Below are 56,344 nucleotides of genomic sequence, written 5' to 3'. Positions count from 1 at the left end.
ACGGCGTAGTTTTCGAACAGATAGCGGTGCAGTTGGTCTTGATGAGCCATAATTCTCTCTCGTTTGGGCGAGTTACTCGTCGCCGGAATTTTTAAATTTCATCAGGTCCCGTCGCTCTTTCTTATCAGGACGACGGTCAGGATGCGGCATACTGAGCGCGTTCATTTTTCGCGCCAGCGCTATCTTTTCCCGTTTCTCAACGCTTTGTGCCGTTTCTTCGTACATCAGCTGAGCTTCCGCCGCCGGGCGGCGCTGCTCGCCAAGGGAAAGAACGATCACCGTGCGTTCGTCGTTACCCTGTCGAAGCGTCAGTTGGGCGTTGATCTCAACCAGCTTGCTCGGCTTGCTGCGCTGACCGTTGTAGTGGACCTTGCCACCTTCAATCATCTCGCGCGCTGCTGAGCGGGTTTTATAGAAGCGAGCGGCCCACAGCCATTTATCGAGCCGAACCGCTTCTGCGGATTTCTCTTTCATCGCTGCTCCTTGAGGGGAATATCCCTATGTATGGGTGAAACGCGTGAATTCAAGGCGCTTAACCGCAGGATAATTAGGGGGAGTCAGAAGGGGGATCTTCACCTTGTCAGCTTTAAAAATAGCATAAAACCGCGTGCTCAGAAGAGTGGGCGAATGCTCTGGCTGGGACCCAGCGCAGGGCTGAAGCACTTATCGTAATAGTTCTGAATGGCGATAATGCGCTGGCGATTGCGATGGATACGCTTCAGCGCCAGCAGGGCATTAATAACAAAACTCAGCGCGACAACCGCCAGCAGCAGGCTGGTGCCCAGATAGCGCCACAGGGTCAGCGTGTCCGGCGAGCTGTGCAGCGCGATATGGCGCGTACCGTTCGCATCGGTGGTGATATTGGTCACAATGCCGCTGGCGCTGAAAGGGGTATGCAGCAGCATTCCCGCGAGGCGTTGCAGTTCCGGCCACTGGTCTGGCGCATTATAGTCAAACAGCGAAACGGTCGGGGCCGGCTGATTAACGAGCTGACGGCCTTCATCGCTGAGGATCAGGAAACCGCCGGGCGGTGGGCTGTTCAGCGTTTCCGCCGCGCGGCGGGTTTCCCGGTAGAAGAACGAAGAGGTAGCGGTGTTCACCAGGTTCTCCAGCGCTTCGGCGCTGACCGGTCGCAGCAGGACGTTCATACCGTTAAGCGAGCCGGACTCCGCGCGCTGTACCAGCGACTCCCAGTCTTTGGCATTGCCCAGGTTGACCAGCGCATTTTTCAGGCGCACGCAATCCTGCTCCTGACTACACAGCTCCTGGGTTCTAAGCACGATATCGGAGAAGTCATCCAGCAGAATCATGCCTGACTTCTGGATTGCCGTCGCCAGCTGAGGGTTTAGCTTAGGGTCGGTGTTGCTCTGGGGATGAAGCTGCTGGCTGGTAGTCGTTAACAGCGCGGTGGCCTTATCAATGATATCGGACTGCGGCTGGGGCAGGGGAGCCGCGTTGTTCCAGTAGACGGCAGAACAGTCGAACGGCATAAACGCGTAGGTACGGTTGCCCTGATAAGTCGCCGGAATCGAACACATCCCTTCACCGCTGACCTTCAGGCTGTCGCCGATGTGCAGCGGCATCTTTTCCAGTTCGTTAACCGAGTGGACCTGAACGCTTTCGGTGCCTTTCAGCCAGGCGATGCTCAGCTTTAGCGGCATACTCAGCGGAATCCAGGCAATCAGCACCACCATCACCAGCAGGGAGCCGGCGGCCAGCACCAGATTCTTTTTCCAGCGCTGGACGGGGAAGTTGCGAACCTCATCCTGTAACGAGAGGAAACGCCCCTGGCGCACCACCTGACGGTTGAGGTAAATATCGACCTCGGTCGACTGTCCGAGATCGTGCGAGACGTAGGGCTGCCAGTGGGCAGGGTAAATCAGATCGATAATGCCCAGCGAAATGTTGCTGACCTGCCCCTGATTCGACTCGCCAAACAGTCCCCAGCGCTTTGGCGCTCCCCGCAGGCAGTGGATCTCCCGCAGGTCTTTTTCTCCCGGACGACGAAAGAGGAACCAGCAGCTGACGATAACGATCGCCGATGCTGTCAGCACCAGCCAGGGCATTAACAGTTCCGGCCCCACCAGGCTGGCGAAGAACAGTAGGAAGGCCAGGCCGATGGCGGCGGCTTCACGCGTGCCGTCAGGGCGGCTGAGGGCGTACTCTTCACGCGTTTCCTTGCGGACGCTGAGCAGCTCAACGTTCTCGCTCTCTTCTTTCCTGATGGAAGCATTCTGCGAGATCGGGCGGATAGCCGGTGCCAGAGCGGGCTGCTCGTCAACGTAGTTCACCAGCGAGTGACCATTCAGCGAAATGACCAGCGGGATAGATTGCGTTTTGATCAGCTCTACGTAGTTCTCTTCGGCAATATACTGCTCCCACAGCGGCGGCAGATGCACTTCTACGGCATCCAGGTAGTATCGCCATTTATGAGGCTCATCGGTTGAGAGGCCATAACGGGTAATGGAGCGGGTGACGGGATAGACATTGCTGCTTTGGGAAGTGAGTACCAACGGTTCTGCCGCTCTGCTGGTGCCGCCCGGTAAGGTGTTATCGCGGTGTTTTTCCAGCAGGCTGATATAGCGCTCAACGGCTTTGCGCTCGTCGTCGCTCAGTTTACGAAAAGGGGGACTGATAAATGGCAGTGGTTTCGCCAACGGCGGGCGATGCCGCATAGCGTACCAAAAGAAATAACCCACCCCAAACGAGCAGGCCAGCATTACAGCCAATATAATGACTATTGTGCTCATGCTTCCCTCATTCCTGCCACATAGCTCCCGTCGTCATTATGATAATTTCTGGCCACTAACATCTTGTTCTCGACATTGTGGCGGGTTTAGACGGCGCTGGCAATCCGCTGTGTATACAAAAATAGCGCGCAAAATCATAAAATTAGAATGTTAGTATAGTTTTCCCGGCTCTGATGGTATCAAGCATCTGCGTTTGTCAGTATCGGCATAATCCTATTTTTACTGGTCCTGATTGACATGACTTACTCCCTTTCAGCCTGAAGGCAGACGATTTGATATAACTGCGTAAAATAATCCATGCGATGATTGGCATCCCTTTCCTGCTGCCGCACAATGGGGTAACGACGTCCTGCGCGCCGTCACTTACGGGCTATGATGCTCAATTTTTGGCTTTTTTCCTGGGGCCTGTATGACCAGACAACTGCAAAAACCCAAAATCCTTAACGTTGAAGTCGCGGCTCGCTCGCGCCTGTTTACCGTTGAGGCCGTAGACCTGGAATTCAGCAACGGCGCCCGTCGGGTCTATGAGAGGATGAAACCCTCCGATCGCGAGGCGGTAATGATTGTGCCGATTGTTGACGACCACATTATCCTGATTCAGGAGTATGCGGTTGGACTTGAGTGCTATGAGCTTGGTTTCCCTAAGGGACTGATTGATCCGGGCGAAACCCCGTTTGAGGCCGCGAATCGCGAGCTGAAAGAGGAGGCAGGATACGGCGCTGAAACACTCGAAACGCTGGGTAAACTGACGCTGGCGCCTTCTTACTTCTCCAGCAAAATGAATATCGTGGTGGCCGAGGGGCTTTACGAAGAGAAGCTGGAGGGGGACGAGCCTGAGCCGCTTCCTCAGCTGCGCTGGCCGCTGGATAATTTACTGGCGCTGCTGCATGAGCCGGACTTCCGCGAAGCGCGTAACGTCAGCGCCCTGTTTTTGGTTCGCGAATGGCTGGTGAAGCAGGGGCGGATAAGCTATTAAAAAAGCGGACGAAAAGTCCGCTTTCAGATCTTAAGGGGGCGCGGCATATCATATGCCGCCTCCCTTTTTCTTTGGGGGGACGATCAGAACAGCTCGTGACTCTGACCGTTGTCCATTAGCGTAGTGCCGACATCATGCACGGAATATTCGGTCGGCTGCGTGCCGTTGATAAAGTATTCCTGACGCGTATTGCCGCCGCCGTTCGCCAGCTTGCCGGTGCTGCGGTCGATGGTGACGGTAACCACGCCTTCCGGCGGCGTGAGCGGTTGAACCGGCACGCCGTCCAACGCGGTTTTCATGTACTCATCCCAGGCTGGTTGAGCGCTTTTCGCCCCGCCTTCATATCCCGAAATTTGATCCTTGATGACGCCTGAAGCGGTAGTGCGTCCCAGATCGCGGCGGTGATCGTCAAAACCAATCCAGACCGATGTCACCACGCCCGGACCGTAGCCGGAGAACCAGGCATCTTTCGAGCTGTTGGTTGTCCCGGTTTTGCCGCCGATATCGTTACGACCCAAATCGCGGCCTGCCCGCCAGCCAGTTCCCATCCAGCCCGGTTCGCCGAAGATATTCGAGTTCATCGCGCTCTTAATCAGGAACGACAGCGGGGTGTTGATCACATGCGGAGCATACTGCGGCGCGCTATCCTGCTGCCGGGAGACTTGCTCAAGCTGCGGCTGCGGCACGGCGTTCTTTTCGCCTTCCCGCGAAACGGCCACGTTCTCCACGCTGTCTTCGCTCAGCGCCACCGCTTTTTTGGTATCGCCATAAATCACCGGCAGATTACATTCAGGGCAGGCCACTTTGGGCCTCGCTTCGAACAGCATTTTGCCCTGTTCGTCCTGAATTTTGCTGATGAAGTAAGGATCGACCAGGAAGCCGCCGTTCGCCATCACCGAATAGCCACGCACCATCTGGAGCGGGGTGAAGGAAGCCGAGCCCAGCGCCAGTGATTCGGTATGAACAATGTTTTGCGCCGGGAAGCCGAAGCGCTGCAAATACTCTGCCGCGTAGTCGACGCCCATGGCACGCATGGCGCGCACCATCACCACGTTTTTCGACTGCCCCAGCCCCTGTCGCAGGCGGATTGGTCCGTCATAAGTCGGCGGGGAGTTTTTCGGACGCCAGTCGGCACCCGCACCGGCATCCCAGCGTGAAATCGGCACATCGTTAAGGATCGAGGCCAGCGTCAAACCACGGTCCATAGCGGCGGTATACAGGAACGGTTTGATGTTGGAACCCACCTGACGCAGCGCCTGGGTGGCACGGTTGAATTTGCTTTGATTGAAGTCAAAGCCTCCCACCAGCGCGAGCACCGCGCCGTTGTGCGGGTCCAGCGATACCAGCGAGGAGTTAACGTCAGGAACCTGTCCCAGCGACCAATCGCTGCCTGACTGATAAACCCAGATCTGCTGGCCTGGCTGCACCACTTCGCTCACGGAGCGTGGCGTGCGCCCCTGTGCGGTATCCGAACGATACGGTCTGGCCCAGCGAACGCCCGCAAGATTCAGCGTCACGTTGGTCCCGTCGCGCATCAGTACCGTGGCTTCGTCAGCATTTGCTTCCGTTACCACGGCAGGGAACAGCGGGCCGTAGACCGGCAGAGTCTTCAGCTCTTTTAGTATCTCAGTCCGGCCCCACGGATTCTGACCGACTTTCCACAGCACCTTAGACGGGCCACGGTAGCCGTGACGCATATCGTAGTTCATCACGTTATCCCGCACCGACTGCTGGGCAGCCAGCTGGAGCTTACGGGTGATCGTCGTGGTGACTTTAAAGCCGTCGTTATAGGCGTCGTCGCCATAACGTTTCACCATCTCCTGACGCACCATCTCCGTCAGGTAAGGGGCGGAAAAAGCAATCTCAGGAGCGTGATAGTTGGCATCCAGCGGCGCGTTGCGGGCCTCGTCGTACTGGCTTTGGCTGATGTAATGCTGATCGAGCATACGGCTCAGCACCACGTTACGACGCTGTAGGGCGCGTTCGTGAGAATACAAAGGGTTAAACGTTGAAGGGGCTTTTGGCAGGCCTGCAATCATCGCAATCTCGCTCAGCGTCAGCTGGTCGACATTTTTGCCGAAGTAAACCTGGGCGGCTGCGCCGACGCCGTAAGCACGATACCCCAGGTAAATCTTATTCAGGTAAAGTTCGAGGATTTCATCTTTGCTCATCATCTGTTCAATACGGATGGCGAGGAAAGCTTCCTTGATCTTACGCATCAGGGTGCGTTCAGGGCTGAGGAAGAAGTTACGGGCCAACTGCTGAGTAATGGTACTCGCTCCCTGCGAAGCATGACCAGACACCAGCGCAATACTCGCAGCACGGAAGATCCCGATGGGATCGACGCCGTGGTGTTCGTAGAAGCGGCTGTCTTCGGTAGCGATGAATGCCTTCACCATTTCAGGTGGGATTTGCGCCAGCTTCAGCGGGATGCGGCGTTTCTCGCCATACTGAGCAATCAGCTCGTTGTCGGCACTGTAAACCTGCATAGGCGTCTGAAGACGCACATCTTTCAGCGTGGCTACGTCGGGCAGCTGAGGCTCTATGTATTTGTATAAGCCATAGACCGAGCCTGCTCCCAGCAAAATGCAACACACCGCAAGGATCAAAAAATACTTTACGAACTTCACCTGATATTTTCCATTCTGAGTCGACTGGGCAGTTTATAAACAATCGCGCGGTAGTATAAAGGCAAGCCAGAAGCTTGGATACGTCCTTTTAAATACTGACGATATGGAGATCGCGCTAAATGGCATTTCAGACATGGCAAGTCGGCCTGGATATTCAAAACGGGCAGCTTTGCGCCCTTGGCATCCAGCGCCGTCGGTACGGCTGGCAACTTCGCCACTGGTGGCAACATGCGTTGCCGCAAGATACGTTAGTTAACGGGCTGCTGCAACGTCCCGATCCGCTGATCGCGCTGCTGCAACGCTGGCGCAAACTGCTGCCTTACGGCATCTCGCTACGGGTAGGGTTTCCTCCCCATCTGGTACTGCAACGGCAGGTTGAGCCGCCCGCTACGCAATTGCGTGAGCCAGAGCGTAACAGGTACATAACCGCCGCGGCGAGGCGATTGTTCCCAATTGCGCCGGAAACCCTGGCGCTGGACTATCGCCTGGAGGAGGAAACGGGCAGGGCGCTTTATATCACCGCCTCCCGGCGTGAGGCGCTTCAGAGCTGGCTGGGCTGCCTTGAGCAGGCAAAACTCAGGCCCGAGGTGCTGGAACTTTCGCCTGCGGCGTTATGTGTCCTCTCCACCTCATTATCCCTCGACGCTTCGGCGGCGATCGTTCATCGGGTGCAGGATCACTGGCTGTGGTATTCGTCCCAGCCAGCCCAGCCACGCTGGGGATGGTGTTCAGTGCTGGACGCGCCAGACTTCGCCGCGCTTCAGCAGAAGCAGTTGCCTGAATTTCAGTCTTTTTATTACAGCTCATCGCAACCTGAACCGCTGCCTGCTGGCGCCCAGTGGCTGGACCCCTTCGCCGCGTTTGCCCTTAAGCAGCCGCCGTTGCCTCTGCTGAGCGGGCTGTTCTCGCTGGCGGCAGGGTTGGCGCTGCGGCCAGGGGATGCCTGATGGTCTGGGTGAATCTGATGCCCTGGCGGGCGACACGACTAAGAAGGGAGCGGAGACGTCTGGCGCTGGTCATGCTGCTGCTGGCAATAGCGCTGCTGGCTGCCGGGCTGCCGACGCTGGGGAAAAAAGCCCTGAACTGGCAGGGTGAAAAGCTTGTCCGGCAGCGTCAAAACGCAGGGCAGCGGCTGGAGCAGCAGCTTGAGCGGCTGGCCGGGGCAGAGCGGCAGATAAATCGCCTCAGACAGCAACTGACGGAGCGCCAGCAGCGGCAGAAAAACCTTGCCCATTGGTCCTCTTTTGTCCTCAACCTGGCGCAGGCTATGCCGGAGACGCTCTGGCTGAGCGGCATCAGCAAAAATGCGGCCAGCCTGACGCTGTCGGGGTTTTGCTCAGGCGTGGGCGATCTTGACACGTTCAGCCAACGGCTGCGGCAGCTGACGCTGGTCGGGAAGGTAAAAATGGGCCAACTGAGCCGGGGAGCGCACGGCAACGTGGCGTTCAGCCTGCTGATTGCGCTAAGGCAACAGGGGGACCGCGATGAATAAAATGCTCTCGCGCTTGCTGAACCTGCCGGTCTGGCAGTTGGGCGCTCTGCTTTGCCTTTGCGGCGGCCCGATCGTGGGGATAGCCTGGTGGCTGTGGGGCGTACCGGTTGAGCGACAGGCCACCGGGCTGATGGCGCAGCATCGGCAGTACGCCAGGCAGTATCAGGCGCTGCTCCAGCGTTTGATGATGGCCGGGTCGCTGACTAAGAAGGAAGCGGAGATAGCGCAACTGCGGCAGGCGTTGCAGCCGGAGCGAACTGACGCGTTCTCGCTACGGGCGCTGACAGAAACGTCCGGCGGCACGCTGACCCACTGGCAGCCTGCTGGCCCGGGAGGGAGCCTGACGCTGCGCCTTAGCTGGCCGCAAGTGCCGGGCGTGTTTCGCTATCTTAGTTCGCTGCCGTCCGGCGTCGAGCTGCTCAGCTTTACCCTTAAACCTGAGGCGCAGCGGCTGAATTTCCAGCTGCTGCTGGCCTTGACCAATGAAAAATAACCGCGGCTATCTGCGCATACTGGCCGTTTTTCTGATGCTGCTGGCTGGAGAGGGGCGCGGCGAACGAGATCCTTTTCAGCCCCCCGGCGCGGCATGTGGGGGCGAGAAGCCTCCCTTTCGCTGGCAGCTAAAAGGGATTGTTGGGCGTGCCGGGGACTATCACGCCTGGCTGATGCGCGGCAGGGGGAAATGGCTCCAGCTCAGACAAGGGGAGGGGGTGGTGTCGGGCTGGCGACTGCGGCAAATCGATGGCCTCAGCATCACGCTGGCGGACGTTAACGGGTGCCTGCCACCGCTAAAGAAAACGCTGAAAGGGAGCATTTATGAAAAGGATACTTTGCCTGGTGCTGTTGCTGAGCGTGCTGACGCCTTCTCTGGCGAAGAGGGAGCCGCTGTCGCTGGCTTTTGACGAGGCGCCGGTGGGGCAGGTGTTACAGGCGCTGGCAAGTTGGCAGCAGCTGAACCTGATGGTGGCGCCTGGCGTACAGGGCACGCTGTCGCTGCGGTTGGAGAAAGTGCCCTGGCAGCAGGCGCTGATGCTGGTGGCCCGCATGGCGAAGCTGAGCGTTGAAACCGAAGGGAATGTCCTGCTGGTCTGGCCAGAAAGCTGGCGGCAGGAGCAGCTGCATCAGCAGCAAATAGCGCGAGAGAAGGAGCAAAACTCGCTGCCGCTGATTGCCGAAGTTGTAACGCTGGCCCATGCCGATGCCAGCACGGTGAACAACAGCCTTCTGGCGGAGCGGGCGCGGCTGATGACCGATCGCGGCAGCGTGACGGTGGATGCCAGAACCAACAGCCTGCTGCTGAGAGATACGCGCCTGGCGCTTGATGCAACCAGCCGATGGATACGTGCGCTTGACGTTCCGCTGGAACAGGTCGAGCTGGCGGCTCATATTGTCACTATCAATGAGGAGAGCCTGCGAGAGCTTGGCGTCCGCTGGGGAATGAGAAGCGATGAGCAGATAGCCCGTGCGCTGCGCGCCAGCCAGTTCAGGGTGGCGCTGCCGGTCAGCGAGGCGGCGGTCACTGCGGGCTTCACGCTGGCCAGGCTGGACGGCAAATTACTGGATCTGGAGCTGAGCGCGCTGGAGCAGGAAAACAAACTGGAAATTATCGCCAGCCCGCGGCTGTTCACCTCCCATCAGCAGGCTGCCAGCATCAAGCAGGGCACGGAAATTCCCTATGAAGTCTCAAGCGGCAGCCGCGGCAGTACCAGCGTCGAATTCAAAGAGGCGGTGTTGGGAATGGAGGTTACGCCGGTGGTGCAGGCCAACGGGCGGATTTTACTGAAATTGCATCTCTCGCAGAATGTCCCCGGCCGCACCATGCGTAGCGGAGAAGGCGAGTATCTGGCGATTGATAAACAAGAGATCCAGACTCAGGTGACGCTGAAGGATGGTCAGACGCTGGCGCTGGGGGGGATATTTCAACGGCAGAATGCCAGCGGCCAGCGTAAAGTACCGCTGATTGGCGATATCCCGCTGCTGGGTTCGCTGTTTCGTTATGATATCCAGCAGCAAAAAAGGCGGGAATTGGTGATCTTTATCACGCCGCGGCTGATTCGTGATGAGTAATGCGTTTTTTAGTCCAAACTGAGAAACCGGGTGCTTTTTTCCGGCCTTGAAGCCATATGCGTTTGACGCAAGGGCTGAATTAGCTTACAAGGTTTAGCGATTTTGATTTATGAGCCTCGGCTTGGCTTTGAAAATATACAGAACCCGTTTTTTATCGTGCGCAACCGGCGTAGCCGATGCAGTGACATTGGGCTGATAAATGAAGCGGACTGAAACGCGCCCTGAGAGTGCGCAATGGGCAAGGTCAATTTAATCGGTTGCCAAAACACCTTCAGTGTTGAGATAATTTTCATCTGACTCTCGCACTATCGCTCATGAGGTTTCAGTTCATGTCCTGTCCGGTTGGACGGGGTATCATTAACGAATTGTCTTAGTAATACCGAAAAAATGGCAGAGAAACGCAATATCTTTCTGGTTGGGCCTATGGGTGCCGGCAAAAGCACTATTGGGCGTCAGTTAGCTCAGCAACTCAATATGGAATTTTTCGATTCCGATCAAGAAATTGAGCGACGTACCGGAGCGGATGTGGGTTGGGTGTTCGACGTCGAAGGCGAAGAAGGCTTCCGCGATCGCGAAGAAAAAATCATCAACGAACTCACCGAGAAGCAGGGCATCGTGCTCGCTACCGGCGGTGGTTCAGTGAAATCACGCGAAACCCGCAATCGTCTTTCGGCTCGCGGCGTGGTGGTGTATCTGGAAACCACCATCGAGAAGCAGCTGGCCCGTACGCAGCGTGATAAAAAGCGCCCTCTGCTGCAGGTGGAATCCCCACCGCGCGAGGTGCTGGAAGCGCTGGCGGAGGAACGTAATCCGCTTTACGAAGAAATTGCCGACGTGACGATTCGTACCGACGACCAGAGTGCTAAAGTGGTCGCGAATCAGATTATCAACATGTTGGAAAAGAGCTGAATCCAGCTCTGACCGCCTGCGGGCCAAAGCAATAAAGGTGATAACGCTTCATGGAGAAGATTACCGTCACTTTGGGGGAGAGAAGTTACCCCATTACCATCGCTGCCGGACTTTTTAACGATCCGTCTTCTTTTTGGCCGCTTAAGGCGGGCGATAGGGCCATGCTGGTCACTAATCAGACGCTGGCCCCTCTCTATCTCGCGCCGCTGCGCCAGCGTCTGGAAGACGCTGGCATAAAAGTGGATCAGGTGATCCTTCCCGACGGCGAGCAGTACAAAACGCTGGCGGTGATGGAGCAGGTCTTTACTGCCCTTCTGGAAAAACCTCACGGTCGTGACACTACCCTGATTGCCTTAGGCGGCGGGGTCATTGGCGATCTGACCGGTTTTGCCGCAGCGAGCTATCAGCGCGGCGTGCGCTTTATTCAGGTTCCCACCACGCTGCTGGCACAGGTTGACTCCTCAGTGGGAGGAAAAACCGCCGTTAATCATCCGCTCGGTAAAAACATGATTGGCGCGTTTTATCAGCCTGCCTCCGTGGTGGTGGATATCGACTGCCTCAGCACCCTGCCGCCGCGCGAGCTGGCGTCTGGCCTGGCTGAAGTGATCAAGTACGGCATCATTCTTGACGGCAAGTTCTTTAACTGGCTGGAAGCCAACCTGGATGCGCTGCTGGCCCTTGATGGCAAAGCGATGGCGTACTGTATTCGCCGCTGCTGCGAGTTGAAAGCCGAGGTAGTTGCCGCCGACGAACGTGAAATGGGGCAGCGTGCCCTGTTGAATCTGGGGCATACTTACGGCCATGCCATCGAAGCTCATATGGGCTACGGTAACTGGCTTCACGGCGAAGCTGTGGCGGCTGGCATGGTGATGGCTGCCAGAACGGCCGAACGTCTTGGGCAGTTCTCCGCCCAGCAGACCGACAGAATTATCACGCTGTTGCAGCGTGCAGGTTTACCGGTGACCGGGCCAGAAAGTATGGCCGCCGAAGCGTATCTGCCGCATATGATGCGTGACAAAAAAGTGCTGGGCGGCGAGCTTCGCCTGGTACTGCCTCTGGCAATCGGCGAGTCCGAAGTGCGCAGCGGCGTCGCACATGATACGGTGCTGGCTGCGATCAACGACTGCCTGCCAGGCTGAAGACGTAATGACGGGCGGTAGCCCGATTGAACAAGAAATTCGCCGCTCATAGGACGTTGAGGGGCGCCGCTGCTCTACAGTAGGAGGTTGAATGGACGAGTTTAAACCGGAAGACGAGTTAAAACCTGATACCAGTGACCGCCGCCCGCAGCGGTCCCGTAAGACGTCTTCTGCCCCCAAAGTTCCTGTTTCACGCCAGCATATGATGATGGGCATTGGTATTCTGGTGCTGCTGCTTTTGGTGATCGGTATCGGCTCTGCGCTGAATTCGCCGGGCGATAGCGGCCAGAGCGCCCAGAAACCTGCTTCGCCTTCTGGCCAGGCTGACGCCTCCGCTTCTGGCAACGACAAAAACATCGATCTCTCAGGCTCTTCCTCCATGAGCGGGCAGTCTGGCTCGCAGCCAGCGCCTGATGCCACGGCTGGCGCTGCGCCTGCAACCGCCAACGGTCCGCAGGAAATCAGCGCGCCGCCAATCTCTTCCACGCCGACACAGGCCGCGCCGGTAGAGACGCCAGCTAACCAGCAGCGCGTTGAACTGCCGGGCGATCTGAACAATGCGCTGAGCAATCAGCAGGGTCAGGTAGACGCCGCGGCGCAGGGCGCGCAGGATAACAGCGGCACGTTGCCTACGGCGCCTGCTACCGTCGCACCTGGCGGCAATGCGTCTGCCGCGCCAACGCGCGCGGCGAGCCAGCCACACAGGGCCGCCCCGCATCAGAATCAACCTGCGGCACATAAAGCTGCGCCTGCAAAACCAGCAGCCGTAGCCAGTAAGCCAAAAAGTAGCCCGGGCACCTCGGTCAGCCACGGCTCTTCAGCGCCAGTAAAAGCATCCTCTGCCGTTCCGGGTGGCAGCTATACGCTTCAGCTGAGCAGCGCCTCCCGTTCTGATACGCTGAACGCCTGGGCGAAGAAGCAAAATCTTAACGGCTATCACGTCTATAAAACGACGCGCAATGGCCAGCCGTGGTATGTGCTGGTGAGTGGCGCCTACGCTACGCCAGCAGACGCGAAGCGCGCCGTTGCCACGCTTCCGGCCGAAGTCCGTGCGCAGAACCCTTGGGTGAAGCCGGTCAGCCAGGTGAAAAAAGAATCGGCTGACTAAAAGTCTGAATAAGCCTGATTTTATGATGAAACTGTTAGCCCTCTTCGGAGGGCTAACTATTCAAAGCGCAGATATGCTGTCGGTGTAACCGCAGCCATAAGAATAAGTGTAATAAAAACGACGGCATGAAAAAAAATCGCGCTTTCTTAAAATGGGCGGGGGGGAAATACCCGCTGCTTGAGGATATCCAACGTCATCTGCCGGAAGGGGACTGTCTGATTGAGCCTTTTGTCGGCGCCGGCTCCGTGTTTCTTAACACCCCGTTTTCGAGCTACATTCTGGCGGATATCAACAGCGACCTGATCAATCTCTACAACATTGTCAAAACTCGCGTCAACGAGTTTACTGCCGATGCCCGCGAGCTGTTTACCAGCGAAAGCAATGAAGCCGGGTTTTACTATGCCCGCCGCGCTGAGTTTAACCGCTGCGACGATCCCTATCGCCGCGGCCAGCTGTTTTTGTATCTCAACCGCCACTGTTACAACGGACTCTGCCGCTACAACCTCAGCGGCGAGTTTAACGTGCCTTTTGGTCGCTATCGTAAACCCTATTTCCCAGAGGACGAGCTCTACTGGTTCTCTGAACGCTCGCAAAATGCGACCTTTGTCTGTGAATCGTACGATGTTACCCTAAGCCGTGCGCCGCAAGGGGCGGTGGTCTATTGCGATCCCCCTTATGCGCCGCTGTCGGCGACGGCGAACTTTACCGCCTACCACACCAACAGCTTTAGCCTGCAACAGCAGCAGCATCTGGCGTTGCTGGCGGAAAAGCTGGCTCTGGAGAACCGCATTCCGGTGCTGATTTCCAACCACGATACGCCGCTGACCCGCGAGTGGTATCAGGCGGCAAAGCTGCATAAAATTAAAGCGCGGCGGTCAATCAGCCGCAGCGGTAGCGGACGTCATCAAGTGGATGAACTGCTGGCCCTGTTCGGCGGCGGTTAACCCTCAACTGCGGTACGTGCCTGTTGTCAGGTGCGCTAATTGGGAGAAATGGATGAAACAGTATTTACTCGCCCCATCAATTCTGTCTGCAGATTTTGCCCGCCTGGGCGAAGACACAGCGAAAGCGTTGGCCGCCGGTGGCGATGTCGTGCATTTCGATGTGATGGATAATCACTACGTACCCAACCTGACGATGGGGCCAATGGTGCTGAAGGCGCTGCGTGATTACGGTATTACCGCCCCGATTGATGTGCATCTGATGGTGAAGCCGGTGGATCGCCTGATCCCGGATTTTGCCGCAGCGGGGGCCAGCTATATCACCTTCCATCCCGAAGCCACACAGCACATTGACCGTTCGCTACAGCTGATCAAAGAGCACGGCTGTAAAGCCGGCCTGGTGTTCAACCCAGCGACGCCGCTTAGCTACCTCGACTATGTGATGGATAAAGTGGACGTCATCCTGCTGATGTCGGTCAATCCGGGCTTCGGCGGCCAGTCGTTCATTCCAGGCACGCTGGATAAGCTGCGTCAGGTTCGTAAGCTGATAGATCAGAGCGGCTATGGCATTCGCCTGGAGGTGGATGGCGGCGTGAAGGTCGACAATATCGCCGAAATTGCCGCGGCGGGCGCAGACATGTTTGTCGCCGGTTCGGCCATTTTTGGCAAACCAGATTACAAAAAAGTGATCGACGATATGCGCACCGAACTGGAGAAATCACGCCATGGCTCATTTCACTAAGGTTCGCGCGCTGGCTTTCGACCTGGACGGCACGCTGATTGACAGCGCGCCGGGTCTGGCGAGCGCAGTAGATGCCGCTTTAACCTCCCTCGGCTTACCGGCTGCCGGCGTCGGGCGGGTTTCCACCTGGATTGGCAACGGCGCCGATATTCTGATTGAGCGGGCGCTGACCTGGGCCACCGGCCAGAAGCCGGAAAGCGACCTGATCCGCGACGCGCGCGTGCTGCTGGATACGCACTACGCCACCACCGTCGAGAGCGGCAGCAAGCTGTTTCCGGGCGTGAAGGAAGGGCTGGCTGCTCTGGCGGCGAAAGGCTTGCCGATGGCGATCGTCACCAATAAGCCCACGCCCTTTGTGGCCCCTCTGCTGGCCTCGCTGGGCATTGCCGATTATTTCTCGCTGATTATCGGCGGCGATGACGTGGTAGCGAAGAAACCCCATCCGGCGCCGCTGTTTCTGGTGCTGGGAAAATTTGGCCTGTTGCAGGAGGAACTGGTCTTTGTCGGCGACTCCCGCAATGATATTCTGGCGGCGCAGGCGGCAGGGTGCCCCTGCGTCGGCATGACCTTTGGCTACAACTACGGCGAGCCGATCGCCACCAGTCAGCCAACCGTGGTGCTGGACCATTTTAACGATTTGTTGCCCGCTTTAGGGCTGTAATTATCAGGACGAAAAAACATGAGCAAACCCATCGTATTTAGCGGCGCACAGCCTTCCGGCGAACTGACCATCGGTAACTATATGGGTGCGCTGCGTCAGTGGGTCAGTATGCAGGATAGCCATGACTGCATTTACTGCATTGTCGATTTACATGCGATTACCGTCCGTCAGGATCCGACCGCGCTGCGTAAGGCCACGCTGGATACGCTGGCGCTTTACCTCGCCTGCGGCATCGATCCTGAAAAGAGCACCATCTTCGTTCAGTCACATGTGCCGGAGCATACGCAGCTGGGCTGGATCCTTAACTGCTACACCTATTTCGGCGAGCTGAGCCGCATGACGCAGTTCAAGGATAAGTCCGCGCGCTACGAAGAGAATATCAACGTCGGCCTGTTTGATTACCCGGTGCTGATGGCGGCAGACATCCTGCTGTATCAGACCACTCAGGTGCCAGTGGGCGAAGATCAGAAGCAGCATCTCGAGCTGAGTCGCGACGTGGCGGCGCGCTTCAACGCGCTGTATGGCGATATCTTCAAAGTGCCTGAACCGTTTATCCCAAAATCTGGCGCACGCGTGATGTCGCTGCTTGAGCCGACCAAAAAGATGTCCAAGTCTGACGATAACCGTAATAACGTTATCGGTCTGCTGGAAGATCCTAAGTCGGTGGTGAAGAAGATTAAGCGGGCGATGACCGATGGCGACGAGCCGCCGGTGGTGCGTTATGACGTGAAGAACAAGGCGGGCGTTTCTAACCTGCTGGATATTCTCGCTGGCGTGACGGGCAAAAGCATTCCGGAGCTGGAGCAGCAGTTTGCAGGCCAGATGTATGGGCATCTGAAAGGGGCGGTCGCCGAAGCCGTGTCCGAGATGCTGACCGATCTGCAAGCGCGCTATAGCCACTTCCGTGAAGATGAAGCCCTGCTGGAAAAGGTTCTTCGCGATGGCGCTGCCAAGGCCCGCGCGCAGGCGCAGGTAACGCTGAAGAAAGTCTATGAAGCCGTAGGTTTTGTGGCCCAGTCTTAACCCTCGAACCAACACCAGAGGCGGCGCTTTTCCGCTTCTGGTTTATTTTCCCGGCATAACCTTTCCCATGCTCTCCGTCATACGCTTTTCCTGACGTTTCAGAACCAGCGCAGCTTATCCCGCAGGGCGACAACCCGCCCAACGATAATCAGCGAGGGGCTGCTGACTGCTGACGCCAGCGTGCCCAGTTGACGAAGCTCTCCGCTGACCACGCGCTGCTGCGGCGAGGTGCCTCTTTCAACCAGCGCAACCGGCATATCCTCTGCCATTCCGTGCGCCAGCAGCTGCTTCTGGATCTCTCCCGCCTGCGACAGCCCCATATAGAACACCAGCGTCTGTTGTTCAGCGGCCAGATTCTGCCAGTCCAGACAGCCGTTAGCCTGCACATGGCCGGTCACCAGCCTGACGCTCTGCGCATGGTCGCGGTGGGTAAGGGGAATGCCGCTGTAGGCTGAACAGCCGGAGGCGGCGGTGATGCCGGGCACCACGGAGAAGGGGATTTCCGCCGCCAGCAGCGCCTCGAGCTCCTCCGCACCGCGCCCGAAGATAAAGGGATCGCCTCCCTTCAGGCGCACAACGCGCTTCCCCTGCTGGGCCAGCTCAAGCAGCAGCTGATTGATCGCCTCCTGCGGCACGCAGTGAAAACCAGCCCGCTTGCCGACGAAAATCCTTTCCGCATCGCGGCGCACAAGTTCCAGAATTTCCTCTGAAACCAGCCGGTCGTATACCACCACATCCGCCTGCTGGATCTGCTGTAGGCCTTTTAGCGTCAGCAGCCCGGCGTCACCTGGCCCGGCACCCACCAGCACCACTTCGCCACGGTTTTCCAGCGGTTGCTGAAACACCTCTTCTGTCAGTTCCGCTACCCGTTCAGCCTGCCCGTTGGCCAGCGACTGCGCCAGCCGGTCATGGTGAAACACCTTTTCCCAGAAACGCCTGCGCTGACCCAGTTGGGCAAACTCTTTTTTGACTCGCTGGCGCAGTGAACCGGCGTAAGCAGCCACTTTACCCAGATGCTGGGGCAGCAGGGCTTCGATTTTTTCCCGCAGTAGCCTGGCCATCACCGGCGCTTTTCCGCCGCTGGAGATGGCGACGATTAGCGGCGAGCGGTCAACGACGGAAGGCATGATCGCGCTGGCCTGCTCCGGCGTATCCACCAGGTTGCAGAACACCTGGCTGGCTTCGGCACAGGCGCTGACCTGCTGATTGACCTTATCGTCGTTCGTCGCGGCAATCACCAGCCAGCAGCCGTCGATCATCTCCGCACTGAAGGCGCCGTGAAGCAACTTCAGCTCGCCGGACTGCTGCCAGAGAAGGAACTGCGGGGAGAAGTGCGTTGCGCAGATTTTCAGCTCGGCACCGGTTTTTAACAGCAGGCGGGCTTTACGCTCCGCCACCTCGCCGCCGCCCACCAGCAGGCAGGCCCGGTTACGCAGTTGGCAGAACAGCGGAAGATAATCCATACGACGCTCACAAGTCAGAAGAAAAAGGGCCGCCTGATGGCGGCCGGTGCGGGATTTTACCTGTCGGGCGGGGATCAGACAGCGATTTCAACCTGCCCGTCGCGCACTCTGGCGCGATAGCTGGCGATCGAGCGGCTTTCCTCTTCCATGCACAGCCCGTCCCGCAATCGGAAACGCTGCTTTTTCAACGGGCTGGCTACCCACAGCTCCTGCTGATGTTCGGCGATAATACCGCGGGACAGCACGCTGGCCTGGGCGAAGGGATCGATATTGCTCAGTGCAAACACCGTTTCGTCCTCTCCTGGGCGAAATACTGCTACCTGCTGGCTGGCTACCAGCGCGCAGACGCCGGTGGCGGGAAGAATACTCTCCAGAGAACAGACCGGATACCAGTGGCTCATGATGGCTCCTCCAGGAGAACAACGGGAATGCGCTCATCGGGACGCGCGGGGCGGTGCTGCTCGCGTTCGGCAACGATCTGCACCAGCGGGTCACGTTGTGAGCTGTTGATAAATTGGGCGAAGCGGGCGTGCTGACGAGGATCGTCAACGGTCTCTTTCCATTCGCAGCTAACCTGCTCGCGCAGTCGGCCGATATCGCTCTCCATTTGCGCATTGAGTCCCAGCTTATCTTCCACAATAACCTGCCGGAGATAGCTGATGCCGCCGTCAAGGCTTTCCAACCAGAGCGAGGTGCGCTGTAGTTTATCGGCCGTGCGGATGTAGAACATCATAAAGCGGTCAAGATAATGGATCAGCGTCTGCTGGTCCAGGTCAGCCGCCAGCAGATCCGCATGGCGAGGCTTCATGCCGCCGTTACCGGCTACGTAGAGATTCCAGCCTTTTTCGGTGGCGATAATACCCACGTCTTTGCCCTGCGCTTCGGCACACTCGCGGGTGCAGCCAGAGACGCCAAATTTCATTTTGTGCGGCGTGCGAATTCCTTTGTAACGGTTTTCCAGCTCAACGCCCAGGCCGACGCTGTCGCCAACGCCGAAGCGGCACCAGCTGCTGCCGACGCAGGTTTTCGCCATGCGCAGCGCTTTGGCATAGGCGTGGCCGGTTTCAAACCCGGCGGCGATCAGCTGTGACCAGATCGCCGGCAGGTCGTCCTTTTGCGCGCCAAACAGGCCGATACGCTGCGAGCCGGTGATTTTGGTATACAGGTTATAGCGGCGGCCAATCTCACCGATGGCTACCAGCCCTTCCGGCGTGATTTCGCCGCCAGCGGAGCGGGGGATGACTGAATAGGTGCCGTCTTTCTGAATATTGCCGAGGAACAGGTCATTGCTGTCCTGTAGCGCGGTATGCTGCGGCTTAAGCACGTATTCATTCCAGCAGGAGGCAAGCAGCGACCCGACCGCAGGCTTGCAGATTTCGCAGCCGTAGCCTTGGCCATATTTTTCCAGCAGCAGGTCGAAGGTTTTGATCTCTTCAACGCGGATCAGGTGATACAGCTCCTGGCGGGAGTAGCTGAAGTGCTCGCAAAGGTGGTGGTTGACCTCAATGCCCTGACGGCTCAGCTCGGCGTTCAATACCTGAGTCATTAACGGCACGCAGCCGCCGCAGCCGGTGCCCGCTTTGGTTTCGGCCTTTAACGCCGCAACGGTATGGCAGCCTTTGTGGATCGCGCCGATCAGATCGCCCTTGGTGACGTCGAAACAGGAGCAGATTTGCGCGCTTTCCGGCAGCGACTCCACGCCAATCGCTGGCTTGCTGCCCGCGTGGGCAGGAAGAATGAGCGAGTCGGGATGGTCCGGCAGTTCGATCGCGTTCAGCATCAGCTGCAGCAGGTTGCCGTAATCGCTGGTATCGCCGACCAGCACCGCGCCCAGCAGCGTTTTGTTATCAGCGCTGACGACCAGCCGTTTATATACCTCTTTGCTTTCGTCCAGATAGACGTAGCTCCGCGCGCCAGGCGTACGGCCATGCGCGTCGCCAATGCCGCCCACGTCCACGCCCAGCAGCTTGAGCCTGGCGCTCATATCCGCCCCGGTAAAACGATTGTCGTTGCCCAGCAGATGGTCGCAGGTGACCTGCGCCATTTTGTAGCCCGGCGCGACCAGACCATAAATCCGGTTCTGCCAGGCTGCGCACTCGCCGATGGCGTAGATATCGGCATCGCTGGTTATGCAGCTGTCGTCAATCAGCACGCCGCCGCGCTGGCCCAGCGCCAGCTCACTCTGCCTGGCCAGCTTGTCCTGCGGGCGGATACCGGTGGAGAAAACGATAAAATCAATCTCCAGTTCGCTGCCATCAGCAAACTGCATGGTTTTGCCACCCTGCGGGCGGTCAATAATCTGCTGGGTATTTTTTCCGGTATGAACTTTTACGCCCATTCGCTCGATTTTCTGCCGCAGCTGTTGGCCGCCCAGCGGATCAAGCTGTTCGGCCATCAGCACCGGAGCGAACTCCACCACATGGGTTTCAATGCCCAGGTTTTTAAGCGCTCCGGCGGCCTCCAGACCCAGCAGGCCGCCGCCAACCACGGCGCCGCGCTGGCTGCGTTGGGCGCAGGCTTCAATCGCGTTAAGGTCTTCAATCGTGCGGTAAACGAAGCAGTCCTGACCCTCCGCGCCCTTAATCGGCGGGACCCACGGCCAGGAACCGGTCGCCAGCACCAGCTTGTCATAGTGAACGGCGCGGCCGCTGCTGGAGTGGATCACTTTTTCCCGGCGGTTGAGCGTGATGGCTCGTTCGCCAATCAGCACCTCAATGCCGTTTTTCTGATAGAAGTCGTTACGAACCAGCGACAGCTCTTCAGCAGTATGATGGGAGAAATAGGCGGAGAGGTGAACGCGGTCGTAGGCCACGCGGGGTTCTTCGCAAAAAACGGTGATGGCAAACTGCCCGGGCGCAGCTTTCTCAACCAGTTCTTCAATTAATCGGTGGCCCACCATGCCGTTGCCAATGATGACGAGTCGGGTGCTCATTTTTGCCTCACAATGCCATATATTGCGGCTACAATAGCGCGCCGCAATACAGGGTTATTGATGTACATCAATCCGCTTTTTAAATACTCCTTAATGGGTAGGTGGCTGATTTGGCTTTGATTTTTGTAAGTTACGGAAATTGCAGCATTTCGAATCAATCGCCTCAGCCTACCTCCGACAATCTACCGTGCAGCCAGCATAAACAATGGTATGGTTAAGGAGAGACAATCGACCTTGTGGAGCGTTTATGCAGGCTGCTAATTTAAAATGGATTCATCATGTGCGTTTGCCCTGGCGGGAAGGCCTCTGGCAAATTGAGATCCATGACGGCAAAATCGCCCGAATTTCCCCTCAGACTCAGCACCCGCCAGCGGCCGATGCGCTGGATGCGGAGGGCGGCCTGGCCTTTCCTCCGTTTATTGAGCCGCATATCCATCTTGATACCACGCAGACCGCCGGGGAACCGGCCTGGAACGAGTCCGGTACGCTGTTTGAGGGCATTGAGCGCTGGGCGGAACGCAAGGCGCTGCTCAGCCATGAAGATGTTAAACAGCGCGCCACCCAGACGTTAAAATGGCAGATCGCCAACGGCATCCAGCATGTGCGTACGCATATTGATGTTTCCGATCCGACGCTGACCGCGCTGAAAGCGATGCTGGAAGTGAAAGCGGAGATGGCCCCGTGGGTGGATATTCAACTGGTGGCCTTTCCTCAGGAGGGCATCCTCTCCTATCCGGACGGTGAAGCTCTGCTGGAAGAGGCGCTGAAGCTTGGCGCAGACGTGGTGGGAGCTATCCCTCACTTTGAGTTCACCAGGGAATACGGCGTTGAATCGCTGCATAAAACCTTCGCGCTGGCGCAGAAATATCAGCGCATGGTGGACGTACACTGCGATGAAATTGATGACGAACAATCGCGGTTTGTTGAGACGGTAGCCGCGCTGGCGCTGCGTGAAAAAATGGGCGAGCGCGTGACGGCGAGCCATACTACCGCGATGCACTCCTACAACGGCGCCTATACCTCACGCCTGTTCCGCCTGCTGAAGCTTTCAGGCATCAACTTTGTCGCCAATCCGCTGGTGAATATTCATCTTCAGGGACGGTTTGATACTTACCCTAAACGTCGTGGCATCACCCGCGTGAAAGAGATGCTTGAGGCTGATATCAACGTCTGCTTTGGGCACGATGACGTCTTCGATCCCTGGTACCCGCTCGGCACGGCTAACATGCTTCAGGTGCTGCATATGGGGCTGCACGTCTGCCAACTGATGGGCTATGGCCAGATCGACGCTGGCATTAACCTGATTACCCATAACAGCGCCAGAACCTTACAGCTAGGGGATTACGGTATTCAGGCCGGCAACACTGCCAACCTGATTATTCTGCCTGCCGAGAATGGTTTTGACGCGCTGCGGCGACAGGTGTCGGTGCGCTATTCCATTCGTCAGGGAAGGGTGATTGCTGAAACGAAACCTGCCGACACCACCCTGTATTTGCAGGAAAGTGAAAAGGTAGATTTTAAACGCTGAAGGGTGAGGAGATGCTGCGCCAGGTAAGTCAAAAAGGCCGGTTCCCCGGCCTTTCTTCCGTCAATGCGCGGACATGTGGCCGTGCAGCTTGTGCTTGCTGACAAAGCCCAGCAGCAGGCACATCACAAACACCACGGCATACAGACCGTTTGAGGTCAGCAGAGCCGCGTGAGCGCCGCCTTTCTCAACGATAGGGCCGGTGACCACAAAGGTCAGCATGGTGCCCACGGTGCCGCAGGTCAGAATAAAGTTAACCAGCTTCGGCGAGGAAACTTTGGTCTGCAATGAACCCAGGGTGATGATGGTGGTGTAGATTGCGCTGGAGAAAAAGCCCAGGCTAATCATGATCCACTTCAGCATTGACGCGTCCGTTGAACTGACAAACCAGTACATCAGCGCCGTAGCCAGCAGCGCCAGGACGGTAACAATGCGCTGCGGATCGAAGAAGCGCAGAATGGCGCTGAAGGCCCACATGCCGATCATGTAGGAGGTCCAGAAGTTGCCGACCAGCCCACCGGCCTGGCTGATATCCATGCCCATCGTTTTGGTGGCATACAGCGGCACCCAGCCAATAAAGCCAAGCTGGCCGAGGATATAGCACAGTGCGGCAATGGAGAGCAGCAGAACGCCGACGCCCCATTTCTCTTTTTCTCCCTGCGGCTGGTTGGGCGCTTTCTTGCCCAATACCGGGAATTCAAAGCACAGCGCCAGCACAAAAATTGCCACATAAATCACGCCGATGCAGGCATAAACCCAATACCAGGGCAGCGAGCGGGCGAGAATGGCGGCGGCGATGATCGGGAAAATAGTGCCCGCCATGCTGAAGAAGGAGTCGGTAAACAGCAGTCGGGAACCGCGCTGGCGGCCTTCATACAGATGGGTGATCAGGAAGGTGCCGATCGACATGGTAATGCCGCTGACGACGCCCAGCACGAACATACACAGGGAGAAGACGCTCAGGCTGTGGCTGGTCATCAGCCCCAGTATCGCCAGCACCATCAGGACGAAGCCAAATATTAGCTGACGCTTAAGCGGGATAATCTCCATCAGCCAGGCGTTGAGGAACACCGCCACCAGGATACCGGCATTCAGGAAGGTGAAGGTGTTACTCATCTGGGCTACGGGTAACTGAAAATAGTCAGCAATATTTTCCAGCACCATACCGGTCACAATGACTACCGCGCCGGTAAGCGCATAAGAGAAGAAACTGATCCAGGTAAGCCCAATGCGATCGCGATTAGTCATAATTTGAAACCCGTGTGTCAAAAGGAACGTGAGGCAGGACGCCTACGGTAAGCAGCGGAAGTGTAGCGATAAACGTGATCGGCTTAAATAAATAATGAAACATTTATTTTCAAATTCATGTGTTTCGTGAACAAAGTCACGCTTTTTTTAACGGGGGAAGCGATTGCGGTCGACAGTTTACGCGTAAATAAAGGTAAAACGCTGGCGCGTTGATAAGCGCCTCTTTACAATCAATTTTGTTTTTCTGGCCTGTAGCCCTTAGTAAGGAATCTTTCATGTTAAAACGTACTTTGACAGCGGTTGCCACCGTTTTCGCGCTGTCCGCGCTCTCCGCTTCTGCTTTCGCCGCAAAGGGAGATACGCATGTGATGCTGACCACCTCGGCGGGTAACATTGAGCTGGAACTCGATAATCAAAAGGCTCCTGTTTCGACGAAAAACTTCGTCGACTACGTCAACAGTGGCTTCTACAACAACACGACTTTCCATCGCGTGATCCCAGGCTTTATGGTACAGGGTGGCGGCTTTACCGCAGATATGCAGCAAAAGCCAACCAATGCGCCAATCAAAAATGAGGCCGACAATGGCCTGCTTAACAAGCGCGGCACTATCTCTATGGCCCGCACCGCGGATAAAGACAGCGCGACCAGCCAGTTTTTCCTCAACGTAGCGGATAACGCCTTCCTGGATCACGGGCAGCGCGACTTCGGCTATGCGGTATTTGGTAAAATTGTGAAAGGTCAGGACGTCGCCGATAAAATCTCTCAGGTTCCATCGCAGAATGTTGGTCCTTACCAGAACGTTCCGGTAAAACCGGTAGTCATTCTCTCCGCAAAAGTTCTGCCTTAATCTCCCGTCGGGTGATTGCTGCCGATCGTCAGTGCAGGCAATCTGTACGCGGTCGCCAGGCCGCAGCACGCAGCAATCACCTTGTCCGGAGAGGCAGCCTGTCAAAAAGCCGAACGGTATCGCGGTTTATTGAGCGCAGCCTTTGGCAAAGTGGTAAGCGAACGGCCGGAAAGTGCGTAGAATAGCGGCGTCCCAATCCGGCCCGGAGCTACCATGCTGCTGCTTATTGATAACTACGACTCTTTCACCTGGAACCTCTTCCAGTACTTCTGCGAGCTGGGCGCGGAGGTGCAGGTGCACCGTAACGATGAGATTACGCTGGAGCAGATTGCCGCTTTGCGACCTGAGCGGCTGGTTATTTCGCCCGGTCCCTGTACGCCGGACGACGCGGGCATCTCGCTTGCGGCGATCCGCGAATTTGCCGGAAAGCTGCCGATACTCGGCGTCTGCCTTGGGCATCAGGCTATCGCGCAGGCTTACGGCGCTCGCGTGGTGCGGGCGCGGCAGGTGATGCACGGCAAAGTGTCGGCAATTGAGCACAACGACGGCGGAGTCTTTGCCGGACTGAATCATCCGCTCTCCGTCACGCGCTATCATTCATTGATTGTGGAAACGGCGAGCCTGCCGGACGAGTTTGACATCACGGCCTGGACGCTGGCCGACGGACAGCCGGATGAGGTCATGGGCTTTCGCCACCGCTCTTTACCGCTGCAAGGCGTGCAGTTCCATCCGGAAAGTATCCTCAGCGAGCAGGGGCACCAGCTGCTCGGCAATTTTCTTAAATCGTGAAACAATTGCTTTTAAGTGATTTTTTATGCATATTTTGTGATTATAATTTCACTCTCCTGCAACGACAGAATGATGGGGTAGCCAATGGCAGCGAATAAATTAGCGGTAACTCGGGCAACGTTCGATGAGGTGATATTGCCTGTTTATGCACCAGCGCAGTTTGTGCCAGTAAAGGGCAAAGGCAGCCGCGTTTGGGATCAACAGGGTAAAGAGTACATCGATTTTTCCGGTGGGATTGCGGTGACCGCGCTGGGGCATTGCCATCCTGCGCTGGTGGAGGCCTTGAAAACCCAGGGCGAAACCCTGTGGCACACCAGCAACGTGTTCACCAACGAGCCTGCGCTGCGTCTGGCCAGCAAGCTGATCGCGGCTACCTTTGCTGAACGCGTGTTCTTTGCCAACTCCGGCGCGGAAGCCAACGAAGCCGCCTTCAAGCTGGCCCGCTATTACGCTGCTAAACGCCACTCGCCGTATAAGAGCAAAATCATTGCGTTTCACAATGCGTTTCACGGCCGTACGCTCTTTACCGTTTCCGTTGGCGGCCAGCCGAAATACTCTGACGGTTTCGGCCCTAAACCGGCTGACATTGTGCATGTACCCTTTAACGATCTGGCGGCGGTTAAAGCGGTTATTGACGATCACACCTGCGCCATTGTGGTTGAGCCTATCCAGGGCGAAGGCGGCGTGATGCCTGCCACAGTTGAATTTATGCAGGGGCTGCGCAAGCTGTGTGATGAGCATCAGGCGCTGCTGGTGCTGGATGAGGTACAGAGCGGCATGGGCCGCAGCGGCAAGCTGTTCGCCTACGAGCATTATGGTGTGCAGCCGGATATTCTGAGCACCGCGAAAGCGCTGGGCGGCGGCTTCCCGGTGAGCGCGATGCTGACCACCAATGAGATTGCTTCGGCCATGTCGCCTGGCGTACACGGCACCACCTACGGCGGCAATCCTCTGGCCTGCGCTATTGCGGAAGCCGCGCTGGATATCATCAATACGCCAGAGGTGCTGAGCGGGGTAGAGGCGCGTCGTGAGCAGTTTGTGGCGGCGCTGAAGGCGATGGATGCGAAGCTGGACCTGTTCAGCGACATTCGTGGGAAGGGGCTGCTGATTGGCGCGGCGCTGAAACCGCAGCACGCAGGCAAAGCGCGCGATATTCTGAACGCCGCGGCGGCCGAAGGCGTGATGATTCTTAATGCCGGCAACGAGGTGATCCGCCTTGCGCCATCGCTGGTGATTGAGCCGACGGATATTGAAGAGGGCATGGCCCGCCTGGCCGTAGCGGTAGAAAAAGTCCTCGCTTAACCCACGATCGGGGGGCTGAAATCTTCAGCTCCCTGCTCAACCACGCCATCCGGCAACGCCTCTTTTATTCTACCTTTCACTGCCCATTCTCAGGGCGATTTTCTCAACCGCCGCGACAGCCAGCGACCATGATGAGGGCGAGAGCTCCAGGCCAGTGAGGAGATGGTATGCATCACGCTCAAGTGTCCCAGAATCCGCTTCACATGCCTTTCCAGAATCGTCACCGGCCCCTGATTTAATTCAAGCTGGCTATCCAGCACATTCACTTCCGAGCTTGGTCCGTCGTACTCCAGACGCTGCTGGCAGCGCTGTAGCGCGACTTCGCAAGATTGCAGATAGCGTTCCGCCAGCGAGGCGGTCAGCATGGTGTGCTCACGCGCCAGCGTGGTCATCGCGTTGATATGCTCAACAATAAACTGGCTGTGCGTCACCCAGAGCTTCATATCCGCCAGGTAACTGGGATCGAATCCCGGCTCCTGCATCGCCTGGTTCAGCGAGTTGAACAGCGCGTTGTGGGCCTGGTTGACGCGGATGCGCTGGTAGGCCAGCTTTACCGGATTCTGCTCATTGCCCAGCAGCAGCTGGAGCGCATCCTGATAGGTGCCGAGCGCATCGTGGGCATTCTGCCGCAGCAGGCCGCTTTGCCACTGGGGCCATAGCCAGACCATGCCGCCAAAGGCAATCAGGCAGCCCATCAGCGTATCCAGCAGGCGCGGAAGCAGGAAGTCCGCGCCGTTCAGGGAGAGCAACTGAAGGGAATACACGGCGGTAACCGTGAAGCCGATCATCGCGAAGCCGTAAAATTTACGGATAAACAGATAGCTGATTAGCGTAATCGCCAGCATCACCAGCAGCACGATGGATTCCGGCGCCTGTAGCCGCAGGGTAATGGCCGCGATAACCAACCCGGCCAGCGTGCCCAGCGCCCGGTGCTGGATCCTGACGCGAGTAGCGCTGTAGCCATTCTGGCTGACAAACATCACCGTCATCAGGATCCAGTACGGCTTCGGCAGGTTGAAAAACAGCGCCAGCGAACTGGCGAAGGTGAGCATCACCGCGAAGCGGGCGGCGGTACGCAGCGCGGCAGAGTTCAGCGACAGATAGCTCTTGATCGCCGGAAGCAGCGGCAGGCGACGCTGCCGGTCGGCCATTAAATCTCGCTGATAGAGCGGGCGCTGCGTGCGCAGCACGCGCCCAATGCGGCTGAAGTGGTAATAGCAGAACGTGCCGACCGGGTTGTCCGGGTTCTGCCGTGAAATCTTCTCCAGCGCGCCAAGCTGCTTGTCCATCGCGAAGCGTTCGGGCAGCTTGTGGTAGAGAATATCGTCGGCCAGCTCGCGCAGCCTGGCGGCAATGGTCTGGGCATTCCAGCGGATCACCGCTTCAGCGTGGCTCTGCTCAACCAGCTTTTGCACTTCTTCCGGCTGATGAAGGCTGACAGATATGTGCTCCTGTAAATCCAGCGCCACCTGAAACGCCCTGGTTAACCGCTTATGGTGATTGTGGCTGGTGGCTGACAGCATATGCATCTGCTGATAACAGGTGGTGATCAGATCGACGGCTTTCTGCTGGCGCGCCAGCAGCGGAGGCAGGGCTTTCTCCGGGTCGGTAAGCCGGGTTAGCAGGGTGTATTTCGCTTCGCAGTAGCCTGCCAGCTCCCGATAAAGCAGGCTCAGGGTCTCTCTTAACGGCTGCTCTTTCCACAGCCAAAACCAGAACCAGTTGAAGACGCCATACCAGATGGTGCCCAGCACGTACAGCATGGGCGGTTGCCAGATCGGCATTCGTCCGGCGAGGCTGAGGGTGAAAATGGCGGCAATCAGCGAGCCGGGCAGCAGTCGTCCGTGCAGAGGGCTGATCTCTCCGGTGATGCCCAGCAGCATCGTCATCGTGAACAGAATCACCGGCAGAGGAACAGCGTGCCCGGCAAGATACTGAATAAGAAAGCTGCTGAAGGCGAACAGGCTGCCGCCAACGATCAGGCGTTTAAAAAAGCGTTTGTGGGGAGTATCAAGACCGGCAATGTTACAACAGGCAGGGACTAAGGAAAAAAGCAGCCCTTTTTGCAAATCGCCCAGCAGCCATCCGATAGCTACCGGTAAACAAAGCACCAGCGTCTGACGCAGTGCGTAGTTAACCTCAGGGTGGTAAATAATTCTACGCCACATCACTCCATACCAAATAAAAAGGCGCAACAGGGGCTGTTGCGCCGTGGATCAGAGCCGATTAGCGCGTGCCGTAGACAACGATGGTTTTACCGTGTGCCGAGATCAGGTTTTGATCTTCCAACATCTTCAGAATACGTCCGACCGTTTCACGCGAGCAGCCGACGATTTGCCCAATTTCCTGACGGGTGATTTTGATCTGCATACCGTCCGGGTGAGTCATCGCATCGGGCTGTTTCGCCAGATTCAGCAGCGTCTGCGCGATGCGACCAGTCACATCGAGGAACGCTAAATTACCGACTTTCTCTGAAGTTACCTGCAGACGGCTTGCCATCTGCGCAGAGAGGCGCATCAAAATGTCAGGATTCACCTGAATCAGCTGACGGAATTTTTTGTAGGAGATTTCAGCCACTTCACAAGCCGTCTTCGCACGAACCCATGCGCTACGCTCCTGGCCTTCTTCAAACAGGCCAAGTTCGCCAATGAAGTCGCCCTGATTGAGGTAAGAGAGGATCATCTCTTTGCCTTCTTCATCCTTGATAAGCACTGCTACCGCACCTTTGACGATGTAGTAGAGGGTTTCCGCCTTTTCACCCTGATGGATCAGGGTGCTTTTGGAGGGATACTTATGAATATGGCAATGTGACAGGAACCATTCAAGTGTCGGGTCTGTTTGCGGTTTGCCGAGAACCATTCGCTGTTATCCTCTGTTGTCATCGTGCCTAAATACAGGGGCAGAGTTCCCTGTCAGGCGTTGAAATAGTCAAGCGTTTCCCATCAGGAAATTTATTCGGGCCTCTGTTCAAAGCCTGGCTCGTTATGTCGTCCCGTTTCGTCGTGTCTGTAGAGTACTGACGAAAATATTACAGCTTTGTTTGTAGCACAGCTTTCAACGAGTGTCTTCTGTTGTCTCGCTTCAGCATAGTGCGAAAGCTATCGCATTGCCGTTTTTCGCTCTTAAGCGTAATCTGAAGTTAACTAAATGAATTAGAGGAACTTGTTATGCAGGCTCGAGTCAAGTGGGTGGAAGGATTAACGTTTTTGGGAGAATCCTCATCGGGACATCAGGTGTTGATGGACGGAAACTCAGGGGATAAAGCCCCCAGTCCGATGGAGATGGTGCTGATGGCGGCCGGAGGGTGCAGCGCTATTGACGTAGTGTCAATTCTGCAAAAGGGGCGCCTGGACGTAAAGGATTGCGAGGTGAAGCTGACCTCGGAGCGGCGTGAAGAAGCGCCGCGCCTGTTCACCCACATCAATCTGCATTTTATTGTAACCGGTAATGCGCTGGGCGATAAAGCGGTGTCCCGTGCAGTTGATCTCTCGGCCGAAAAATATTGCTCCGTTGCCCTGATGCTGGGCAAAGGCGTGGAGATCACCCACAGCTATGAAGTCGTTGAGAAGGCATAACCTCTTTCTGCCAGTCATAAGTGGCGCAGTGAAACTTGATCACCTCAATAAAGCGTTGCGCGCTGGTGGTCAGCGGCCACTTTTTTGACCATATCACCGCGTAATCCGCCTGGAGCGCTATCGTCACCGGTAGCGCTTCCAGCGAGTTTTCGAACTGTCTCAGCATCGAGCGCGCCACCACCGCCAGATAATCCGCCTGCAACAGCAAATTGATCCCACACGCTATGGAGTCAGTCAGTAACGGAGGATAAGTCAGGCTGGCGTAAAACGCCGCCATCTGCTCGGCCAGTACCGGGTAATAACCCATCTCCGTTTCTGGAATCAACCATCGCTGATCGACCAGTTGTGACAGGGCCGTCGCGTTGCTGCAGGGGTGGTTTGCGCGGGCAATAATACAAAACGGCACCCTGAACAGCGGGATAACATTAAAGGTGTCCAGCGGCAGGTTGGCCCCCAGCGAGCCGATAGCAAAATCCAGCGTCCCCTCACGCAGCGCCGGAAGCAGGGTGGATAACTGCGCCTCCCTGATTTTCAGCCGCGTGGCGGGAGACTTGCGCTGGTACTCTTTAACCACCTCAGGGAAAATTGTGAAGGCGAGAAGGGATGAAAAACCGGCGGCTACCGACCCCTGATTAGCCTGATCGATCAGCTCTATTTCGTCCGTGGCTCGCTGGAGTTCCTCGAGGATAAGCAGGCTTCTCTGGGCGAAAGCTTTACCGCTTTCAGTCAGGGTAATCCCCTGCGCACTGCGGATCACCAGCGTGGTCTTCAGCGTCTGTTCCAGCTCGCGCAGCGTCCGGCTGATAGCGGGCTGCGTTTGCCTGAGCGAACGGGCTGCGGCGCGTACGCTTCCCTGGCGGACAATCTCCTGAAAAACCCTTAGCTGCCGCAGTTTGGGTAAATAGCCCATGTTTCCTCCCGATGCTAATCCGTTATCACCGGATAAAAAATTGCATCTTACCCCAGCGCATGGAAACGATTAATGATAGTGGTCATCATTTAACTGGCTGAAAGATAAAGAGTTGCGAGCGTTGTCACACTTTGCTCAACTCTGACCGGCGGCAGAGGTCTCCGGTTCATCAGGCCTACAGGAAAAAAAATGAAAACACTCTCACGCCCGCTGATTATTATGATGCTTTTTATCGGTTATGCTTTTGTTTATATTGATAAAACTGTCATAGGTTTCGCCCTTCTGCCGCTGGAAAAAGAGTTTGGCCTCTCTGCTACTCAACTGGGCTATATCACCGGTATCTTTTTTCTGTCGTATTCTCTTTTTCAAATTCCGGCAGGATGGTTGAACGATCGCTTTGGCTACAAGCCAATGATTGTTTTATCGCTTTCGCTGCTGGGGCTGTTTGCCGTTGGCTTTGGCTGGCTGGGATTCAGCCTTGCGCTGCTGCTGGCCTTCCGGTTTCTCTCTGGCGTGGGCCACTCTGGCTATCCCACTTCCTGCGCTAAAGCGGTGGTTGATAACTTCAGCGTGGATCAGCGCACCTTTGCCCAGTCCGTTCTGCTCTCTTCTGCCGGGTTAGCGATGACGCTGGGACCGGTAGTGGCCGTGGCCTCGCTGAATCTGCTGGGCTGGCGTCACTCCTTTGTCGCCATGGGGCTGGCGGTGATGCTGATAGCGCTGCTGATGGTGTTGGTGCTTCCCACGGTTAAACCGGCCGCCAGAACGCCGCAGGCTGAGGATGTCTCCCTGCGCAACGTCCTGAAAACCCCGCTGGTTGTTCTGCTGTTCATCGCCATCTTCTGCATCAATATCACCACCTATGGCCTGATGGCATGGCTGCCAAAGTTTCTCGTTCAGCATCGGGGGATTTCCGTCGGCGTGTCTGGCCTGATTGCCGGTGCCGGTGGGCTAGGGATCTGGATCTCTTCGCTGAGTACCGGCTGGCTAGTCGGACGTTATATGCAGGGCAGAGAGCACCTGGTGATCAGTTTCTCTGCCCTGCTAAGTGCGGTGGGCATGTGGGCCGTGTATGCCAGTCACTCCGCCTGGACCATCGGCGCCGCCCTTTTTGTCGCCAACATTTTTGTCATGGCGGCCTTCGTCACCGTATTTACCCTGCCAATGAAACGACTGCCAAAACAGGTCATAGGCTGCACGATGGGGGTAATCAATACCGGCGGAACGCTGGGGGGCTTTGTTGCGCCGATTGCAATGGGCTATCTGCTCACCCTGACCGGCAGCTACGGCGCCATCTTCGCCTTTATTGTCAGCGTGATGGTGATTGCTGGACTGGTTTCTCTGCCGCTGGCTGAAAAGCCGCTTAAGCCGCAATATGACTCACTCAGGAGTTCTGATGAAGACTAACCTCGCTCCATTATTTGATGAAATAGCCCCGCGCGTACTGGCATGGCGGCGTTATATTCATGCCAGACCCGATCTTTCCTTCCATGAACAGGAGACCGCCGACTTTATTGCCGGGGAATTGGCGGGATTCAGGGGGTTAACGCTGAGCCGCCCGACGCCTAACAGCGTGGTTGCGGAACTTCACGGTGCTGAACCCGGCCCATGCTACGCACTTCGGGCTGATATTGATGCACTACCTGTTCAGGAAATCAGCGATGAGCCTTTTCGCTCCCAGCGCGATGGCGTAATGCACGCCTGCGGGCATGATGCGCACAGCGCTATGCTGATGGGGGCGGCCTGGGTAATTTGTCAGCTCCAGCAGCAGTTGAAGGGTAGCGTGCGGTTTATCTTTCAACATGCTGAGGAGGTTCCCCCTGGCGGAGCACTGGAGCTGGTTAAGCTGGGCGTGCTGGACAGAGTGTCGATGATTTTCGGGCTGCATGTGATGCCGCTGTTTCCCACCGGCACGGTAGGCTACAGCGAGGGGGTGTTCAGCGCCTCCAGCGATAATTTTGACATTGTGCTGAAAGGCAAGGGCGGGCATGGTTCGATGCCGCATCTGAGCTGCGACCCCGTTGTGCTGGGCGCGGAAGTGGTGCTGAAACTACAGCAGATCGCCTCGCGGCGGCTGAACCCACTGCTGCGCGCGGTGCTGACTGTTGCCACCTTTGAAGGCAATGGCGGCTATAACGTTATCCCGGACAGCGTCCATCTGGCCGGGACGCTGCGAACCCATAGCCATCAGGTCAGGGATGAGGTCCCACGGTTGGTGCAGCAAATGCTGGACGGGCTAACCCTTGCCCACGAAGCCAGCTACCAGCTTGACTGGCAGCGCGGTTACACCATCGGCTGCAATCATCCTGATGCCTGTCGGGTGGCCGAAAAAGTGGTTGGTAAAGCGCTGGGCGAGGGGAAACTGCAAAAGCTGGACGACCCGATGTTTGGCAGCGAAGATTTTTCGTCGTATCAGGAAAAAGTGCCCGGCTGTTTCCTTTTTATAGGCAGTGGCAGTGAAGAAAAGGGGACGACCTGGAACGTCCATAACCCACGCTTTAAGCTTGATGAAGATGTGCTCAGGGTTGGCGTGAAGCTTCACGTCGCGTTTATTGAGACGCTGCTGATGTAACCCGGAGGGGGCGGCAGTTTTGCCGCCCTACGCAGTTGAACTACTCTATTTTTTTTCCTTCGATCAGCCGCTTCACCAACGGCCCCATGATCAGCTCCATCGCCAGCCCCATTTTGCCGCCCGGCACCACCAGCGTATTGATATGTGAGATAAACGATCCCTGGAGCATGGCAAGCAAGTACGGGAAGTCGATACCTTCCAGTCCCTGAAAATGGACCACCACAAAACTTTCATCCAGAGAGGGAATGCCTCGTGCTGCGAAGGGGTTGGAGGTATCAACGGTCGGCACGCGCTGGAAGTTAATGTGCGTGCGGGAGAACTGTGGCGTAATAAAGTTAATGTAATCCTCCATCGAGCGCACGACGGAGTCCATGACCGCTTCACGCGAATGGCCGCGTTCGCTGGTGTCGCGCACCAGCTTCTGGATCCACTCCAGATTGACGATTGGCACCACGCCGACCAGCAAATCCACATGCTGCGAAACATTGTTATGCGGCGTGACCACGCCGCCGTGCAGACCTTCATAGAACAGCACGTCTGTCGGCTCCGGCAGCGGCTGCCAGGGCGTAAAGGTTCCCGGCACCTGATTCCACGGCACCGCCTCATCGTAGGTGTGCAGATATTTACGCGATTTGCCGCTGCCGCTGCGGCCATATTCTAAAAACGTTTGTTCCAGCAGGGCGAAATCATTGGCCTCCGGGCCAAAATAGCTGATGTGGCGACCCATATCCCGCGCTTTACGGATCGCCATATCCATTTCAGGGCGGGTGTAGCGATGAAAGCTGTCGCCTTCGACCTCGGCGGCGTGCAGATCCAGCTGCTGAAATATTTTTCTGAAGGCCAGGCTGGTGGTGGTGGTTCCCGCCCCGCTCGAACCGGTAACGGCGATAACCGGGTGTTTGGCTGACATGCGCATACCTCCCTGAGAAAAGTCATATCGATCCAGCATTGGTATCATGTTTCGCTCGCGGGTGTCATCCCTGACGCCGGAGTTTTAGCCGGTTACCCGTCCGCGAGGCATGATATTGACCGTCTCGTGCAACTCTGACCATACCAGCACCGCTTCGCCACTGCTTAACTGGCGGCGAACGTCCTCTACTTTTTGCTCCAGCGAACGCTCCTGCTCACCGTAGTCGGTGCCTTCACGCAGTACGAAAGATTCAATCAGGTTGTCGAGGGTCTCGGCGTCGAGCTCTTTCCAGGGAATAATCACGTTAGTTGTCCAGCCAGGTTGAAAGCCATTGAGGAATGCGTTGTTCAAGCCACATTTGCGGCTTACGCAGGGTTCCACCCACAAACCCTACGTGACCACCATACTCCGTTAGCTGATAGGTGACAGAAGAGGGCAGCAGGTCGGCCGCGGGGATCACTTCGCTGGTCATAAAGGGATCGTCTTTGGCATGAATAATCAGCAGCGGTTTAGCCACGCCGGGCAGTAGCGGCATCGCGCTGCATCGGCGATAGTAGTCCGTGGCATCCAGAAAGCCGTGGGCTCTGGCGGTAATCGCATCATCAAAATCCCGCAGTTTTTTAAGCGCCTTTAGCTGAGAAAGATCGACGGGGAGCGTGCCGGGCCAGGCGCGCAGTTTACGTCCGGCGTTCTGTTTTAACTGGTTAAGCAGATAGCGCTGATAAACGCGTGAGAATCCCTGCTCCAGCTTCAGGCTGCAGGGTTCCAGCATCAGCGGCGCCGAGACCACGACGGCGGCGTCAAGCAGGCAGCTTGTTCCCTGCTCGCCCAGCAGACAAGCCAGCATGTTGCCGCCGAGTGAAAAGCCAACGGCCGCCGTGGGGACGCTGCCCCATTCCTCACGCAGCCAGCGCAGAAAATAGCTGGCGTCGCTGGTCTCGCCCGAGTGATAAATCCGCCGCAGGCGATTTGGCTCGCCGCTGCACCCACGAAAATGCATCACCACGCCAAGCCAGCCGCGCTCTTTGCACGCCCGAAGCAGGCCGTGCGCATAAGGGCTGTGGAAGCTGCCTTCCAGCCCGTGAAAAAGCACCACGCGCGGCTTATGTCTGGCGAACGCAGGATCTTCACTCCAGGCCAGATCGACGAAATCCGTGTCCGGCAGCGTCAGGCGCTGCCAGTGCGGTTGCAGCGCAATACGACGGCGGATCAGCCGTGGCAGAATGGTTTGCAGATGCGCATTGCTCAGACCGGAAAGAGGTCTGAAGGCGGCGTCCGCTGAGTGATTAAAATTTATATTCAAAATGCTTGTAGGATCTCTGTCACATTGCTAGCTTCGTCGGGTTCGTTTCCGGTCAGGGGGTGAGGAGCACCCGTTTCATATGGAACTGAGTTTGTTTTTATCAATGTTGGGCTTTTTGTGGGTCGCGGCCATCACGCCAGGCCCTAATAATATGTTACTCACCGCCTCCGGCGCCAATTTTGGTTTTCTGCGCTCGCTGTGGCTGCTGATTGGCATCATGATCGGTATGCAGGTCATGCTGCTGATGGTCGCCTTTGGCATTGGCGGCCTGATCCTGCTCTATCCTTCCCTTCACCTCGTGTTGAAAATTGCCGGAAGCGCTTACCTGTTATGGCTGGCGTGGAAGATTGGCACGGCGAAGTACGAAAAGCTGGAAACCGATAACGCTCCGGCCGCGCCGATGCCGTTCTGGCAGGGTGGGCTGCTGCAACTGATCAACCCGAAAGCCTGGCTGATGGCGCTGGGCGCCGTGGCAAGCTTCAGCCTGGCGGGAGAGGCGTACCGAGGTTCGGTAGTCGCCATCAGCATCGGCATGGCCCTGGTGAACGTGGTTTCCGGCCTTATCTGGCTGGGTTTTGGCTCGCTGATTGGCCGCATTCTGCGCAGCCGCCGCGCCTGGACCATTTTTAATCTCGCAATGGGGGCGCTGACCGCCGCCTGTGTATTGCTCATCTGGCATTAATTTATCGCTACGCCTTATGAACCACCGCAATGCGGTGGTTTTTTTATGCCTGTCTTGCTCATTTGCCCTGGTCCTTGTTTAACAAACCCACTTTTCAGCAAACCAATACCACCTTTCTTCTAAGCAAATAAAGTTATAAAAGATAATTTTTAATTACTTTATCGCGATGATTGCTCTCGGTTACAAAGAGGTTGTTCACCCATAACAACGATAACCGGAGCAGGCCATGGCGCGTAAATTCACACTTTCTCTGATCGCAGCAACGCTTTCACTTTCCGCGCTTAGCGCACAGGCGGTGGACGTCACCGTCGCTTATCAAACCTCCGCCGAGCCGGCCAAAGTGGCGCAGGCCGATAATACTTTTGCTAAAGAGAGCGGGGCGAAGGTGGACTGGCGCAAATTTGACAGCGGAGCCAGCGTGGTTCGCGCGCTGGCTTCCGGCGATGTACAGATTGGCAATATTGGCTCAAGCCCGCTAGCCGTGGCGGCCAGCCAGCAGGTGCCAATTGAAGTTTTCCTGCTGGCCTCCCAACTGGGCAACTCTGAAGCGCTGGTGGTTAAAAAGGAAATCAGCAGCCCGAAAGATCTGATCGGTAAGCGCATCGCGGTGCCTTTTATTTCCACCACCCACTACAGCCTGCTTTCCGCCCTGAAACACTGGGGTATTCGTCCCGATCAGCTGCAAATTGTTAACCTCCAGCCTCCCGCCATTATTGCGGCCTGGCAGCGGGGAGATATAGATGGCGCCTACGTTTGGGCTCCGGCGGTGAACGAGCTGGAGAAAAGCGGCAAGGTGCTGACCGATTCTGAACAGGTAGGGAAGTGGGGTTCGCCCACGCTGGATGTCTGGGTAGTGCGTAAGGACTTTGCGCAGCAGCATCCGGACGTGGTTACCGCCTTTGCCCGCAGCGCGCTTGCCGCACAGAAGGGCTATCTCGACAATCCTGAGCAGTGGCTGAAAGAGGGCGATAACCTCAGCAAACTCTCGCGCCTGAGTGGCGTGCCGGAGCAGCAGGTGCCCGGTCTGGTGAAGGGGAACACCTACCTCACCGCGCAGCAGCAGGTTGAGCAGTTAGGCAAGCCGGTGGATAAAGCCATTATCGATACCGCCAAATTCCTTAAAGAGCAGGGAAAAGTGCCGCAGGCGGCCAGCGATTACAGCGATTACGTCACCGATCGCTTTGTTAAACCTCTCGCTCAGTAATTAAGGAGTTTCCATGCTGTCGGTCTCGCATCTTACGGCTCGCTATGAAGGGCATCTTGCTTTGCAGGATATCAATCTCTCCATTGATTCCGGCGAACTGCTGGTGGTGCTGGGACCGTCAGGCTGTGGCAAAACCACGCTGCTGAATCTGATTGCCGGCTTTCTGCCTGCCGAGTCCGGCAGTATCGTGCTGGACGGCAAGCCGGTCACCGGGCCAGGCGCAGAGCGCGGCGTGGTGTTTCAGCACGAAGGGCTGCTGCCGTGGCGCAACGTGCTGGACAACGTGGCCTTCGGACTTCAGCTGGCTGGCGTGGAGAAGGTTAAGCGGCGTGAGATTGCCCGCCAGATGCTGAAAAAAGTTGGGCTGGAGGGCGCAGAGAAACGCTTTATCTGGCAGCTCTCCGGCGGGATGCGTCAGCGCGTAGGCATTGCGCGTGCGCTGGCTGCTGACCCACAGCTGCTGCTGTTGGATGAACCTTTTGGCGCGCTGGATGCCTTTACCCGCGAACAAATGCAGGAGCTGCTGCTGACGCTCTGGCGCGAAAGCGGCAAACAGATCCTGCTGATTACTCACGATATTGAAGAAGCGGTTTTCCTGGCCAGCGAGCTCATCCTGCTTTCTCCGGGGCCTGGGAGGGTGATTGAAAGGATCCCCCTGGATTTTGGCCGCCGCTATGCCGCCGGAGAATCCTGCCGGGCTATCAAGTCAGACCCTGCTTTTATTGCCCGGCGTGAATATGTGCTGGGTCAGGTCTTCCAGCAGCGCGAGGTATTTTCATGAGTCTGCTTTCTACAGAGAAAACGCTGCCGCGCCGCCTTCGCCTGCGCTGGCCCTTAAGCCGTCAGCTCACGCTCAGCGTAGCCACGCTGCTGGTTCTGCTGGCTATCTGGTGGGGCGTTACCGCGTTGAAACTGATTGCGCCGCTGTTTCTGCCCGCTCCCCAGCAGGTTTTTCGTCAGTTGCTGACGATTGCCAGCTCTACAGGTTTTATGGATGCCACGCTCTGGCAGCACCTGGCCGCCAGCCTGAGCCGGATTGCGATAGCTCTGCTGGCTGCCGTGGTGATTGGCGTGCCGGTGGGAATACTGATGGGGCTGAGTGAAACGGCTCGGGGCATTCTTGATCCGCTTATCGAACTCTACCGACCGGTTCCGCCGCTGGCCTATTTGCCGCTGATGGTTATCTGGTTCGGCATCGGCGAAACCTCAAAAATTTTGCTGATCTATCTGGCAATTTTCGCGCCCGTGGCGATGTCGGCGCTGGCCGGCGTGAAAGGCACCCAGCAGGTTCGCATCCGGGCGGCTCAGTCGCTTGGCGGTAACCGCTGGCAGGTGCTGTGGTGGGTGATCCTGCCGGGTGCGCTGCCGGAAATTCTGACCGGGCTGCGCATTGGCCTTGGCGTCGGCTGGTCAACGCTGGTGGCTGCCGAGCTGATTGCGGCCACGCGCGGGCTTGGTTTTATGGTGCAGTCCGCTGGAGAGTTTTTAGCGACAGATGTGGTGCTGGCAGGCATCGCCGTTATCGCGCTGATTGCTTTCACCCTTGAACTGGGGCTGCGCGCCTTACAGCGCCGCCTGACCCCCTGGCATGGAGTACATTGATGAACGAACGTCTGACTATTACCGCGCTGGGCCCGTATATCGGCGCCCAGGTTTCTGATATCAACCTGAGCCGCCCGCTGAGCGATGCGCAGTTTGAGCAGCTATACCACGCGCTAATTCGCCATCAGGTGCTGTTCTTCCGCGATCAGCCCGTTACGCCGCAGCAACAGCGGGCGCTGGCTGCCCGGTTTGGCGACCTGCACATTCATCCGGTTTATCCTCACGCGACGGACGTGGAGGAAATTATCGTGCTGGATACCCACGACAACAATCCGCCCGATAACGATAACTGGCACACCGATGTGACCTTTATCACTACGCCTCCGGCTGGCGCGATCCTGGCGGCGAAGCACCTGCCGGAAATGGGGGGAGATACGCTTTGGGCCAGCGGCATTGCGGCCTATGAAGCGCTGTCGGAACCGTTCAAAGTCTTGCTGAGCGGCCTGCAGGCCGAGCATGACTTCACTAAGTCGTTTCAGGAGTTCAAACATCGTGGCAGCGAAGAGGAACACGCACGCTGGAAGCTGGCGGTAGAGAAGAACCCGCCGTTATTGCATCCGGTGATCCGCACCCACCCGATTAGCGGTAAGCAGGCGTTGTTTGTCAATGAGGGCTTTACCACGCGCATCGTCGATCTGAGCCAGAAAGAGAGCGATACGCTGCTGAATTTCCTGTTTGCTCATATCACCAAACCCGAGTTCCAGGTACGCTGGCGCTGGCAGGAGAACGATATCGCTATCTGGGATAACCGGGTGACGCAGCATTATGCCAACGCTGACTATATGCCGCAGCGGCGCATCATGCACCGCGCGACGATTTTGGGGGATAAGCCGTTCTGGCGTGCCTGAGCTTACGCCTGCTCAATCACAGGGGCTTCATGCATGGATGCTCCCCAGCAAATACGGTTTCGGCCTTCGCGCTTGGCGCTGTAGAGCCGCCTGTCGGCAAGGGACTGCAATGAATCCAGGGATGGCGGTATGGCTTCACTGCCGTGCGCCACCCCAACAGATACGCTTACCGTGACAAGCTCCCCAGTCTGCAGCCGTACCGGCTGGCTGGCGACGTTTTTACGTAGCCGTTCAGCCAGCACTGCCGCATCCTTCAGCGTGCAGTCCGGAAGCAGTACGCAAAACTCCTCGCCGCCTATCCTGCCTACCATATCCCTTCGCCGCAGACTGTTTTGCATCGCAGCCGCAGCGCATTTCAGCACCAGATCGCCCGCCGCGTGACCGTAGCTATCGTTGATTTGCTTGAAGTGATCCAGATCGATCAGCAGCAGCGCCATCTGTTCACTTTTGGGTGGGGAGGAGAGCTGACGTTCGCTGGCGAGAGTGTAAAAGCCACGGCGGTTAAATACGCTGGTCAGCATATCGTGGTTGGCCTGCCAGTGGATGTTGGCCTGCTGACGAATCATCCGATTGATAATGCGGGAAAAAGTGTGGCGAGCCAGCAAGAGCAGAGCGCTAAGCGCCAGCCACAGCACCAATGGCAGCATGTAGTATCGGCCGTATCCGTCCTTCAGGACCTGGTCGATCGTCTGCACGAAAATCAGCGGGCCAGGCAGGTTATCCCGATGAGTGAAGGTAACAAAATACTTGCCGATTTGCAGCGTACCGTCGCGCCTTGCCCTAATAGTTTCCTGCAGATGCAGAAAGTCCCGATGTCTGAAGTAATGGTGGGTGTTGGCACCCTCAAGAGCGGAAGTAAAGGTGGCGGTATGATGATCGAAAAGGATCAGATTAGCGTGCGTTTCGTTGCCCGTCGCCCGCAGCAGCAGCTTTTGCAGCAGTTTTGCGCCAAACCCTACGCTGAGTGAGCCGATCCAGTTTGAGCGCTCAGACACGGGCAGAGTAGCGAATAGCATCGGTGAGGCCGTTCCTTTTTCGCTGGCTCTCCAGAGAGCTTTGTCCAGCGGAACGCCATCAGCGTGATCCAAAATCACCGCCGGTGGTAACTTATCCTCTACGGAAGGTGAGGAGACCAACTGATATCCGTTACGCGATGCGTAATAAAAGTGAGGCTGTTCAACTACCGGAGTGTGATGATTAAAGAGCGTATTTTGCAGAAACTGAATTGCTGCCAGCTCCGACAGCCCCTCAGACGCGTGCGGAGAGGGAGGGACACCGTGACCGGAAAGCCTGCTGCTGGGGGTCAGCAGCTCCCAGCTTTCGCCTTTTCCACTGACTTTGATTCTGGTCAGCCAGTCGCGGTCGGGCTGACCGCTGTTCTGTAGCCGATCCATAAAGCCGCTTTGCATGTAGTGCAACTGGTCGAGGTGTCGCTGGAAGAAATTATCAAGCTGCCCGGCAATATGATCCAGCTGGGCGAGCTGGCTGGCCTGATAGCCGTGATGAAACAGCTGAGCCTGATCCAGAAAAAGCAGACCGGAGAGGATAAAAAGCAGCAGGAAAAACCCGTCAACGACTCTTGCTGGATTGCCCGACAGGACGCGTTTTTTTCTGGCTACCAGCGGCAGCTCGTGCTGCTTTATGCTGGAGATGTTCACGGCAGTGTCTCCAGCGGCGTGGGTTTGCCGTGCAGGTAGCCCTGTAGATAGCCTACGCCGAGCTGGGTAAGCAGTCTGCCCTGTTCCACGGTTTCCACATACTCGGCAACCACGGACAGCTTCTTCTCTTTCGCGATGTCGCAGATTGACTTCACGATCATCCTGTCCAGCCTGTCGTGTTCTATATTCTTCACAAATAGTCCGTCGATTTTAATGATGTCCACCTTCAGACTTTTTACCCGCTCGTAGTTGGCAAAGCCGGTGCCGAAGTCGTCAATGGCGATGCGAAAGCCCTGATGGCGCAGTACTTCAATGGCCTGGGCGGCGGCCTGGCTGTTATACAGGGACTGTTCTTCGGTCACCTCCAGTATGGCCGCGTCGTGCGGTACGCCGTAGCGCTGGAAGATAGCCACGATGCTTTCAGCGATCCCCGGTTCGGTGAGGGTCATTGGCAGCAGGTTAATTGCCATGCAGGGGAGCGGGTTGCCCGCTTTGCGTCGTTTTTCGATAAAGGCCACGGTCTCTTCAATCACCAGACGATCGAAAGAGGCACTGAGGTTAAATTCGGCAATCAGCGGGATAAATTCATTTGGCTGAATGATTTCATCGCCATCCTGAAGTCGGGCCAGCACCTCGTAATAGCTGTGGGCCGTGACCGGGTTGACGATGGGCTGGGCGCACAGCATGATCCGTCGGCTGGCGATAGCCTGTTTGATTCTTGCCAGCATCAACACCTGTTCAGAGGCGCTGCTAATCTGCAGGGCACCCTTATCGTCCAGTAAAGAGATACCGCCCTGAGTAAGGGCCCGTTCGGCCAGATAGCTCAGCTGTCCGGTCAGGCGGTATAGATCATCGGTTGCAACGTTAAAGGGAGCGGCGGCGAACGCGTAGTTGATATCCACAACGGTGTTATTCCAGTACACCTTCAGATCTTTTAACTGTTCACGCAGTGATTCCAGACGCTGTTGCGTTACATCTTCAGTCAGAAAAAGCATCAAACCATCCCCGGCCAACTGGTAGACGCCTTCATTTTCGCCCAGAAGCTTATTAAGCATGTCGATAATGCTGCGTTTGCAGTGGATGCGCATCATGATGCCGTAGTGGCGCCCGAGAAACTTCAGGTTGTCCAGGTGAAGGTAGCAAAGGGTTCCCGTTGGCTGCTGATGGAGATGGTATTCCAGCGCCCGCAGATTGGGGCGCTGCTCGATGGGATCGGTTAACGAGAGCCTCATGGCAACCTGCTGCATCCGCTGGCTCTTACTGAAGGCCGCCGAGATATACACCAGACTAATGGTGAAGGCGATAAACGTGGAGGACATAAAGGTGATAGCGAAAATGTTGTTATTGGTCAGCACATCCACATTGCAATACATCAGCAGGAAGCAGCTCAGCGCCCAGAGGAAGATAACCAGCAGCGGGTCGAAACGCATGATCCCATAGGTAAAAAGGACGAAGATCAGGGGGATCAGGTAGCTTGAGATCAGCAGGTGATGAACGGGTGAACAGAAAAGGATCAGCAGCGTTACCAGCATTCCCAGCCACACTAGCGCACTGGTCAGACTCTGTTTTCCCCCGAAGGGTTTTTTGCAGCCGAGAAGGATTCTGCGTGCATACGCCGGGCTACCCACCGCGCGCAGAGGAATATAAAAGAGGATGGTAAACACGACCGCTGAAATAATCATATTCTGCAGGCCGACGACCGTATACATGTTCAGCTGGCTGGAAAAGTAGCCGTTTACTGCGCCCGGGACAGGAAAAAAATGACCCCATGCAATCATCATGAATTTGGTTAAAACAGGCGCACAGGTTCCTATAAGCGTCAGACGTATTCCAACCCCGTTAGTTGCCGGGCTGTAGCGCCACCGTTTACCTAGCAGCTTCCGTGCCAGCCAGCCGCACAGCAGAACAGGGATCAGCATGGCAAGCGTAACGCCCAGCGCAATAAGGAAGGAGTAGCTGTACTGATAATTGAGATAAAAAGCTAGGAGGAGGGGAAGTATCGCCGCCCGACCAAATATATACAGCGTGGCGATGGACATGCCGTAGGGCAGATAGACAATCCATACGCTGCTGTCGCCAATCATCGCGCTGGGAGAAAAAGTTCTGGCCAGAGGCATTAACAGCATGAGTTGCGCAAAAGCGATCAGACTTTTTTTAATGAAGCTGCCAGGCAAGCTTTTCATGAGGTGATTCTCAGGTTAAAAAGTGAGCGATTTAGTTCAGGCGCGCAATAGTAAGAGCAAAGAATTATTCAGACAAGGAAATGAAAAGTAAAAAATGCTGCAGTTGTTTGAATTCTTTTAACAGTGGGTTCAGGCCATCCAGGGCTGGATGGCTGAATAAATTGATTAGCAGGGTAATTAATTGATTGAGATGCGTATTTTATGCGACGGGAAATGTTAAATTAAGTGGAGTAATGATCTTATGCAGCGGCCGAAGTGGAAATAAAATTGACGATTTTCTCCGGCAACTGGGGTAATTAAACGTTAAGCATAGCCTCAAGCTGTTCCTGAGCGTCCAGCCACTCCATCTCGCACGCTTCCAGCGAGGATTTCGCCGCTGCCTGCTGTTGCAGCGCGGCGGTGAGATCGGCTTTACGGCTCTGATCGTAGAGAGCGGCGTCGGCCAGGCTTGATTCGGCCTGCGATAGCTGCGCGTTCAGCTTCTCCATTTGTTTTTCCAGCTTCTCAATCTGCTTACGCAGCGGCTGAGTTTGCGTCCGCAGTTCTGCCTCGCGTCGCTTCTGGTCTTTACGGTTCTGCGCGCTGTTAGCTCCGTCCTGCTTTGGCTCGACGGCGCTGGTTTGCTTTTGCAGATCGCTCAGCCACTGCTGATAATCTTCCAAATCGCCATCGAAAGGCTCCACCTGACCATCATGCACCAGATAGAGGTCATCGGTGGTGGAGCGCAGCAGGTGACGATCGTGCGAAACCACCACCAGCGCCCCCTCAAAATCAATCAGCGCCTCGGTCAGGGCCTGGCGCATATCCAGATCCAGGTGGTTGGTCGGTTCATCCAGCAGCAGCAGGTTGGGGCGCTGCCAGACGATCAGCGCCAGAACCAGCCGGGCCTTTTCCCCGCCGGAAAAACGGCCGGTGCTTTCCGTAACCTTATCGCCCTGAAAACCAAATCCGCCAAGGTAATCCCGCAGCTGCTGCTCCAGCACTTTTGGCGCCAGGCGCACCATATGCTGAAGAGGGGATTCATCAGCCCGTAAGAATTCAAGCTGATGCTGGGCGAAGTAGCCGAGCTTGATGCCCTTTGCCAGGCCAATCTCGCCTTTCAACGGCGCCAGATCGCCCGCCAGCATTTTGATCAGGGTTGATTTACCCGCGCCGTTGCGGCCCAGCAGACCAATGCGCGAGCCGGGAACCAGGTTCAGCTTGATTGAATTAAGAATGACCTTATCGCCGTAGCCAGCGCTGACCTTTTCCATCTTCAGCAGCGGGTTCGGCAGGCTTTCCGGCTCGCGGAAGCTGAAGGTGAACGGATTATCAACGTGAGCGGGCGCGATCATCTCCATGCGTTCCAGCATCTTGATGCGGCTTTGCGCCTGCTTCGCTTTGCTGGCCTTCGCCTTAAAGCGATCGATAAAGCTCTGCAAATGCGCCACTTTTTGCTGCTGGTTCTCAAACATTGACTGCTGTTGCGACAGCCTGGTCGCGCGCTGAATTTCAAACGAGCTGTAGTTGCCCGTGTATTCATTCATCGCCTGCTGTTCGATGTGCAGGATTTTGTCCACCACCGGATCGAGGAAATCCCGATCGTGCGAAATCAGAATCAGCGTGCCCTGATAGCTGTTCAGCCAGCGCTCCAGCCAGATCACGGCATCGAGATCCAGGTGGTTGGTTGGTTCATCAAGCAGCAGCAGGTCAGAGCGGCAAATCAACGCCTGCGCCAGGTTAAGGCGCATGCGCCAGCCGCCGGAAAAATCACTGACCGGGCGCAGCAGCTGTTCCTGAGAAAAGCCCAAACCGTTAAGCAGGCTGGCGGCGCGAGGCTGTATTGTCCATGCCTGAATGGCATCCAGCTTGCCGTGCAGCGTGGCAATGGCGTGGCCGTCGTTAATCTCATTGGCGTGCGCCAGCTCCGCCTCCAGCTGGCGGAACTCTCTGTCGCCATCGATCACATACTCAATAGCCGGGACGGAAAGAGCAGGGGTTTCCTGATTAACCCAGGCCAGCGACCAGTTGCCGGGATAGCTGAAGCTGCCGGCATCGGCGCTTATCTCGTTTTTAAGCAGCGACAGCAGCGTGGATTTTCCGCAGCCATTTTTTCCCACCAGACCCACTTTTTGGCCTGGGTTGATGGTGGCCGTGGCATTGTCCAGCAGTACGCGGACACCGCGTCGAATTTGTAACGATGAGAAGACAATCATAAGCGCCGTAATAGTCAGAATATGTTAAATTAAACCATCAATTTGATTTTGGAATGTTGAATTCCGTTGCGTCGAGCATGGTAGCGGAATTTCCCGGCCGTGACGATGATTTGGAGGGGAATGATGTTGCAGCCGCCTAAAGTTTTGCTGCTTTATGCACACCCGGAATCTCAAGACTCGATCGCAAATCGGGTCTTGCTGAGGCCCGCCTATGATTTACCCCATGTGACGGTGCACGATCTGTACGCGCACTACCCTGATTTTTTTATAGATATTCACCACGAGCAGCAGCTGCTGCGCGAGCACGATATTATTGTTTTTCAGCACCCGCTTTATACCTACAGCTGCCCGGCGCTGCTGAAAGAGTGGCTCGACCGCGTCCTCTCACGCGGATTTGCCAGCGGTCCCGGCGGCAATATGCTGGAAGGAAAGTACTGGCGTAGCGTGATCACCACCGGGGAACCCGAGGCGGCTTACCATCAGGAAGGGCTAAACCGCTACCCTATGTCAGACATTATGCGTCCGTTTGAGCTGACGGCGCAGATGTGCCGGATGCACTGGCTGACGCCGATGATCATTTACTGGGCGCGGCGCCAGACGCCGGAAGTGATGAAGAATTTTTCGCGGGCCTACAGCGACTGGCTCGCATCCCCTTTGCCTTATGGAGGACTCTGAATGGAAGGACAAACCCTCCTGGCGGCAGGCGTGGTCTACCTTTTTGCGGCGGTGATCGCCGTGCCGATCGCGGCCCGGCTCGGCATTGGCGCGGTGCTTGGCTATCTGCTGGCTGGCATAGCCATCGGCCCCTGGGGTTTAGGCTTTATCAGCGACGTTGAGGAGATTCTGCACTTCTCCGAGCTGGGCGTGGTGTTCCTGATGTTTATCATTGGCCTTGAGCTGAAACCTTCCAAGCTGTGGGAGCTTCGCCGCTCCATTTTCGGCGTTGGCGCGGCTCAGGTTATTTTTAGTGCCGCCATCCTCGGCGGTCTGCTGCTGCTGACGGACTTCTCCTGGCAGGCGGCAACGATTGGGGGTATCGGCCTGGCGATGTCCTCCACCGCCATGGCACTACAAATCATGCGGGATAAGGGCATGAACCGTAACGAATCTGGACAGCTGGGCTTCTCAGTACTGCTGTTCCAGGATCTGGCGGTGATCCCTGCGCTGGCGCTGGTGCCTTTGCTGGCTGGCGGCGACCACGGCCACACCGACTGGATGAAGGTGGGCATGAAGGTGCTGGCCTTTGCCGGGATGCTGATCGGCGGGCGTTATCTGCTGCGGCCGATTTTTCGCTTTATCGCAGCTTCCGGCGTCCGTGAAGTGTTTACCGCTGCGGCGCTGCTGCTGGTGCTTGGCTCAGCGCTGTTTATGGATGCGCTGGGGCTGTCTATGGCACTGGGTACGTTTATCGCCGGGATCCTGCTGGCGGAAAGTGAATACCGCCACGAGCTGGAAATTGCTATCGATCCGTTTAAGGGCTTGCTGCTGGGGCTGTTCTTTATTTCCGTCGGCATGGCGCTGAACCTCGGCGTGCTTTATACCCATATCATTGAAATTCTTGTCGGCGTGGTGGCGCTGGTTTCCGTTAAGGCGGGCGTGCTTTACCTGCTGTCGCGGATTTTTGGCCTGCGTAGCTCAGAACGGCTACAGTTTTCCGGCGTGTTAAGCCAGGGGGGAGAATTTGCTTTCGTGTTGTTCTCTGCCGCCTCTTCGGCAAACCTGTTTACCGGCGATCAAATGCCGCTGCTGTTAGTGACCGTGACGCTGTCTATGATGACCACGCCGCTCTTAATGCAGGGGATTGATAAAATTCTCGAGAGACGCTTTAACGACGTCGATGAAAATGAAGAGAAACCCTTCGTTGAGGACGACAAGCCGCAGGTTATTGTGGTGGGCTTCGGGCGTTTTGGTCAGGTTGTTGCCCGCCTGCTGATGGCGAATGAAAAGCGCGTTACCGTGCTGGAGCGGGATATCAGCGCCGTCAGCCTGATGCGAAAATACGGTTACAAAGTATACTATGGGGATGCGAAGGAGCTTGAGCTGCTGCGGGCGGCCGGTGCGGAAACCGCTCAGTCGATAGTCATTACCTGCAACGCTCCGGAAGACGCGATGGAGATTGTACATCTCTGCCAGCACCATTTTCCGCATTTGCAGATCCTTGCCAGGGCGAGAGGACGTGTGGAAGCGCATGAGCTGCTGCAGGCCGGAGTGACGCAGTTCTCGCGTGAAACCTTCTCCAGCGCGCTGGAGCTGGGGCGTAAGACGCTGATGACGCTGGGTATGCATCCGCACCAGGCCTTCCGTGCCCAGCAGCATTTCCGCCGGTTAGATATGCGGATGCTGCGTGAACTGATGCCAAACCACGCGGACAGCCTGCAAATTTCCCGTGTGAAAGAGGCCCGCCGCGAGCTGGAAGATATTTTTCAGGCTGAGATGCAGCATGAGAAGCGCCAGTTTGACGGTTGGGACGAATTTGAATAGGAACCTTTATGCGTAAAAGATTTATAGCCGGCGCGACCTGCCCGAAATGTCAGGCGCAGGATACGCTTGCGCTGTGGCAGGAAAATAATATTGATGTGGTTGAATGCGTTAGATGCGGCCACCAGATGCGCGAAGCCGACAAGCAGGCGCAAAAGCAGGTGCGAACCAACGAACAGGTCATTGGAATTTTCCATCCTGAGTAGCGTTATGCCTCAGCTTTTTTTAAGCTGTAGCACACAGCGGCATTGAAATTCGTTACAATCGGCGCAATTCAGAGTCTTTCGCGTTGGCAAACCGGTCAACAAACTAAGGACTCAACGTTCTCAACGGTTAGGAGTAATCATGAAAGTAGCTAAAGACCTGGTGGTCAGCCTGGCATATCAGGTACGTACAGAAGACGGCGTGATGGTCGATGAGTCACCGGTGAGCGCACCGCTTGACTATCTGCACGGTCATGGTTCCCTGATTTCAGGCCTGGAAAAAGCCCTGGAAAACCATGAGGCCGGTGACAAGTTTGAAGTCAATATCGCGGCGAATGACGCTTACGGTCAGTATGACGACAACCTGGTGCAGCGCGTTCCGAAAGACGTCTTCATGGGCGTTGATGAGCTGCAGGTTGGCATGCGCTTCCTGGCAGAAACCGATCAGGGGCCTGTTCCGGTTGAAATCACTGAAGTGGAAGACGAGCATGTGGTAGTTGACGGTAACCACATGCTGGCTGGTCAGAACCTGAACTTCAACGTTGAAGTGGTTGCGGTTCGTGAAGCGACCGCTGAAGAGCTGGCCCATGGCCACGTTCACGGCGAGCACGATCATCATCATGACCACGATCATGACCATGACCACGGTAAAGGTGGTTGCGGGACCGGCGGCTGCGGCTGCCACTAAGCGTTCAGCGATAAAAAAAGGAGCTTCGGCTCCTTTTTTGTGGCTGTGAAAAGGCGCTCAGTAGTGCGGCGGTGGCGTTTCTTCCGATTGAGACGCAATCATCGAGGGCGCGGCTGATTTCAGCTTATCGGTCAGCAGGCGCATTTGCTCGCGCAGACGGGCCATCTCCAGCTCATGATGAATCACCGTTTGGTTAAGCTCTTCAAGGGTATGTTCCTGAAAGGCCAGTCGGCTCTCCAGCATCTCCATTCGCTCTTCAAACAATGATTGTTGCATACTCTTTCCTCTTGTTACCGCACGAGCCGTTATACTGGCTGAATTCGCTGATTCTAACGGGAAAAGAACGGCTGAAATAGGGTTATTCAGGTTAATTTCGGCCCGGCGGTTGAAAAAACGCGATGGCGTCTGCATCTCAGTGGTGAAACTTTCGCGCAGGCGTGCGGTCGGAAGTTAACTTAGTTTTCATTGCGAGAGAGTGAAATTTTCTCGCGCACAGTTTCAGTTATAGTACAGGCCCAGGCCTGTAAACGATTTCCGAAGCGAGAGGCTTCGGTTTTGGAGAAATGGATGAAATCACTGTTTAAAGTCACACTGTTAGCCACCACCATGGCCGTTGCGCTGAATGCGCCGCTGGCAATGGCTGCCGAAACCGCTCCGGCAGCAGCACCGGCTCAGCAGGCACCACAGCAGGCACCGAAGAACGCAGCATTCAAGAATGATGACCAGCAGTCCGCCTATGCACTGGGCGCTTCTCTGGGGCGTTACATGGAAAACTCTCTCAAAGAGCAGGAGAAGCTGGGCATCAAGCTGGATAAAGGTCAGCTGATCTCTGGCGTTCAGGACGCTTTTGCTGGTAAGAGCAAGCTCTCCGATCAGGAAATCGAGCAGACCCTGCAGGCGTTTGAAGCCCGCGTGAAAGGCGCTGCCCAGGCGAAGATGGAAAAAGACGCAAAAGAGAATACCGAAAAAGGTAATGCTTATGCGACCAAATTTGCTAAAGAAAAAGGCGTGAAGAAAACGGAATCCGGCCTGCTTTATCAGGTTGAGAAAGAAGGAACCGGCGACGTGCCTAAAGACAGCGATACGGTTGTCGTGAACTATAAAGGTACGCTGATCGACGGTACCGAGTTTGATAACTCCTACACCCGCGGTGAGCCTCTTTCTTTCCGTCTGGATGGCGTTATCCCCGGCTGGACCGAAGGCCTTAAGCATGTGAAGAAAGGCGGCAAGATCAAGCTGGTCATTCCACCACAGCTGGCCTACGGTAAAAACGGCGTGCCTGGTATCCCAGCGAACTCCACGCTGGTGTTTGATGTTGAGCTGCTCGACATTAAACCAGCGGCAAAAGCTGACGCCAATGCTCCGGCTCCGGCTGAAGCGCCGGCAGCTACGCAGGCTAAGTAATTCTCTGACCGCCACACTCTGTGTGGCGGTTTGTTTTTCACTCCGCAATCTCCCTTCTGTTTTTGCGCTATCTGGCATTTCATGACAAAGGTCAGGACAGGCGTTTCTTATATTTGCTAGACTATCTGCCACGCATTTTTTCTCAGAACGAGTCTGCCCTTGTGCCGTGCGACAGGCTCTTTAAAAGGGTGGTGTCTTAATGTCGGGTTCAATTTTTACCGGTGATGTGACCGATCTGGAATTGCTGGAACAGCATCCCTTCGCACAAACTGACTTTGATATCCTCAAATCCTATGAAGCCGTGGTGGACGGACTGGCGATGCTGATCGGTTCCCACTGCGAAATCGTTCTGCATTCACTGGAAGATTTGAAGTGTTCAGCCGTCAGGATCGCGAACGGTGAGCATACAGGCCGAAAAATCGGCTCGCCAATCACCGACCTCGCGCTGCGTATGCTGCATGATATGAATGGCGCAGACAGCAACGTCTCCAGAGCGTATTTCACCCGTGCGAAAAGCGGCGTACTGATGAAGTCGGTGACCATTGCTATCCGCAACGGCCAGCAGCGCGTGATTGGCCTGCTGTGCATCAATATGAATCTGGACGTGCCTTTTTCGCAAATCATGGCGACGTTTATGCCGCCGGAAACGCAGGATGTGGCTTCCTCGGTGAACTTTGCCTCTTCGGTCGAAGATCTGGTTATGCAAACGCTGGAGTTCACCATTGAAGAGGTGAGCGGCGATCGCAACGTTTCTAATAATGCCAAGAACCGCCAGATCGTACTGAATCTGTACGAGAAGGGGATCTTTGACATTAAAGACGCCATTAATCAGGTAGCCGAACGGCTCAACATTTCCAAACACACCGTTTATCTCTATATCCGCCAGTTCAAGAGCGGCGATTTCCAGGGGCAGGAGCGCTGATGCGCTACGCTTTGCTGGTCACCGGGCCAGCTTATGGCACGCAGCAGTCCAGCAGCGCCTTGCTTTTTGCGCAGGCATTGCTGGCCGCCGGGCATCAGTTGGAGAGCGTGTTCTTCTATCGGGAGGGCGTGCTGAATGCCAGCGAGCTGATTTCACCGGCCAGCGATGAGTTTCACCTCGGCCAGGCCTGGCAAAAGCTGCACCGGGAACAGGGCGTTGCGCTCAACGTCTGCGTGGCGGCGGCTCTGCGTCGGGGGATCGTCGATCGGCAGGAAGCGCAAAACCTGGCCCTTCCTGCCGCCAATCTGGCTGAGGGATTTCAGCTTTCTGGATTAGGGGCGCTGGCGGAAGCCGCGCTGACCTGTGAACGGCTGGTACAGTTTTGATGAATCGGGTTGCCTTTATCTTTACTCAGGCGCCTCACGGCAGCAGCGCCGGGCGCGAAGGGCTTGATGCGGTGATCGCCACCTCCGCGCTGAGCGACGAAGTCGCGCTGTTCTTCCTCAGTGACGGCGTGCTTCAGCTGATCGCCGGGCAGGCGCCCGAGCAGATTCTTGCGCGGAATTATATGGCGACTTTTGGCGTGCTGCCTTTATATGACGTTGAGCATTTTTATGCCTGCTCAGCGTCGCTGGCTGAGCGAGGCCTCAGCGCCGAAACGGTCAATGTGCTACCGGTCGAGGTTCTGCCGCCTCTGGCCCTGCGTGCTGAACTCGAAAAGTACCATCGGATCATCACATTTTGAGGAAATTATGCTGCACACCCTGCTAACCTCGCCCTTCAAATGTGATGTTGCCGCGATGGTCAGACTTTTTTCTGCTGGTGATGATGTTCTGCTGCTGCAGGATGGCGTACTGGCGGCGCTGGCGGGCAGCCACGCGCTTGAAATTCTGCTGCAAGCCCCCATATCCCTGTACGTGCTGCAAGAAGATATCGACGCGCGCGGACTTTCTGCTCAAATTTCATCCAGCGCAATCACGGTAAGCTATACTGATTTCGTCGCGCTGACGGTAAAAAATCCGCAACAGATGGCCTGGTAGTGCACGATATCCTGGTTATTTCTTGACACTTTTTCTGCTCAGCCCTAAAATTCTGCGTCCTCGTTATACCACGAGGCGATTTATCATGTGTTTACGAAGCAAAAGCAAATCCCAGGAGCTATTTAATGGCAACAGTTAACCAGCTGGTTCGCAAACCACGCGCACGCAAAGTTGCAAAGAGCAACGTGCCTGCGCTGGAAGCCTGCCCGCAGAAACGTGGTGTATGTACTCGCGTATATACTACTACTCCTAAAAAACCGAACTCCGCACTGCGTAAAGTATGTCGTGTTCGCTTAACCAACGGTTTTGAAGTTACCTCCTATATCGGCGGTGAAGGTCATAACCTGCAGGAACACTCCGTGATCCTGATCCGTGGCGGTCGTGTTAAAGACTTGCCAGGTGTGCGTTACCACACCGTTCGTGGCGCGCTGGACTGCTCTGGTGTTAAAGACCGTAAGCAGTCACGCTCCAAGTACGGCGTGAAGAAGCCAAAGGCTTAATGGTTCTCCGTTAAGTAAGGCCAAACGTTTTATCTTAAATGTCATAATAAACTCGTAGAGTTTTGGACAACCCTGAATTAACAACGGAGTATTTCCATGCCACGTCGTCGCGTAATTGGTCAGCGTAAAATCCTGCCAGATCCTAAGTTCGGATCAGAGCTGCTGGCTAAATTTGTAAACATTCTGATGGTAGACGGTAAAAAATCTACTGCAGAATCAATCGTCTATACCGCGCTTGAGACCCTGGCTCAGCGTTCAGGTAAAAACGAACTGGAAGCCTTTGAAGTCGCCCTGGACAACGTCCGCCCAACCGTGGAAGTTAAGTCTCGCCGCGTTGGTGGGTCTACTTATCAGGTACCAGTTGAAGTCCGTCCGGTTCGTCGTAATGCTCTGGCAATGCGTTGGATCGTTGAAGCTGCTCGTAAACGCGGTGATAAATCTATGGCTCTGCGCCTGGCGAACGAACTTTCTGATGCGGCTGAGAATAAAGGCACTGCCGTGAAGAAACGTGAAGATGTTCACCGTATGGCCGAAGCCAACAAGGCGTTCGCTCACTACCGCTGGTAACAGCTTCGTAGTTGTTATTAACCCAGCGGGCGTCCCAGTGACTCACCCGCTGGGGTTTACTAACTTAGAACGTCCGAGAATCAGAGGAATCAAATGGCTCGTACAACACCCATTACACGCTACCGTAACATCGGTATCAGTGCACACATCGACGCCGGTAAGACCACAACTACCGAACGTATTCTGTTCTACACCGGTGTAAACCACAAAATCGGTGAAGTTCATGATGGCGCAGCCACCATGGACTGGATGGCGCAGGAGCAGGAGCGTGGTATTACCATTACCTCCGCAGCGACTACCGCTTTCTGGTCTGGTATGGCTAAGCAGTTCGAGCCACACCGCGTAAATATCATCGACACCCCCGGACACGTTGACTTCACCATCGAAGTAGAACGTTCTATGCGTGTTCTTGACGGCGCAGTAATGGTTTACTGTGCAGTTGGTGGTGTTCAGCCACAGTCTGAGACCGTATGGCGTCAGGCTAATAAATATAAAGTTCCACGCATTGCGTTCGTTAACAAAATGGACCGCATGGGTGCTAACTTCCTGAAAGTTGTTGGTCAGATTGAATCTCGTCTGGGCGCGACTCCGGTCCCTCTGCAGCTGGCTATCGGCGCAGAAGAGAACTTCACCGGCGTGGTTGACCTGATCAAGATGAAAGCCATCAACTGGAACGACGACGACGCGGGCGTGACCTTCGTTTACGAAGAGATCCCAGCTGATATGCAGGATCTGGCCGAAGAGTGGCGCCAGAAACTGATTGAAGCCGCAGCGGAAGGTTCTGATGAGCTGATGGAGAAATTCTTTGGTGGCGAAGAGCTGTCTGAAGAAGAGATCAAAGATTCACTGCGTAAGCGCGTACTGAACAACGAAATCATCCTGGTAACCTGTGGTTCTGCCTTTAAGAACAAAGGTGTTCAGGCAATGCTGGATGCGGTTATCGAATACCTGCCGTCACCAACGGATGTTACCGCGATTAACGGTATGCTGGACGATGGTAAAGATACCCCGGCTGTTCGTCACTCAGACGACGAAGAACCGTTTGCCGCGCTGGCGTTCAAAATCGCTACCGACCCGTTTGTAGGTAACCTGACGTTCTTCCGCGTGTATTCCGGTATCGTTAACTCCGGTGACACCGTGTATAACCCGGTTAAATCTCAGCGTGAGCGTCTGGGTCGTATCGTACAGATGCACGCTAACAAACGTGAAGAGATCAAAGAAGTTCGCGCAGGCGACATCGCAGCGGCTATCGGTCTGAAAGACGTGACTACCGGTGACACCCTGTGTGATCCGGACCATGTGATCATTCTGGAGCGTATGGAATTCCCTGAACCGGTAATCTCCATCGCCGTTGAACCAAAAACCAAAGCTGACCAGGAAAAAATGGGTCTGGCTCTGGGTCGTCTGGCTAAAGAAGACCCGTCATTCCGCGTATGGACTGACGAAGAAACTAACCAGACCATCATCGCCGGTATGGGTGAGCTGCACCTCGACATCATCGTTGACCGCATGAAGCGTGAATTCAATGTTGAAGCGAACGTCGGTAAACCTCAGGTTGCTTACCGTGAAGCGATTCGCGCGAAAGTTACCGATATCGAAGGTAAACACGCCAAGCAGTCTGGTGGTCGTGGTCAGTATGGTCATGTTGTTATCGACATGTACCCACTGGAGCCGGGCGTTAACCCTAAAGGTTACGAATTCACCAACGATATCAAAGGTGGTGTGATCCCTGGTGAATACATCCCTGCGGTGGATAAAGGTATCCAGGAGCAGCTGAAATCTGGTCCTCTGGCTGGTTATCCGGTCGTTGATCTGGGTGTTCGTCTGCACTTTGGTTCTTACCATGACGTTGACTCCTCTGAGCTGGCGTTTAAACTGGCGGCTTCTATCGCGTTTAAAGACGGCTTTAAGAAAGCAAGCCCAGTTCTGCTTGAGCCGATCATGAAGGTTGAAGTAGAGACCCCGGAAGAGAACACCGGTGACGTTATCGGTGACCTCAGCCGTCGTCGTGGTATGCTGAAGGGACAGGAATCTAATGCTACTGGCGTTCAGATTCATGCTGAAGTTCCGCTGTCTGAAATGTTCGGATATGCAACTCAGCTGCGTTCTCTGACTAAAGGCCGTGCTTCATACTCTATGGAGTTCCTGAAGTATGATGATGCGCCGAACAACGTCGCTCAGGCCGTTATTGAAGCTCGTAGCAAATAAGCTACAGTTTTAAAATATTGATCCTATGCTCTCACCACGGAGTGAGAGCATTAAAGTAAGGAATATCGTCGTGGCTAAAGAAAAATTTGAACGTTCCAAACCGCACGTCAACGTTGGTACTATCGGACACGTTGACCACGGTAAAAC

55 protein-coding genes and 1 pseudogene (1 of these 56 cut by a window edge) are annotated in these 56,344 nt (G+C 56.1%); 38 read left to right on the top strand and 18 right to left on the bottom strand.

Features of this window, described 5'->3' with window-relative positions:
* From hslO to NG99_RS17325, 3 genes are all read right to left on the bottom strand, one after another.
* Positions 1–50 carry the 5' end (the start) of an Hsp33 family molecular chaperone HslO gene (hslO, locus tag NG99_RS17335; RefSeq protein ID WP_034895620.1) on the bottom strand. It extends 829 nt beyond the left edge of the window, so only the first 50 of its 879 coding nucleotides appear in the window; it begins with the start codon at positions 48–50; its stop codon lies off the left edge, out of view.
* Between the two features lie 22 nt (positions 51–72).
* Entirely contained in the window at positions 73–474 is a 402-nt protein-coding gene (hslR, locus tag NG99_RS17330; protein WP_034895619.1) for a ribosome-associated heat shock protein Hsp15, read from the bottom strand.
* Between the two features lie 137 nt (positions 475–611).
* Entirely contained in the window at positions 612–2,750 is a 2,139-nt protein-coding gene (locus NG99_RS17325; protein WP_034895617.1) for an intracellular growth attenuator family protein, read from the bottom strand.
* Positions 2,751–3,159: 409 nt separating this feature from the next.
* Here NG99_RS17325 and nudE point away from each other — a divergent pair, with 409 nt between their 5' ends.
* Complete coding sequence (gene nudE, locus NG99_RS17320; RefSeq protein WP_034895615.1) at positions 3,160–3,726, top strand: ADP compounds hydrolase NudE; 567 nt, start codon at positions 3,160–3,162, stop codon at positions 3,724–3,726.
* A gap of 83 nt (positions 3,727–3,809) precedes the next feature.
* Here nudE and mrcA read toward each other — a convergent pair whose 3' ends face one another.
* The gene (gene mrcA / locus NG99_RS17315) at positions 3,810–6,356 is read right to left on the bottom strand and encodes a peptidoglycan glycosyltransferase/peptidoglycan DD-transpeptidase MrcA (RefSeq protein WP_034895614.1); all 2,547 of its coding nucleotides are present in this window, start codon (positions 6,354–6,356) and stop codon (positions 3,810–3,812) included.
* 119 nt (positions 6,357–6,475) lie between these two features.
* Between mrcA and pilM the strand changes: the two genes are divergently transcribed.
* The 12 genes from pilM (at position 6,476) to trpS (ending at position 16,438) form a co-directional block, all read left to right on the top strand.
* Positions 6,476–7,303, top strand: a complete 828-nt coding sequence (pilM, locus tag NG99_RS17310) for a type IV pilus biogenesis protein PilM (protein ID WP_034895612.1) — start codon at positions 6,476–6,478, stop codon at positions 7,301–7,303.
* Positions 7,303–7,848 carry a PilN domain-containing protein gene (locus NG99_RS17305; protein WP_157032647.1) on the top strand — a complete coding sequence of 182 codons (546 nt, stop codon included), beginning with the start codon at positions 7,303–7,305 and terminating at the stop codon, positions 7,846–7,848. Before pilM ends, NG99_RS17305 begins: the two co-directional genes overlap by 1 nt.
* The gene (locus NG99_RS27670; protein WP_052130764.1) at positions 7,841–8,341 is read left to right on the top strand and encodes a HofO family protein; all 501 of its coding nucleotides are present in this window, start codon (positions 7,841–7,843) and stop codon (positions 8,339–8,341) included. Before NG99_RS17305 ends, NG99_RS27670 begins: the two co-directional genes overlap by 8 nt.
* Positions 8,331–8,750, top strand: a complete 420-nt coding sequence (locus NG99_RS27665; RefSeq protein ID WP_052130763.1) for a HofP DNA utilization family protein — start codon at positions 8,331–8,333, stop codon at positions 8,748–8,750. Before NG99_RS27670 ends, NG99_RS27665 begins: the two co-directional genes overlap by 11 nt.
* Positions 8,665–9,915 (top strand): DNA uptake porin HofQ, encoded by a 1,251-nt coding sequence (gene hofQ, locus NG99_RS17290; protein WP_072017612.1) that lies wholly within the window; start codon positions 8,665–8,667, stop codon positions 9,913–9,915. Before NG99_RS27665 ends, hofQ begins: the two co-directional genes overlap by 86 nt.
* Before the next feature lie 387 nt (positions 9,916–10,302).
* Positions 10,303–10,824, top strand: coding sequence for a shikimate kinase AroK (gene aroK / locus NG99_RS17285; RefSeq protein ID WP_034895609.1), 522 nt, complete (start codon positions 10,303–10,305; stop codon positions 10,822–10,824).
* A gap of 50 nt (positions 10,825–10,874) precedes the next feature.
* Positions 10,875–11,963, top strand: coding sequence for a 3-dehydroquinate synthase (aroB, locus tag NG99_RS17280; RefSeq protein WP_034895607.1), 1,089 nt, complete (start codon positions 10,875–10,877; stop codon positions 11,961–11,963).
* 91 nt (positions 11,964–12,054) lie between these two features.
* Positions 12,055–13,071 carry an SPOR domain-containing protein gene (locus NG99_RS17275; RefSeq protein WP_034895605.1) on the top strand — a complete coding sequence of 339 codons (1,017 nt, stop codon included), beginning with the start codon at positions 12,055–12,057 and terminating at the stop codon, positions 13,069–13,071.
* A gap of 125 nt (positions 13,072–13,196) precedes the next feature.
* Positions 13,197–14,015, top strand: a complete 819-nt coding sequence (gene dam / locus NG99_RS17270; protein WP_034895603.1) for an adenine-specific DNA-methyltransferase — start codon at positions 13,197–13,199, stop codon at positions 14,013–14,015.
* A 52-nt stretch (positions 14,016–14,067) separates the two neighbouring features.
* Entirely contained in the window at positions 14,068–14,754 is a 687-nt protein-coding gene (gene rpe / locus NG99_RS17265; protein WP_034895601.1) for a ribulose-phosphate 3-epimerase, read from the top strand.
* Positions 14,738–15,415, top strand: a complete 678-nt coding sequence (locus NG99_RS17260; RefSeq protein WP_034895598.1) for a phosphoglycolate phosphatase — start codon at positions 14,738–14,740, stop codon at positions 15,413–15,415. The genes rpe and NG99_RS17260 overlap by 17 nt, the downstream gene beginning before the upstream one ends.
* 18 nt (positions 15,416–15,433) lie before the next feature.
* Positions 15,434–16,438: a tryptophan--tRNA ligase gene (trpS, locus tag NG99_RS17255; protein WP_034895596.1), complete on the top strand. Its 1,005-nt coding sequence runs from the start codon at positions 15,434–15,436 to the stop codon at positions 16,436–16,438.
* 98 nt (positions 16,439–16,536) lie between these two features.
* Here trpS and cysG read toward each other — a convergent pair whose 3' ends face one another.
* From cysG to nirB, 3 genes are all read right to left on the bottom strand, one after another.
* Positions 16,537–17,901, bottom strand: coding sequence for a siroheme synthase CysG (gene cysG / locus NG99_RS17250; protein ID WP_034895594.1), 1,365 nt, complete (start codon positions 17,899–17,901; stop codon positions 16,537–16,539).
* 74 nt (positions 17,902–17,975) lie between these two features.
* On the bottom strand, positions 17,976–18,302 hold the full coding sequence (nirD, locus tag NG99_RS17245; RefSeq protein WP_034895592.1) for a nitrite reductase small subunit NirD: 327 nt from the start codon (positions 18,300–18,302) through the stop codon (positions 17,976–17,978).
* On the bottom strand, positions 18,299–20,833 hold the full coding sequence (gene nirB, locus NG99_RS17240; RefSeq protein ID WP_034895590.1) for a nitrite reductase large subunit NirB: 2,535 nt from the start codon (positions 20,831–20,833) through the stop codon (positions 18,299–18,301). Before nirB ends, nirD begins: the two co-directional genes overlap by 4 nt.
* 247 nt (positions 20,834–21,080) lie before the next feature.
* On the opposite strand from nirB, the gene NG99_RS17235 reads away from it, so the two are divergent.
* The gene (locus NG99_RS17235; RefSeq protein ID WP_034895588.1) at positions 21,081–22,361 is read left to right on the top strand and encodes a cytosine deaminase; all 1,281 of its coding nucleotides are present in this window, start codon (positions 21,081–21,083) and stop codon (positions 22,359–22,361) included.
* Positions 22,362–22,421: 60 nt separating this feature from the next.
* Here NG99_RS17235 and tsgA read toward each other — a convergent pair whose 3' ends face one another.
* A complete protein-coding gene (gene tsgA / locus NG99_RS17230) occupies positions 22,422–23,606 on the bottom strand; it encodes an MFS transporter TsgA (protein WP_034895586.1) in 1,185 nt (394 codons plus the stop codon).
* A gap of 275 nt (positions 23,607–23,881) precedes the next feature.
* Here tsgA and ppiA point away from each other — a divergent pair, with 275 nt between their 5' ends.
* From ppiA to argD, 3 genes are all read left to right on the top strand, one after another.
* On the top strand, positions 23,882–24,454 hold the full coding sequence (gene ppiA / locus NG99_RS17225; protein WP_034895583.1) for a peptidylprolyl isomerase A: 573 nt from the start codon (positions 23,882–23,884) through the stop codon (positions 24,452–24,454).
* A 213-nt stretch (positions 24,455–24,667) separates the two neighbouring features.
* On the top strand, positions 24,668–25,243 hold the full coding sequence (locus NG99_RS17220) for an aminodeoxychorismate synthase component II (protein WP_034895581.1): 576 nt from the start codon (positions 24,668–24,670) through the stop codon (positions 25,241–25,243).
* An 84-nt stretch (positions 25,244–25,327) separates the two neighbouring features.
* Entirely contained in the window at positions 25,328–26,545 is a 1,218-nt protein-coding gene (gene argD / locus NG99_RS17215; protein ID WP_034895579.1) for a bifunctional acetylornithine/succinyldiaminopimelate transaminase, read from the top strand.
* Between the two features lie 89 nt (positions 26,546–26,634).
* Here the strand turns inward: argD and NG99_RS17210 are convergent, their stop codons facing one another.
* Together NG99_RS17210 and crp are read right to left on the bottom strand one after the other, a co-directional pair.
* Positions 26,635–28,713: a YccS/YhfK family putative transporter gene (locus NG99_RS17210; RefSeq protein ID WP_034895577.1), complete on the bottom strand. Its 2,079-nt coding sequence runs from the start codon at positions 28,711–28,713 to the stop codon at positions 26,635–26,637.
* Between the two features lie 58 nt (positions 28,714–28,771).
* Positions 28,772–29,404 (bottom strand): cAMP-activated global transcriptional regulator CRP, encoded by a 633-nt coding sequence (crp, locus tag NG99_RS17205; protein ID WP_034895576.1) that lies wholly within the window; start codon positions 29,402–29,404, stop codon positions 28,772–28,774.
* 308 nt (positions 29,405–29,712) lie between these two features.
* Here crp and NG99_RS17200 point away from each other — a divergent pair, with 308 nt between their 5' ends.
* Entirely contained in the window at positions 29,713–30,120 is a 408-nt protein-coding gene (locus NG99_RS17200) for an OsmC family protein (protein WP_034895573.1), read from the top strand.
* Here NG99_RS17200 and NG99_RS17195 read toward each other — a convergent pair.
* Entirely contained in the window at positions 30,086–31,030 is a 945-nt protein-coding gene (locus tag NG99_RS17195; RefSeq protein WP_052130762.1) for a LysR substrate-binding domain-containing protein, read from the bottom strand. The two genes, NG99_RS17200 and NG99_RS17195, sit on opposite strands and share 35 nt — an antisense overlap.
* A 189-nt stretch (positions 31,031–31,219) precedes the next feature.
* On the opposite strand from NG99_RS17195, the gene NG99_RS17190 reads away from it, so the two are divergent.
* On the top strand, positions 31,220–32,437 hold the full coding sequence (locus tag NG99_RS17190) for an MFS transporter (protein WP_052130761.1): 1,218 nt from the start codon (positions 31,220–31,222) through the stop codon (positions 32,435–32,437).
* Positions 32,427–33,602 (top strand): amidohydrolase, encoded by a 1,176-nt coding sequence (locus tag NG99_RS17185; RefSeq protein WP_034895571.1) that lies wholly within the window; start codon positions 32,427–32,429, stop codon positions 33,600–33,602. Before NG99_RS17190 ends, NG99_RS17185 begins: the two co-directional genes overlap by 11 nt.
* A gap of 40 nt (positions 33,603–33,642) precedes the next feature.
* Here the strand turns inward: NG99_RS17185 and NG99_RS17180 are convergent, their stop codons facing one another.
* The 3 genes from NG99_RS17180 to NG99_RS17170 all read right to left on the bottom strand — a co-directional run bounded on the left by NG99_RS17180 (position 33,643) and on the right by NG99_RS17170 (position 35,809).
* On the bottom strand, positions 33,643–34,512 hold the full coding sequence (locus NG99_RS17180; RefSeq protein ID WP_034895569.1) for a phosphoribulokinase: 870 nt from the start codon (positions 34,510–34,512) through the stop codon (positions 33,643–33,645).
* An 84-nt stretch (positions 34,513–34,596) separates the two neighbouring features.
* Positions 34,597–34,815, bottom strand: a complete 219-nt coding sequence (locus NG99_RS17175) for a YheU family protein (protein ID WP_034895567.1) — start codon at positions 34,813–34,815, stop codon at positions 34,597–34,599.
* A gap of 1 nt (position 34,816) precedes the next feature.
* Positions 34,817–35,809 carry a hydrolase gene (locus NG99_RS17170; RefSeq protein ID WP_084110571.1) on the bottom strand — a complete coding sequence of 331 codons (993 nt, stop codon included), beginning with the start codon at positions 35,807–35,809 and terminating at the stop codon, positions 34,817–34,819.
* 85 nt (positions 35,810–35,894) lie between these two features.
* Here NG99_RS17170 and NG99_RS17165 point away from each other — a divergent pair, with 85 nt between their 5' ends.
* The 5 genes from NG99_RS17165 (at position 35,895) to tauD (ending at position 40,151) form a co-directional block, all read left to right on the top strand.
* Positions 35,895–36,497 carry a LysE family translocator gene (locus NG99_RS17165; RefSeq protein ID WP_034895564.1) on the top strand — a complete coding sequence of 201 codons (603 nt, stop codon included), beginning with the start codon at positions 35,895–35,897 and terminating at the stop codon, positions 36,495–36,497.
* A 226-nt stretch (positions 36,498–36,723) separates the two neighbouring features.
* Positions 36,724–37,701 (top strand): taurine ABC transporter substrate-binding protein, encoded by a 978-nt coding sequence (gene tauA / locus NG99_RS17160; protein WP_034895563.1) that lies wholly within the window; start codon positions 36,724–36,726, stop codon positions 37,699–37,701.
* 13 nt (positions 37,702–37,714) lie between these two features.
* Positions 37,715–38,482, top strand: a complete 768-nt coding sequence (tauB, locus tag NG99_RS17155) for a taurine ABC transporter ATP-binding subunit (protein ID WP_034895562.1) — start codon at positions 37,715–37,717, stop codon at positions 38,480–38,482.
* Positions 38,479–39,303: a taurine ABC transporter permease TauC gene (tauC, locus tag NG99_RS17150; RefSeq protein ID WP_034895560.1), complete on the top strand. Its 825-nt coding sequence runs from the start codon at positions 38,479–38,481 to the stop codon at positions 39,301–39,303. The genes tauB and tauC overlap by 4 nt, the downstream gene beginning before the upstream one ends.
* On the top strand, positions 39,303–40,151 hold the full coding sequence (tauD, locus tag NG99_RS17145; protein WP_034895558.1) for a taurine dioxygenase: 849 nt from the start codon (positions 39,303–39,305) through the stop codon (positions 40,149–40,151). Before tauC ends, tauD begins: the two co-directional genes overlap by 1 nt.
* 2 nt (positions 40,152–40,153) lie before the next feature.
* On the opposite strand, the gene NG99_RS17140 is transcribed toward tauD, so the two are convergent.
* From NG99_RS17140 to NG99_RS17130, 3 genes are all read right to left on the bottom strand, one after another.
* Entirely contained in the window at positions 40,154–41,809 is a 1,656-nt protein-coding gene (locus NG99_RS17140; protein WP_034895556.1) for a diguanylate cyclase, read from the bottom strand.
* Positions 41,806–43,992 carry a sensor domain-containing phosphodiesterase gene (locus NG99_RS17135; protein WP_034895554.1) on the bottom strand — a complete coding sequence of 729 codons (2,187 nt, stop codon included), beginning with the start codon at positions 43,990–43,992 and terminating at the stop codon, positions 41,806–41,808. The genes NG99_RS17140 and NG99_RS17135 overlap by 4 nt, the downstream gene beginning before the upstream one ends.
* Positions 43,993–44,288: 296 nt before the next feature.
* Positions 44,289–46,187, bottom strand: coding sequence for an ABC transporter ATP-binding protein (locus tag NG99_RS17130; RefSeq protein ID WP_034895552.1), 1,899 nt, complete (start codon positions 46,185–46,187; stop codon positions 44,289–44,291).
* Between the two features lie 123 nt (positions 46,188–46,310).
* On the opposite strand from NG99_RS17130, the gene kefG reads away from it, so the two are divergent.
* The 4 genes from kefG (at position 46,311) to slyD (ending at position 49,556) form a co-directional block, all read left to right on the top strand.
* The gene (kefG, locus tag NG99_RS17125; protein WP_034895550.1) at positions 46,311–46,862 is read left to right on the top strand and encodes a glutathione-regulated potassium-efflux system ancillary protein KefG; all 552 of its coding nucleotides are present in this window, start codon (positions 46,311–46,313) and stop codon (positions 46,860–46,862) included.
* Positions 46,863–48,668: a glutathione-regulated potassium-efflux system protein KefB gene (kefB, locus tag NG99_RS17120; protein ID WP_034895548.1), complete on the top strand. Its 1,806-nt coding sequence runs from the start codon at positions 46,863–46,865 to the stop codon at positions 48,666–48,668.
* Between the two features lie 8 nt (positions 48,669–48,676).
* Positions 48,677–48,871: a YheV family putative zinc ribbon protein gene (locus NG99_RS17115; protein WP_034895546.1), complete on the top strand. Its 195-nt coding sequence runs from the start codon at positions 48,677–48,679 to the stop codon at positions 48,869–48,871.
* Between the two features lie 139 nt (positions 48,872–49,010).
* Positions 49,011–49,556, top strand: a complete 546-nt coding sequence (slyD, locus tag NG99_RS17110) for a peptidylprolyl isomerase (RefSeq protein ID WP_034895545.1) — start codon at positions 49,011–49,013, stop codon at positions 49,554–49,556.
* 57 nt (positions 49,557–49,613) lie between these two features.
* Here slyD and NG99_RS17105 read toward each other — a convergent pair whose 3' ends face one another.
* Positions 49,614–49,832, bottom strand: a complete 219-nt coding sequence (locus NG99_RS17105; protein ID WP_034895544.1) for a SlyX family protein — start codon at positions 49,830–49,832, stop codon at positions 49,614–49,616.
* Positions 49,833–50,123: 291 nt separating this feature from the next.
* On the opposite strand from NG99_RS17105, the gene fkpA reads away from it, so the two are divergent.
* The 9 genes and pseudogenes from fkpA to NG99_RS28355 form a co-directional block, all read left to right on the top strand.
* On the top strand, positions 50,124–50,960 hold the full coding sequence (gene fkpA, locus NG99_RS17100) for an FKBP-type peptidyl-prolyl cis-trans isomerase (RefSeq protein ID WP_034895543.1): 837 nt from the start codon (positions 50,124–50,126) through the stop codon (positions 50,958–50,960).
* 199 nt (positions 50,961–51,159) lie between these two features.
* Positions 51,160–51,882, top strand: a complete 723-nt coding sequence (locus NG99_RS17095) for a helix-turn-helix transcriptional regulator (RefSeq protein ID WP_034895542.1) — start codon at positions 51,160–51,162, stop codon at positions 51,880–51,882.
* Complete coding sequence (tusD, locus tag NG99_RS17090) at positions 51,882–52,268, top strand: sulfurtransferase complex subunit TusD (RefSeq protein WP_034895541.1); 387 nt, start codon at positions 51,882–51,884, stop codon at positions 52,266–52,268. The genes NG99_RS17095 and tusD overlap by 1 nt, the downstream gene beginning before the upstream one ends.
* A complete protein-coding gene (gene tusC, locus NG99_RS17085; RefSeq protein WP_034895540.1) occupies positions 52,268–52,627 on the top strand; it encodes a sulfurtransferase complex subunit TusC in 360 nt (119 codons plus the stop codon). Before tusD ends, tusC begins: the two co-directional genes overlap by 1 nt.
* Positions 52,628–52,634: 7 nt before the next feature.
* Complete coding sequence (gene tusB / locus NG99_RS17080; protein ID WP_034895539.1) at positions 52,635–52,922, top strand: sulfurtransferase complex subunit TusB; 288 nt, start codon at positions 52,635–52,637, stop codon at positions 52,920–52,922.
* A gap of 125 nt (positions 52,923–53,047) precedes the next feature.
* Positions 53,048–53,422, top strand: coding sequence for a 30S ribosomal protein S12 (gene rpsL / locus NG99_RS17075; protein WP_013204141.1), 375 nt, complete (start codon positions 53,048–53,050; stop codon positions 53,420–53,422).
* Positions 53,423–53,518: 96 nt separating this feature from the next.
* Complete coding sequence (rpsG, locus tag NG99_RS17070; RefSeq protein WP_008457106.1) at positions 53,519–53,989, top strand: 30S ribosomal protein S7; 471 nt, start codon at positions 53,519–53,521, stop codon at positions 53,987–53,989.
* A gap of 93 nt (positions 53,990–54,082) precedes the next feature.
* A complete protein-coding gene (fusA, locus tag NG99_RS17065) occupies positions 54,083–56,197 on the top strand; it encodes an elongation factor G (RefSeq protein WP_034895538.1) in 2,115 nt (704 codons plus the stop codon).
* Between the two features lie 70 nt (positions 56,198–56,267).
* Positions 56,268–56,344: pseudogene (locus NG99_RS28355) on the top strand (GTP-binding protein); the annotation flags it as partial.

The organism is Erwinia typographi (assembly GCF_000773975.1).
In the GTDB taxonomy this organism is placed as follows: domain Bacteria; phylum Pseudomonadota; class Gammaproteobacteria; order Enterobacterales; family Enterobacteriaceae; genus Erwinia; species Erwinia typographi.
This window is presented reverse-complemented; position numbering and strand designations above follow the sequence as displayed.

Excerpts from the sequence above, each read along its gene's own strand:
- hslR (WP_034895619.1), bottom strand. The coding sequence starts at position 474 with ATGAAAGAGAAATCCGCAGAAGCGGTTCGGCTCGATAAATGGCTGTGG.
- NG99_RS17325 (WP_034895617.1), bottom strand. The coding sequence starts at position 2,750 with ATGAGCACAATAGTCATTATATTGGCTGTAATGCTGGCCTGCTCGTTT.
- nudE (WP_034895615.1), top strand. The coding sequence starts at position 3,160 with ATGACCAGACAACTGCAAAAACCCAAAATCCTTAACGTTGAAGTCGCG.
- pilM (WP_034895612.1), top strand. The coding sequence starts at position 6,476 with ATGGCATTTCAGACATGGCAAGTCGGCCTGGATATTCAAAACGGGCAG.
- NG99_RS17305 (WP_157032647.1), top strand. The coding sequence starts at position 7,303 with ATGGTCTGGGTGAATCTGATGCCCTGGCGGGCGACACGACTAAGAAGG.
- NG99_RS27670 (WP_052130764.1), top strand. The coding sequence starts at position 7,841 with ATGAATAAAATGCTCTCGCGCTTGCTGAACCTGCCGGTCTGGCAGTTG.
- NG99_RS27665 (WP_052130763.1), top strand. The coding sequence starts at position 8,331 with ATGAAAAATAACCGCGGCTATCTGCGCATACTGGCCGTTTTTCTGATG.
- hofQ (WP_072017612.1), top strand. The coding sequence starts at position 8,665 with ATGAAAAGGATACTTTGCCTGGTGCTGTTGCTGAGCGTGCTGACGCCT.
- aroK (WP_034895609.1), top strand. The coding sequence starts at position 10,303 with ATGGCAGAGAAACGCAATATCTTTCTGGTTGGGCCTATGGGTGCCGGC.
- aroB (WP_034895607.1), top strand. The coding sequence starts at position 10,875 with ATGGAGAAGATTACCGTCACTTTGGGGGAGAGAAGTTACCCCATTACC.
- NG99_RS17275 (WP_034895605.1), top strand. The coding sequence starts at position 12,055 with ATGGACGAGTTTAAACCGGAAGACGAGTTAAAACCTGATACCAGTGAC.
- dam (WP_034895603.1), top strand. The coding sequence starts at position 13,197 with ATGAAAAAAAATCGCGCTTTCTTAAAATGGGCGGGGGGGAAATACCCG.
- rpe (WP_034895601.1), top strand. The coding sequence starts at position 14,068 with ATGAAACAGTATTTACTCGCCCCATCAATTCTGTCTGCAGATTTTGCC.
- NG99_RS17260 (WP_034895598.1), top strand. The coding sequence starts at position 14,738 with ATGGCTCATTTCACTAAGGTTCGCGCGCTGGCTTTCGACCTGGACGGC.
- trpS (WP_034895596.1), top strand. The coding sequence starts at position 15,434 with ATGAGCAAACCCATCGTATTTAGCGGCGCACAGCCTTCCGGCGAACTG.
- cysG (WP_034895594.1), bottom strand. The coding sequence starts at position 17,901 with ATGGATTATCTTCCGCTGTTCTGCCAACTGCGTAACCGGGCCTGCCTG.
- nirD (WP_034895592.1), bottom strand. The coding sequence starts at position 18,302 with ATGAGCCACTGGTATCCGGTCTGTTCTCTGGAGAGTATTCTTCCCGCC.
- nirB (WP_034895590.1), bottom strand. The coding sequence starts at position 20,833 with ATGAGCACCCGACTCGTCATCATTGGCAACGGCATGGTGGGCCACCGA.
- NG99_RS17235 (WP_034895588.1), top strand. The coding sequence starts at position 21,081 with ATGCAGGCTGCTAATTTAAAATGGATTCATCATGTGCGTTTGCCCTGG.
- tsgA (WP_034895586.1), bottom strand. The coding sequence starts at position 23,606 with ATGACTAATCGCGATCGCATTGGGCTTACCTGGATCAGTTTCTTCTCT.
- ppiA (WP_034895583.1), top strand. The coding sequence starts at position 23,882 with ATGTTAAAACGTACTTTGACAGCGGTTGCCACCGTTTTCGCGCTGTCC.
- NG99_RS17220 (WP_034895581.1), top strand. The coding sequence starts at position 24,668 with ATGCTGCTGCTTATTGATAACTACGACTCTTTCACCTGGAACCTCTTC.
- argD (WP_034895579.1), top strand. The coding sequence starts at position 25,328 with ATGGCAGCGAATAAATTAGCGGTAACTCGGGCAACGTTCGATGAGGTG.
- NG99_RS17210 (WP_034895577.1), bottom strand. The coding sequence starts at position 28,713 with ATGTGGCGTAGAATTATTTACCACCCTGAGGTTAACTACGCACTGCGT.
- crp (WP_034895576.1), bottom strand. The coding sequence starts at position 29,404 with ATGGTTCTCGGCAAACCGCAAACAGACCCGACACTTGAATGGTTCCTG.
- NG99_RS17200 (WP_034895573.1), top strand. The coding sequence starts at position 29,713 with ATGCAGGCTCGAGTCAAGTGGGTGGAAGGATTAACGTTTTTGGGAGAA.
- NG99_RS17195 (WP_052130762.1), bottom strand. The coding sequence starts at position 31,030 with ATGGGCTATTTACCCAAACTGCGGCAGCTAAGGGTTTTTCAGGAGATT.
- NG99_RS17190 (WP_052130761.1), top strand. The coding sequence starts at position 31,220 with ATGAAAACACTCTCACGCCCGCTGATTATTATGATGCTTTTTATCGGT.
- NG99_RS17185 (WP_034895571.1), top strand. The coding sequence starts at position 32,427 with ATGAAGACTAACCTCGCTCCATTATTTGATGAAATAGCCCCGCGCGTA.
- NG99_RS17180 (WP_034895569.1), bottom strand. The coding sequence starts at position 34,512 with ATGTCAGCCAAACACCCGGTTATCGCCGTTACCGGTTCGAGCGGGGCG.
- NG99_RS17165 (WP_034895564.1), top strand. The coding sequence starts at position 35,895 with ATGGAACTGAGTTTGTTTTTATCAATGTTGGGCTTTTTGTGGGTCGCG.
- tauA (WP_034895563.1), top strand. The coding sequence starts at position 36,724 with ATGGCGCGTAAATTCACACTTTCTCTGATCGCAGCAACGCTTTCACTT.
- tauB (WP_034895562.1), top strand. The coding sequence starts at position 37,715 with ATGCTGTCGGTCTCGCATCTTACGGCTCGCTATGAAGGGCATCTTGCT.
- tauC (WP_034895560.1), top strand. The coding sequence starts at position 38,479 with ATGAGTCTGCTTTCTACAGAGAAAACGCTGCCGCGCCGCCTTCGCCTG.
- tauD (WP_034895558.1), top strand. The coding sequence starts at position 39,303 with ATGAACGAACGTCTGACTATTACCGCGCTGGGCCCGTATATCGGCGCC.
- NG99_RS17135 (WP_034895554.1), bottom strand. The coding sequence starts at position 43,992 with ATGAAAAGCTTGCCTGGCAGCTTCATTAAAAAAAGTCTGATCGCTTTT.
- NG99_RS17130 (WP_034895552.1), bottom strand. The coding sequence starts at position 46,187 with ATGATTGTCTTCTCATCGTTACAAATTCGACGCGGTGTCCGCGTACTG.
- kefG (WP_034895550.1), top strand. The coding sequence starts at position 46,311 with ATGTTGCAGCCGCCTAAAGTTTTGCTGCTTTATGCACACCCGGAATCT.
- kefB (WP_034895548.1), top strand. The coding sequence starts at position 46,863 with ATGGAAGGACAAACCCTCCTGGCGGCAGGCGTGGTCTACCTTTTTGCG.
- NG99_RS17115 (WP_034895546.1), top strand. The coding sequence starts at position 48,677 with ATGCGTAAAAGATTTATAGCCGGCGCGACCTGCCCGAAATGTCAGGCG.
- slyD (WP_034895545.1), top strand. The coding sequence starts at position 49,011 with ATGAAAGTAGCTAAAGACCTGGTGGTCAGCCTGGCATATCAGGTACGT.
- NG99_RS17105 (WP_034895544.1), bottom strand. The coding sequence starts at position 49,832 with ATGCAACAATCATTGTTTGAAGAGCGAATGGAGATGCTGGAGAGCCGA.
- fkpA (WP_034895543.1), top strand. The coding sequence starts at position 50,124 with ATGAAATCACTGTTTAAAGTCACACTGTTAGCCACCACCATGGCCGTT.
- NG99_RS17095 (WP_034895542.1), top strand. The coding sequence starts at position 51,160 with ATGTCGGGTTCAATTTTTACCGGTGATGTGACCGATCTGGAATTGCTG.
- tusD (WP_034895541.1), top strand. The coding sequence starts at position 51,882 with ATGCGCTACGCTTTGCTGGTCACCGGGCCAGCTTATGGCACGCAGCAG.
- tusC (WP_034895540.1), top strand. The coding sequence starts at position 52,268 with ATGAATCGGGTTGCCTTTATCTTTACTCAGGCGCCTCACGGCAGCAGC.
- tusB (WP_034895539.1), top strand. The coding sequence starts at position 52,635 with ATGCTGCACACCCTGCTAACCTCGCCCTTCAAATGTGATGTTGCCGCG.
- rpsL (WP_013204141.1), top strand. The coding sequence starts at position 53,048 with ATGGCAACAGTTAACCAGCTGGTTCGCAAACCACGCGCACGCAAAGTT.
- rpsG (WP_008457106.1), top strand. The coding sequence starts at position 53,519 with ATGCCACGTCGTCGCGTAATTGGTCAGCGTAAAATCCTGCCAGATCCT.
- fusA (WP_034895538.1), top strand. The coding sequence starts at position 54,083 with ATGGCTCGTACAACACCCATTACACGCTACCGTAACATCGGTATCAGT.